At 74.8% G+C, this 54,782-nt stretch carries 57 protein-coding genes (2 of these 57 running past the window's edge); 26 read left to right on the top strand and 31 right to left on the bottom strand.

Annotated elements, in window-relative coordinates:
- Nucleotides 1-3,100, top strand: the 3' portion of a protein-coding gene (locus COO58_RS01370; protein ID WP_098743508.1) for an AAA family ATPase. 242 nt of this gene lie to the left of the window's left edge; the window shows 3,100 of its 3,342 coding nt (coding positions 243-3,342); its start codon lies beyond the left edge, outside the window; it ends in the stop codon at nucleotides 3,098-3,100.
- Between the two features lie 356 nt (nucleotides 3,101-3,456).
- Here the strand turns inward: COO58_RS01370 and COO58_RS01365 are convergent, their stop codons facing one another.
- Genes COO58_RS01365 through COO58_RS01355 form a run of 3 tightly spaced genes read right to left on the bottom strand, consistent with a single transcriptional unit; the run spans nucleotide 3,457 to nucleotide 5,906 of the window.
- A complete protein-coding gene (locus COO58_RS01365) occupies nucleotides 3,457-4,314 on the bottom strand; it encodes an ABC transporter permease (protein WP_091581216.1) in 858 nt (285 codons plus the stop codon).
- On the bottom strand, nucleotides 4,311-5,324 hold the full coding sequence (locus tag COO58_RS01360) for an ATP-binding cassette domain-containing protein (RefSeq protein ID WP_098746025.1): 1,014 nt from the start codon (nucleotides 5,322-5,324) through the stop codon (nucleotides 4,311-4,313). Before COO58_RS01360 ends, COO58_RS01365 begins: the two co-directional genes overlap by 4 nt.
- 27 nt (nucleotides 5,325-5,351) lie before the next feature.
- A complete protein-coding gene (locus tag COO58_RS01355) occupies nucleotides 5,352-5,906 on the bottom strand; it encodes an NADPH-dependent FMN reductase (protein ID WP_091581212.1) in 555 nt (184 codons plus the stop codon).
- A gap of 112 nt (nucleotides 5,907-6,018) precedes the next feature.
- Here COO58_RS01355 and COO58_RS01350 point away from each other — a divergent pair, with 112 nt between their 5' ends.
- A complete protein-coding gene (locus tag COO58_RS01350) occupies nucleotides 6,019-6,522 on the top strand; it encodes a GNAT family N-acetyltransferase (protein ID WP_091581208.1) in 504 nt (167 codons plus the stop codon).
- Nucleotides 6,523-6,552: 30 nt separating this feature from the next.
- Here COO58_RS01350 and COO58_RS01345 read toward each other — a convergent pair whose 3' ends face one another.
- The 6 genes from COO58_RS01345 to COO58_RS01320 form a co-directional block, all read right to left on the bottom strand.
- On the bottom strand, nucleotides 6,553-7,536 hold the full coding sequence (locus tag COO58_RS01345) for an aldo/keto reductase (protein ID WP_098743507.1): 984 nt from the start codon (nucleotides 7,534-7,536) through the stop codon (nucleotides 6,553-6,555).
- Nucleotides 7,537-7,652: 116 nt separating this feature from the next.
- Complete coding sequence (locus COO58_RS01340) at nucleotides 7,653-8,507, bottom strand: aldo/keto reductase (protein WP_098743505.1); 855 nt, start codon at nucleotides 8,505-8,507, stop codon at nucleotides 7,653-7,655.
- A 135-nt stretch (nucleotides 8,508-8,642) separates the two neighbouring features.
- Entirely contained in the window at nucleotides 8,643-9,182 is a 540-nt protein-coding gene (locus COO58_RS01335; RefSeq protein ID WP_098743504.1) for a DUF1697 domain-containing protein, read from the bottom strand.
- Between the two features lie 37 nt (nucleotides 9,183-9,219).
- Nucleotides 9,220-9,975 (bottom strand): FkbM family methyltransferase, encoded by a 756-nt coding sequence (locus tag COO58_RS01330; protein WP_091581194.1) that lies wholly within the window; start codon nucleotides 9,973-9,975, stop codon nucleotides 9,220-9,222.
- Nucleotides 9,976-9,988: 13 nt separating this feature from the next.
- Nucleotides 9,989-11,788 carry a sulfatase gene (locus COO58_RS01325; protein ID WP_304363126.1) on the bottom strand — a complete coding sequence of 600 codons (1,800 nt, stop codon included), beginning with the start codon at nucleotides 11,786-11,788 and terminating at the stop codon, nucleotides 9,989-9,991.
- On the bottom strand, nucleotides 11,785-12,600 hold the full coding sequence (locus tag COO58_RS01320) for a CDP-alcohol phosphatidyltransferase family protein (protein WP_176558715.1): 816 nt from the start codon (nucleotides 12,598-12,600) through the stop codon (nucleotides 11,785-11,787). The genes COO58_RS01325 and COO58_RS01320 overlap by 4 nt, the downstream gene beginning before the upstream one ends.
- 143 nt (nucleotides 12,601-12,743) lie before the next feature.
- Between COO58_RS01320 and COO58_RS01315 the strand changes: the two genes are divergently transcribed.
- The gene (locus COO58_RS01315) at nucleotides 12,744-14,342 is read left to right on the top strand and encodes a helix-turn-helix transcriptional regulator (RefSeq protein ID WP_098743501.1); all 1,599 of its coding nucleotides are present in this window, start codon (nucleotides 12,744-12,746) and stop codon (nucleotides 14,340-14,342) included.
- Here COO58_RS01315 and COO58_RS01310 read toward each other — a convergent pair.
- Complete coding sequence (locus COO58_RS01310; RefSeq protein ID WP_098746019.1) at nucleotides 14,281-15,420, bottom strand: oxalate decarboxylase family bicupin; 1,140 nt, start codon at nucleotides 15,418-15,420, stop codon at nucleotides 14,281-14,283. The genes COO58_RS01315 and COO58_RS01310 overlap by 62 nt on opposite strands.
- A complete protein-coding gene (locus COO58_RS29825; RefSeq protein WP_091581179.1) occupies nucleotides 15,417-15,650 on the bottom strand; it encodes a hypothetical protein in 234 nt (77 codons plus the stop codon). Before COO58_RS29825 ends, COO58_RS01310 begins: the two co-directional genes overlap by 4 nt.
- Before the next feature lie 103 nt (nucleotides 15,651-15,753).
- Between COO58_RS29825 and COO58_RS01305 the strand changes: the two genes are divergently transcribed.
- Nucleotides 15,754-16,257, top strand: coding sequence for a helix-turn-helix transcriptional regulator (locus COO58_RS01305; RefSeq protein ID WP_098746021.1), 504 nt, complete (start codon nucleotides 15,754-15,756; stop codon nucleotides 16,255-16,257).
- Between the two features lie 34 nt (nucleotides 16,258-16,291).
- Complete coding sequence (locus COO58_RS01300) at nucleotides 16,292-17,755, top strand: serine hydrolase (protein ID WP_098743499.1); 1,464 nt, start codon at nucleotides 16,292-16,294, stop codon at nucleotides 17,753-17,755.
- 52 nt (nucleotides 17,756-17,807) lie between these two features.
- On the opposite strand, the gene COO58_RS01295 is transcribed toward COO58_RS01300, so the two are convergent.
- From COO58_RS01295 to COO58_RS01280, 4 genes are all read right to left on the bottom strand, one after another.
- On the bottom strand, nucleotides 17,808-18,308 hold the full coding sequence (locus COO58_RS01295) for a hypothetical protein (RefSeq protein ID WP_098743498.1): 501 nt from the start codon (nucleotides 18,306-18,308) through the stop codon (nucleotides 17,808-17,810).
- Between the two features lie 102 nt (nucleotides 18,309-18,410).
- Nucleotides 18,411-19,115 carry a hypothetical protein gene (locus COO58_RS01290; protein ID WP_098743496.1) on the bottom strand — a complete coding sequence of 235 codons (705 nt, stop codon included), beginning with the start codon at nucleotides 19,113-19,115 and terminating at the stop codon, nucleotides 18,411-18,413.
- A gap of 2 nt (nucleotides 19,116-19,117) precedes the next feature.
- The gene (locus tag COO58_RS01285; protein WP_091581163.1) at nucleotides 19,118-19,906 is read right to left on the bottom strand and encodes an ABC transporter permease; all 789 of its coding nucleotides are present in this window, start codon (nucleotides 19,904-19,906) and stop codon (nucleotides 19,118-19,120) included.
- On the bottom strand, nucleotides 19,903-20,802 hold the full coding sequence (locus COO58_RS01280) for an ABC transporter ATP-binding protein (protein ID WP_098743494.1): 900 nt from the start codon (nucleotides 20,800-20,802) through the stop codon (nucleotides 19,903-19,905). Before COO58_RS01280 ends, COO58_RS01285 begins: the two co-directional genes overlap by 4 nt.
- Before the next feature lie 133 nt (nucleotides 20,803-20,935).
- On the opposite strand from COO58_RS01280, the gene COO58_RS01275 reads away from it, so the two are divergent.
- From COO58_RS01275 to COO58_RS01265, 3 genes are all read left to right on the top strand, one after another.
- Entirely contained in the window at nucleotides 20,936-22,174 is a 1,239-nt protein-coding gene (locus tag COO58_RS01275; RefSeq protein ID WP_098746017.1) for a sensor histidine kinase, read from the top strand.
- A 173-nt stretch (nucleotides 22,175-22,347) separates the two neighbouring features.
- A complete protein-coding gene (locus COO58_RS01270) occupies nucleotides 22,348-23,019 on the top strand; it encodes a response regulator transcription factor (RefSeq protein ID WP_098743493.1) in 672 nt (223 codons plus the stop codon).
- A 120-nt stretch (nucleotides 23,020-23,139) separates the two neighbouring features.
- A complete protein-coding gene (locus COO58_RS01265; protein WP_091581154.1) occupies nucleotides 23,140-23,628 on the top strand; it encodes a hypothetical protein in 489 nt (162 codons plus the stop codon).
- A 114-nt stretch (nucleotides 23,629-23,742) separates the two neighbouring features.
- On the opposite strand, the gene COO58_RS01260 is transcribed toward COO58_RS01265, so the two are convergent.
- The gene (locus COO58_RS01260) at nucleotides 23,743-24,519 is read right to left on the bottom strand and encodes a D-Ala-D-Ala carboxypeptidase family metallohydrolase (RefSeq protein ID WP_091581150.1); all 777 of its coding nucleotides are present in this window, start codon (nucleotides 24,517-24,519) and stop codon (nucleotides 23,743-23,745) included.
- Nucleotides 24,520-24,821: 302 nt separating this feature from the next.
- Here COO58_RS01260 and COO58_RS01255 point away from each other — a divergent pair, with 302 nt between their 5' ends.
- Nucleotides 24,822-25,463 (top strand): hypothetical protein, encoded by a 642-nt coding sequence (locus COO58_RS01255; RefSeq protein WP_098743491.1) that lies wholly within the window; start codon nucleotides 24,822-24,824, stop codon nucleotides 25,461-25,463.
- Nucleotides 25,464-25,494: 31 nt separating this feature from the next.
- Nucleotides 25,495-25,959 (top strand): PPOX class F420-dependent oxidoreductase, encoded by a 465-nt coding sequence (locus COO58_RS01250; RefSeq protein ID WP_098743490.1) that lies wholly within the window; start codon nucleotides 25,495-25,497, stop codon nucleotides 25,957-25,959.
- On the opposite strand, the gene COO58_RS01245 is transcribed toward COO58_RS01250, so the two are convergent.
- Both COO58_RS01245 and COO58_RS01240 read right to left on the bottom strand, forming a co-directional pair.
- Nucleotides 25,960-26,601: an NAD(P)-dependent oxidoreductase gene (locus COO58_RS01245; RefSeq protein WP_091581137.1), complete on the bottom strand. Its 642-nt coding sequence runs from the start codon at nucleotides 26,599-26,601 to the stop codon at nucleotides 25,960-25,962.
- Nucleotides 26,602-26,654: 53 nt separating this feature from the next.
- A complete protein-coding gene (locus COO58_RS01240) occupies nucleotides 26,655-27,887 on the bottom strand; it encodes a serine hydrolase (protein ID WP_091581134.1) in 1,233 nt (410 codons plus the stop codon).
- A 65-nt stretch (nucleotides 27,888-27,952) separates the two neighbouring features.
- Here COO58_RS01240 and COO58_RS01235 point away from each other — a divergent pair, with 65 nt between their 5' ends.
- The 7 genes from COO58_RS01235 (at nucleotide 27,953) to COO58_RS01205 (ending at nucleotide 32,952) form a co-directional block, all read left to right on the top strand.
- Nucleotides 27,953-28,546 carry a pentapeptide repeat-containing protein gene (locus tag COO58_RS01235; protein ID WP_098743488.1) on the top strand — a complete coding sequence of 198 codons (594 nt, stop codon included), beginning with the start codon at nucleotides 27,953-27,955 and terminating at the stop codon, nucleotides 28,544-28,546.
- Between the two features lie 53 nt (nucleotides 28,547-28,599).
- Nucleotides 28,600-29,052 carry a pyridoxamine 5'-phosphate oxidase family protein gene (locus COO58_RS01230; protein ID WP_098743487.1) on the top strand — a complete coding sequence of 151 codons (453 nt, stop codon included), beginning with the start codon at nucleotides 28,600-28,602 and terminating at the stop codon, nucleotides 29,050-29,052.
- A gap of 206 nt (nucleotides 29,053-29,258) precedes the next feature.
- Nucleotides 29,259-30,569 carry a hypothetical protein gene (locus COO58_RS30560; RefSeq protein WP_098746015.1) on the top strand — a complete coding sequence of 437 codons (1,311 nt, stop codon included), beginning with the start codon at nucleotides 29,259-29,261 and terminating at the stop codon, nucleotides 30,567-30,569.
- Between the two features lie 151 nt (nucleotides 30,570-30,720).
- Nucleotides 30,721-31,593, top strand: a complete 873-nt coding sequence (locus COO58_RS01220) for a hypothetical protein (protein ID WP_245666853.1) — start codon at nucleotides 30,721-30,723, stop codon at nucleotides 31,591-31,593.
- A 77-nt stretch (nucleotides 31,594-31,670) separates the two neighbouring features.
- Nucleotides 31,671-32,108 carry a nitroreductase family deazaflavin-dependent oxidoreductase gene (locus COO58_RS01215; protein WP_091581120.1) on the top strand — a complete coding sequence of 146 codons (438 nt, stop codon included), beginning with the start codon at nucleotides 31,671-31,673 and terminating at the stop codon, nucleotides 32,106-32,108.
- Nucleotides 32,109-32,208: 100 nt separating this feature from the next.
- On the top strand, nucleotides 32,209-32,550 hold the full coding sequence (locus COO58_RS01210) for a DUF1330 domain-containing protein (protein WP_091581117.1): 342 nt from the start codon (nucleotides 32,209-32,211) through the stop codon (nucleotides 32,548-32,550).
- A gap of 90 nt (nucleotides 32,551-32,640) precedes the next feature.
- Nucleotides 32,641-32,952 (top strand): hypothetical protein, encoded by a 312-nt coding sequence (locus COO58_RS01205; protein WP_091581115.1) that lies wholly within the window; start codon nucleotides 32,641-32,643, stop codon nucleotides 32,950-32,952.
- A 16-nt stretch (nucleotides 32,953-32,968) separates the two neighbouring features.
- Here the strand turns inward: COO58_RS01205 and dacB are convergent, their stop codons facing one another.
- Together dacB and COO58_RS01195 are read right to left on the bottom strand one after the other, a co-directional pair.
- Complete coding sequence (gene dacB / locus COO58_RS01200; protein ID WP_098743485.1) at nucleotides 32,969-34,552, bottom strand: D-alanyl-D-alanine carboxypeptidase/D-alanyl-D-alanine-endopeptidase; 1,584 nt, start codon at nucleotides 34,550-34,552, stop codon at nucleotides 32,969-32,971.
- Between the two features lie 76 nt (nucleotides 34,553-34,628).
- Nucleotides 34,629-35,345, bottom strand: coding sequence for an MIP/aquaporin family protein (locus tag COO58_RS01195; RefSeq protein ID WP_091581106.1), 717 nt, complete (start codon nucleotides 35,343-35,345; stop codon nucleotides 34,629-34,631).
- Nucleotides 35,346-35,586: 241 nt separating this feature from the next.
- Between COO58_RS01195 and COO58_RS01190 the strand changes: the two genes are divergently transcribed.
- Nucleotides 35,587-35,868, top strand: coding sequence for an iron-sulfur cluster biosynthesis family protein (locus tag COO58_RS01190; protein ID WP_091581101.1), 282 nt, complete (start codon nucleotides 35,587-35,589; stop codon nucleotides 35,866-35,868).
- A gap of 1 nt (nucleotide 35,869) precedes the next feature.
- On the opposite strand, the gene COO58_RS01185 is transcribed toward COO58_RS01190, so the two are convergent.
- Nucleotides 35,870-36,970: a hypothetical protein gene (locus COO58_RS01185; protein ID WP_176558714.1), complete on the bottom strand. Its 1,101-nt coding sequence runs from the start codon at nucleotides 36,968-36,970 to the stop codon at nucleotides 35,870-35,872.
- Between the two features lie 137 nt (nucleotides 36,971-37,107).
- Entirely contained in the window at nucleotides 37,108-37,821 is a 714-nt protein-coding gene (locus tag COO58_RS01180; RefSeq protein ID WP_098743482.1) for a PepSY domain-containing protein, read from the bottom strand.
- Nucleotides 37,822-37,975: 154 nt separating this feature from the next.
- Here COO58_RS01180 and COO58_RS01175 point away from each other — a divergent pair, with 154 nt between their 5' ends.
- Nucleotides 37,976-38,743, top strand: a complete 768-nt coding sequence (locus COO58_RS01175) for a maleylpyruvate isomerase family mycothiol-dependent enzyme (RefSeq protein WP_098743481.1) — start codon at nucleotides 37,976-37,978, stop codon at nucleotides 38,741-38,743.
- A gap of 6 nt (nucleotides 38,744-38,749) precedes the next feature.
- On the opposite strand, the gene COO58_RS01170 is transcribed toward COO58_RS01175, so the two are convergent.
- Both COO58_RS01170 and COO58_RS01165 read right to left on the bottom strand, forming a co-directional pair.
- Nucleotides 38,750-40,027, bottom strand: coding sequence for a HAMP domain-containing sensor histidine kinase (locus tag COO58_RS01170; protein ID WP_091581084.1), 1,278 nt, complete (start codon nucleotides 40,025-40,027; stop codon nucleotides 38,750-38,752).
- Nucleotides 40,024-40,716 carry a response regulator transcription factor gene (locus tag COO58_RS01165; RefSeq protein WP_091581080.1) on the bottom strand — a complete coding sequence of 231 codons (693 nt, stop codon included), beginning with the start codon at nucleotides 40,714-40,716 and terminating at the stop codon, nucleotides 40,024-40,026. Before COO58_RS01165 ends, COO58_RS01170 begins: the two co-directional genes overlap by 4 nt.
- Before the next feature lie 103 nt (nucleotides 40,717-40,819).
- Here COO58_RS01165 and COO58_RS01160 point away from each other — a divergent pair, with 103 nt between their 5' ends.
- The 4 genes from COO58_RS01160 to COO58_RS01145 all read left to right on the top strand — a co-directional run bounded on the left by COO58_RS01160 (nucleotide 40,820) and on the right by COO58_RS01145 (nucleotide 43,242).
- On the top strand, nucleotides 40,820-41,275 hold the full coding sequence (locus tag COO58_RS01160) for a septum formation initiator (RefSeq protein ID WP_091581076.1): 456 nt from the start codon (nucleotides 40,820-40,822) through the stop codon (nucleotides 41,273-41,275).
- 166 nt (nucleotides 41,276-41,441) lie between these two features.
- On the top strand, nucleotides 41,442-41,846 hold the full coding sequence (locus tag COO58_RS01155) for a hypothetical protein (protein WP_091581071.1): 405 nt from the start codon (nucleotides 41,442-41,444) through the stop codon (nucleotides 41,844-41,846).
- Between the two features lie 39 nt (nucleotides 41,847-41,885).
- Nucleotides 41,886-42,647, top strand: coding sequence for a hypothetical protein (locus COO58_RS01150; protein WP_141561838.1), 762 nt, complete (start codon nucleotides 41,886-41,888; stop codon nucleotides 42,645-42,647).
- A gap of 202 nt (nucleotides 42,648-42,849) precedes the next feature.
- Nucleotides 42,850-43,242, top strand: coding sequence for a cupin domain-containing protein (locus COO58_RS01145; RefSeq protein WP_091581063.1), 393 nt, complete (start codon nucleotides 42,850-42,852; stop codon nucleotides 43,240-43,242).
- Nucleotides 43,243-43,308: 66 nt separating this feature from the next.
- Here COO58_RS01145 and COO58_RS01140 read toward each other — a convergent pair whose 3' ends face one another.
- Both COO58_RS01140 and COO58_RS01135 read right to left on the bottom strand, forming a co-directional pair.
- Nucleotides 43,309-44,472, bottom strand: coding sequence for a threonine synthase (locus tag COO58_RS01140; protein WP_091581059.1), 1,164 nt, complete (start codon nucleotides 44,470-44,472; stop codon nucleotides 43,309-43,311).
- A gap of 8 nt (nucleotides 44,473-44,480) precedes the next feature.
- The gene (locus tag COO58_RS01135; protein WP_091581056.1) at nucleotides 44,481-45,515 is read right to left on the bottom strand and encodes a DNA polymerase ligase N-terminal domain-containing protein; all 1,035 of its coding nucleotides are present in this window, start codon (nucleotides 45,513-45,515) and stop codon (nucleotides 44,481-44,483) included.
- A 70-nt stretch (nucleotides 45,516-45,585) separates the two neighbouring features.
- Between COO58_RS01135 and COO58_RS01130 the strand changes: the two genes are divergently transcribed.
- Nucleotides 45,586-46,368 carry an aldo/keto reductase gene (locus tag COO58_RS01130; RefSeq protein WP_098743478.1) on the top strand — a complete coding sequence of 261 codons (783 nt, stop codon included), beginning with the start codon at nucleotides 45,586-45,588 and terminating at the stop codon, nucleotides 46,366-46,368.
- Nucleotides 46,369-46,428: 60 nt separating this feature from the next.
- Here COO58_RS01130 and COO58_RS01125 read toward each other — a convergent pair whose 3' ends face one another.
- Nucleotides 46,429-47,571 (bottom strand): cellulose binding domain-containing protein, encoded by a 1,143-nt coding sequence (locus COO58_RS01125; protein ID WP_091581049.1) that lies wholly within the window; start codon nucleotides 47,569-47,571, stop codon nucleotides 46,429-46,431.
- Nucleotides 47,572-47,861: 290 nt separating this feature from the next.
- Between COO58_RS01125 and COO58_RS01120 the strand changes: the two genes are divergently transcribed.
- Nucleotides 47,862-48,968, top strand: a complete 1,107-nt coding sequence (locus COO58_RS01120) for an FAD-dependent monooxygenase (protein ID WP_098743476.1) — start codon at nucleotides 47,862-47,864, stop codon at nucleotides 48,966-48,968.
- Nucleotides 48,969-49,095: 127 nt separating this feature from the next.
- Nucleotides 49,096-50,853, top strand: coding sequence for a cytochrome c oxidase subunit I (ctaD, locus tag COO58_RS01115; protein WP_091581043.1), 1,758 nt, complete (start codon nucleotides 49,096-49,098; stop codon nucleotides 50,851-50,853).
- Nucleotides 50,854-51,394: 541 nt separating this feature from the next.
- On the opposite strand, the gene COO58_RS01110 is transcribed toward ctaD, so the two are convergent.
- The 4 genes in view from COO58_RS01110 to COO58_RS01095 are tightly spaced (at most 39 nt apart) and all read right to left on the bottom strand, a layout consistent with a single transcriptional unit that may run on beyond the window.
- A complete protein-coding gene (locus COO58_RS01110) occupies nucleotides 51,395-52,633 on the bottom strand; it encodes an MFS transporter (protein ID WP_098743475.1) in 1,239 nt (412 codons plus the stop codon).
- A 39-nt stretch (nucleotides 52,634-52,672) separates the two neighbouring features.
- Nucleotides 52,673-53,254, bottom strand: coding sequence for an isochorismatase family protein (locus COO58_RS01105; RefSeq protein ID WP_091581037.1), 582 nt, complete (start codon nucleotides 53,252-53,254; stop codon nucleotides 52,673-52,675).
- Nucleotides 53,255-53,268: 14 nt separating this feature from the next.
- Nucleotides 53,269-54,555, bottom strand: coding sequence for a nicotinate phosphoribosyltransferase (locus COO58_RS01100; protein WP_091581035.1), 1,287 nt, complete (start codon nucleotides 54,553-54,555; stop codon nucleotides 53,269-53,271).
- 16 nt (nucleotides 54,556-54,571) lie between these two features.
- Nucleotides 54,572-54,782: the final stretch of a LuxR C-terminal-related transcriptional regulator gene (locus COO58_RS01095; protein ID WP_098743473.1), read on the bottom strand. 2,462 nt of this gene lie beyond the right edge of the window; 211 of the gene's 2,673 nt are visible here — the last part of the coding sequence; its start codon lies beyond the right edge, outside the window; it ends in the stop codon at nucleotides 54,572-54,574.

Here is a 54,782-nt window from a genome sequence, read left to right as displayed (position 1 = left end):
GGTGCTGCGCCGGCTGGCCCGGGCCGGCGACGACGACTCCGGTGCCCGCGAGGCAGCCGACGTCGGCCTGGTGGCCCTGCTCGGCGATCGCGCCGCCGTGCCGGCTGACCGTGCCGGAGGGAGCGACCACGGCGCCGGTCTGGGCGGGCCGGCCGACGACGGCGGTCGGGCCGAGTTCGACAAGCACGACGCGGTGACCACCGCCCTGGTCGCGGTGGCCCAGCACCGGCCGGTCGTGGTGGTCCTCGACGACCTCCACTGGGCCGACCCGGCCTCGCTGCGGCTGCTCCAGTTCGCCACCCAGCACACCTGGTTCGAGCGGCTGCTGCTGATCGGCACCTACCGCGACGCCGAGGTCGAAGCCGGCGACCACCCGCTGCGGCCACTGCTGCTGCCGCTGACCGCGAAGGCCACCACGATCACGCTCACCGGCCTCGGGCGGGACGAGGTGGCCGCCCTGATCACCCGCACCGCCGGTCGCGAGCCCGACGCCGACCTCGTCGACGAGGTGCACCGGCGCACCGGCGGCAACCCGTTCTTCGTCGAGCAGACCGCCCGGCTCTGGCACACCGACGGGCTGGCCGACACCATCGCCCCCGGCGTCCGGGAGGCGGTGCGTCGCCGCCTCGACCAACTGCCCGCGCCGGTGGTCGAGGCGCTCACCGTGGCGGCCGTGCTCGGTCGCGAGTTCCACCGTCAGGTCCTCGCCGCCTGCGTGCCCGCCCCGGCCGCCCAGGTCGACCGGCTGCTCGACCGGGCCGCCGCCGCCCGCCTGGTGCTGGCCCGGGGCGGCGGTCGGTTCGCGTTCGTGCACGACCTGGTCCGCGAGACGCTCTACGACGGCCTCGCCGAGGACGAGCGGCAGGCCCGGCACGCCGCCGTGGTCCGGGCCGTCGACCGGTCCGCCGCGGTGACCGACCGGCTCATCCCGGCCGACCTGGCCCGGCACGCCTGGCTCGCCGGGGCCGAGCTGGACCCGGCACGCGCCGGTGACCTGCTGCTGGCCGCCGCCCGCGACGCGAGCGGCCGGCTGGCCGTGGAGGAGTCGGTGCGGCACTTCCGGCGTGCGCTCGACCGCACCGACGAGCCCGCGCGCCGGGTGCGGGTGCTGCTCGAACTGGCCGGGCTGCTGCACCACGCCGGCGCGCCGGAGGAGGTCGAACGGCTGCTGGTCGACGCCGCCACGCTGGCCCGGGGGCTGGACGAGCCGGCCGTGCTGGCCCGGGTGGCGCTGACCGCCCACGGGCAGCACTCGGCCACCCGCCGCCGGCTCGACGCCGCCGCGCTGGTCCGCGAGGCGTACGGGCGGTTGATCGGCGAACCGGAGCCGGACCGGTCCACCGGAGCCCTGGTCACCGACCTCATCACCGCCACCGAGACGCTCGCCCGGCACGGCCGCGACGACGAGGCGCTCACGTTCAGCCTGTGGGCCCGGCACGACACCACCTGGGGGCTCGGCACCGCCGAGGAACGGGCCGTGGTCACCGCCGAGATCCGGGAGGTGGCGCGCCGCACCGGCGACCGGGACACCGAGTTGTGGGCCACCTCGCTGCGCTGGGTCGCGTTGCTGGAGCTGGGCGACCCGGGCTACCGGCACGAGCTGACCGCGTTCGTGGCCGGCTGCCGCGAGGGCGACGTGGCCCGCCAGCGGATGGCGGCGACCGTCGACAGCGGCATCATCGCCGCCCTGCGGGGCGACTTCGCCGGCGCGGAGTCGTGCTACGCCGAGATGGAGGGCTACGGCGAGTGGGAACACTCCGACCACGCCTTCATGGCACACCACCTGCGCTGGACCCTGCTGCTCCTGCGCGGGCGTCTCGCCGAGGCCGAGGCCCTGCTCGACCAGGCCGGCGCGGGTCACCCGCAGGTCGAGTTGCTGCGCGGGATCACCGCCGCCGAACGCGGCGACACCGCCACGGCGCTCCGGCTCACCGCCGAGATCGAGGCCGCCGGCACCACGTACCCCCGGCCCGTGTCGCCGGTGTGGCTGCGCCTGCGCGCGCAGGCGGCGGCGGTCGACGGCGAGCCGGGTCGCTGCGCCGAGGTGCGGGCGGCCCTGGCCCCGCACCGGGGCCGGTGGATGGTCGCGCTGTTCGGCTGCGACGTGGCCGGCCCGGTCGACCTGTGGCTGGCCGGTGTGGACGCGGCGCAGGGCAGGTGGGACGACGCGGTGACCGGCTACGCGGCGGCCCGCGACGCCGCCGACCGGCTGGGCGCGCGTCCCTGGTCGGTGCTGGCCCGGGCCGGGCTGGTCGCCGCGCTGACCGGGCGCGGCGGGCCGGGCGACGCGGCCGGGGCGACCCGGCTGCGCGCCGCGGTGGTGGCCGAGGCGCGGGCGCTGGGCATGCCCCAGGTGGTCGACCGGCTGGGGTCGGCGGACGCCTTCGGCGACATCTCCGCCCGGACGACGGGGTTGTCCCCGGGTGGCGCTGCCCTCCCCGCGACGGAGCTGTCCGGGGGCGGGCGGGTCGAGGGGCAGGGCCGCGACACGCCGACGTCGGGGGTCGGTGGCACCGGCACAACTCCCTCCAGTGTGGACGGAGTCGACCCGGGGTGGCCGGAGTTCCGCCCGGACGGGCCGGTGTGGCGGCTCGCGTGGGCGGGTGTCGTGGTGCACCTGCCCGACGCCAAGGGCCTGCACGACCTGCGGCTGCTGCTGGGCCGGCCGGGCGTGGACGTGCCCGCGATCGACCTGCTCGACCCGGCGGCCGGGCCGGAGCTGGTCGCGGCCGGTCGGCTCGGCGCCGATCCGGTGCTCGACGACGAGGCGAAGGCCCGCTACCGGCAGCACCTGCGGCGGCTCGACGACGAGATCGACCGGGCCGCCCGGCGCGACGACGAGCGGCGGCTGGCCGCCCTGGACGCCGAGCGCGCCGCCCTGCTCGACCAACTGCGGGCCGCCGCCGGGCTGGCCGGGCGCAGTCGCCGCCTCGGCGACCAGGCGGAGCGGGCGCGCAAGGCGGTCACCGGCCGGATCCGTGACTCGCTGCGCCGGATCGACCAGCGCCACCCGGCACTGGCATCCCACCTGCGTGACTCGATCACCACCGGCACCTCGTGCCGCTACCTACCGCCCGACCCGATCTCCTGGCGTCTCTGACGCCTCCTGGCCCGGCCCCGCCCCCGCCCTGGCTCGTCGATCTTGGAGTTTTGGCTCCCGAAGTACCCACTTATGTCGGATATGGCAGGTGCCACAACTCCAAGATCGATGAACTGCATCACGCTGCCGGCCGGTGGTGGTGGCGGGGTGGGGGATCCACGCGCGACGAGCCCGGCATGCGCCATCTCTCGGCCCGGCGAGCCCGTCTGCACGGGGCGAGCCGGCGGAGTCAGCCGGCATTCGGTCGTGTCCGTCGCGCGGGGTGAGCCCGTACCCCCGTGTGAGCCGCGGGGTGCGACGAGCCGCGTTCGCCGCCTCGGCCGGGCGGTTCGGCCGAGGCGGCGACGGAGCGGACGTCAGCGGCGGTTGTAGCGGTACATGGTCAGGGAGCCGAAGACCGCGACGAAACCGGCGCTCCACAGCAGCAGCCACATCGTGTTGGTGGCGTCCATCGAGCCGCCCATCGCGGCGCGCACCGAGGCGACCAGGTGGGTGATCGGGTTGACCTTGACGAACGCCTGCAACCAGCCCGGCATGGTGGACGGGTCGACGAACACGTTGCTCAGGAACGTCAGCGGGAACAGCACCATCATGCTGACGCCCATCACCGACTTCTCGCTGCGCAGCACCAGGCCGAAGAACGTCCACACCCAGGAGAACGCGAACGAGAAGACCACCAGCAGGCCGATCCCGGCCAGCACGCCGGGCACCCCGCCGTCCGGACGGAAGCCGAGCACCAGGCCCACGGCGAGGATGACCAGGGCGGCCAGCACGTAGCGCAGCACGTCACCGAAGATCATCCCGACCAGCGCCGCCGGCCGCCACACCGGCAGGGTGCGGATCCGGTCGAAGACACCCTTCTCGATGTCGTTGTTCAGGCCCACCCCGGTGTACATGGTGATCATCACGACGCTGGTCACCATGATGCCGGGCAGGAAGAACTGGAGGTACGCACGCGGGCTGTCGGCGAGCGCGCCGCCGAACAGGTACGTGAACATCAGCACCATGATGATCGGGAACGCGGTGACGTCGAACAGCTGCTCGGGCACGTGTTTGATCTTCAGCATGGCCCGCCAGCCGAAGGTCAGCGACGCGGAGAGCGGTCCCGGCCGGGCCGGTCGCTCACCGGGGGCGAGCACGGTCGCCAGCGCCTCGGCGGAGGGCACGTAGACGGACGGCGCGCGCCCGGCGGTGGTCGTCGCGGTGTCGCTCATCGGGCCGCCTCCAGCTCGTCGTCCCGCTCGTCCGTCGAGACGGCCGGGTGGTCGGTCAGGGCCAGGAACACCTCGTCCAGGCTGGGCTGGCCGAGGGAGAAGTCGTCGACGACGATGCCGGCCCGGGCCAGCTCGCCGAGGGCGCGGGCGGCCTGCTCTCCGGCCTCCAGGTCGGTGCCGTCCTCGCCGACCCGCGCGGTCAGCGCCACCGGGTCCGCCGCGAGCTGCACCGGCACGCCCAGCGTGGTCCGCAGCACCTGCTCGGCCCGGGACCGTTGCCCGGCGTCGCGCAGTCGCACATGGACGGTGCCCGAGCCGACCGACGACTTCAGCTCGCCCGGGGTGCCCTCCGCGATCACCCGGCCGTGGTCGACCACCGCGATCCGGCCGGCGAGCTGGTCCGCCTCGTCCAGGTACTGCGTGGTCAGCAGCACGGTGGTGCCGTGCGCCACCACCGCCCGCACGATCTCCCACACCTGGTTGCGGCTGCGCGGGTCGAGCCCGGTGGTCGGCTCGTCCAGGAACAGCAGGTCCGGCGTGTTGAGGATGCTCGCCGCGATGTCGATGCGCCGCCGCATCCCGCCGGAGTACTTCTTCACCTGCCGGGCCGCCGCCTCGGTCAGCCCGAACGCGGCCAACAACGCCTCGGCCCGGTCCCGCGCGGCCGGCCGGCCCAGCCCGAGCAGCCGGCCCAGCAGGACCAGGTTCTCCGCCCCGGTCAGGTCCTCGTCCAGCGAGGCGTACTGGCCGGTCAGGCTCACCCGGGCGCGGACCGCGTCGGCCTGGGTCACCACGTCGTGGCCGAAGACCCGGGCCGTGCCGCCGCCGGGGCGCAGCAGCGTCGCCAGCACCCGTACCGCGGTGGTCTTGCCCGCGCCGTTCGGCCCGAGCATCCCGTACACGGTGCCGGCGGGGACCCGCAGGTCCAGTCCGTCGAGCGCCCGGGTCGAGCCGAACGACCGGACCAGGCCGTCGGCCTCGACGGCCAGGCCGGTGTTCCGGTTACTCATGATCACTACCTCTCTCCGTGGGTGTTCTCAGCAGGCGTACGGGCGGGCCGCGCGACCGTCGCGCAACGCCAGGCCCCACCAGCAGAGCTCGTCGAGGAGCAGCCGGACGTCCTGCCGGAGCCGTTCCTCGGCGTGCCCGGTGGGCTCGCCGTCGAGCAGGTCGACGCCGACGGTGTCCCGCACGGTCGTCGCGTGCAGCGCGGTGAAGACCGTCCGGAGCTGGTCGACCGCGTGCAGGCCGACCGACCGGCAGCCGTACGAGACGAAGCCGACCGGCTTGGCCTGCCACTCGTCGTAGGCGACGTCGATCGCCTGTTTCAACGAGGCCGGGAAGCTGTGGTTGTACTCCGGGGTGACCACGACGAACGCCTCCGCCCGCGCCACCCGCCCGGCGAACTCCCGCATCGCCGGCGTCGGCTCGGCGGGCAGGGCGGTCGGGAGGTCGTACCCGGCGAGGTCGATCTCCTCGACCACCAGCCCGTCCCGGCGGCGGGCCTGCGCGGCGAACCAGCGCCCGATCCGGTCGCCGACCCGTCCCTCACGTGTGCTGCCGATGAGCACGGCGAGCCGCAACGGCGTCATGCTGCCCTCCCTCGCTGCCGGCCTCACCCTGACGGCGCCAGACCGGGCGCGACGGTCCGCCAGATCGAATCTGGCGGGACACCTGTCGGGGGTGTCTGGTGCAATCGGGCGCATGGCAGAGGTACGCATCGTCCGGTGGGGCGTCGACGACCTGGCACTGCTGCGAGCGCTGAACGTCCCGGAGGTGCGGGCGCACACCGGCGGCCCGGAGACCGACGAGCAGGTGCGCGCCCGGCACGAGCGCTACCTGCGTGGCCCGGGCCCGCGCAGCGGGAACATGTTCACCGTGGTCACGCCGGACGGGACGAGGGTGGGCAGCGTCGGCTTCTGGCCGCGTGAGTGGCGCGGCGAGCAGGTGTACGAGATGGGCTGGGCGGTGCTCCCGGCCCATCAGGGGCGGGGCCTGGCGACGGCGGCGGTGCGCGCGGTGGTCGCGGCGGCCCGGGCGGCGGGTGACCGGCGCTTCGCGCACGCGTACCCGTCGGTGGACAATCCCCCGTCGAACGCGGTCTGCCGCAAGGCCGGGTTCACGCTGCTCGGGGAGACGGAGTTCGAATACCCGCCGGGTCGCCTGATGCGCTCGAACGACTGGCGGATCGACCTGACGGCCGGGTGACCGCGACGGGCCACCCGGCCGGACGGTCGATCAGCGGGCCGCGTCCAACCGGGCCCGCTGCTCGGCGGTCAGCTCCAGGTCGACCGCGCCCAGGGCCTCGTCCAGTTGCGCCACCGAGGAGAAGCCGACCAGCGGGATCGCCGGCAGGTCGCCGCCCATCAGCCAGGCCAGCACCACCTGGTTGACCGTGGCCCCGGTCTCGTCGGCCACCGCGCGCAGCGCCGCCAGCCGGGCCGGGGTCGACGGCAGGGCATACTCCTCGCCCAGCCGCTCCGGCTTCGCGTACGCCCCCTTGAGCAGCGGCGAGTACGCGACGAGCGTGAGCCCGGGCTCGGCCCGCAGGTAACTGGCCAGGTCCGGGCCGACCCAGCCGACGTCGCCGTCCGGGTCCAGCGCGTTCGGCAGGTCCACCCGCGACGGCAGGTAGCTGCGGTGGTACTGGAGCACCTCGTACCCGGGCAGGCCGGCCGCGGCGGCGATCGCGCGGGCCCGCTCGACCCGCCAGGCGCGGTGGTTGCTCGCGCCCAGCAGCCCGACGGTGCCCTCGGCGACCAGCTCGGCGAAGCCCTCCACGGTCTCCCGCAGCGGGACGTCGTGGTCCTCGATGTGGGCGTAGAGCAGGTCGATCCGGTCGAGCCCGAGCCGCTCGCGACTGCGTTCGGCGGACTCGCGGATCACCTTCGCCGACAGGCCCTCCGCGTTGTCGAGGTAGCTGGTGCCGGGCGCGAGCGGACGGGCGCCGAGCTTGGTGGCGAACACCACCTCGTCGCCCACCCCGCGGCTGCGCCGCCAGCGGCCGAGCAGTTCCTCGCTCTCTCCGCCCTGGCCGCCGTTCTGCCAGAAGGCGTAGTTGTCCGAGGTGTCGACGAACGTGCCGCCGGCCTCAACGTAGCGGTCCAGGACGGCGTACGAGGTGGCCTCGTCGGTGGCGGTGCCGAAGAGCATCGCGCCGAGGCTGAGCACGCTGACCTCGCGGCGGGTGGCCGGGTCGGTGCCGATGGTGCGGTAGCGCATGGTGTTCCTCCCCGTCGGAGCGTTTCCGGCCACCCTGCCCCTTCGAGTGCGCGCGAAGTCAAACGCGACGGAGGGGCCCCGGTTCCCCGGGGCCCCTCCGTGACGTGTCCGACGGCTCAGCTCGGCACGTAGTCGAACGTGTCCGGGTTCGGGCCCTGCCGGCCGGCCTCGCCCCGGCCCAGGCCGGTGAGCCGGTCCATCGCGGCGTCGTCGAGCGAGAAGTCGAAGATCGCGAAGTTCTCCTCGATCCGCTTCGGGGTGGTCGACTTCGGGAAGACGATGTCGCCGCGCTGCACGTGCCAGCGCAGCACCACCTGGGCCGGGGTCCGCCCGACCTCCTCGGCGATGTCGACCACGGTCGGGTCGTCGAGCACCTTGCCCTGGGCGATCGGTGACCACGCCTCGGTGAGGATGTTGTGGGCGGTGTCGTACGCGCGCACCTCCTCGTTGCCGAAGTAGGGGTGCGCCTCGATCTGGTTGACCGCCGGCACCACGTCGGCCTCGGCGGCCAGTCGCTCCAGGTGAGCGACCTGGAAGTTGGACACGCCGATCGACTTGACCTTGCCCTCCCGCTGGAGGTCCTCCAGCACCTTCCAGGTGGAGACGAAGTCGCCGTCGTAGAGGGTGGGCAGCGGCCAGTGGATCAGGAACAGGTCGAGGTGGTCGAGCTTCATCTCGCGCAGCGACTGCTCGAACGCCTTGCGGGCGTCGTCCGGTCGGTGGAAGCCGTTGTTCAGCTTGCTGGTGACGAACACCTCGTCCCGGTCCAGCCCGGAGGCGCGCACCGCCTGACCGACCTCGGCCTCGTTGCCGTACATCTGGGCGGTGTCGATGTGCCGGTAGCCGATCTCCAGCGCGGTGCCGACCGCCTGCGCGGTGTCCTTCGGGTCGATCTGGAACACCCCGAAGCCGAGCTGCGGGATGGTGTTGCCGTCGTTGAGCGAGATGTCCGGAACGCGGTTGGCGGCCATGTCGATTCTCATCTCCGATCGTTCAGGGGTGCCCGGGAGCGCTTCCACGCGGTGGCTCCCGGAGCGTGCCACCCGGTGTCTCTACCCGCTCGCCCCGCGTCCTCACGGCCTCGGGACGGTGATCTGGGACAAGCCTCAGCCGGCGGTGAGGTCGCGCAGGGCCAGCACCGACTTCCAGTTGCGGACCGTCGCCGCCACGCCCAGCACCTTCTCCAGGTAGGTGTTGGTGAACTTCGTCCGCCCGTAGCGGCCGGTCGGGAAGTGCAGGTGCACCTCCCGACCGGTCAGCGCGTACTCCATGTCCTCGCCGGCGGGCACGGCCAGCTCGCGGGCCCGCGCCGGCGCGGGCGCGGCGGACAGGAACGCCACCAGCACCCGGGTCGGGTCGTCCTGCCGCCCGGCGTACGGGCTGGCGTCGACCACGGCGGCCAGCTCGCCCGCGTCCCGCACCAGGACCGGCACCCGCAGGCCCAGCTCGTCGGCGAGGCGCTTCGCGATGCCCTCGGCGAGGACCTCACCGTCGGTGGGTGGGCTGGTGAACACCACGTTGCCGCTCTGCAGGTAGGTCTTGACGTCGGTGTGCCCGAGGTCGGTGACGAGGCGTCGCAGGTCGGCCATCGCCAGTTGGGCGTTGCCGACGTTGACGCCCCGCAGCAGGGCGGCGTAGCGGGCCATCGATCCTCCTCGCGGCGGCGGTCCGGCCCAGCCTAGGTCAGGCGGAGGCCAGACGGGCGTAGACGTCGCCGGAGCGGCCGGTCGGGCGGTACGTCTCCAGCAGCCGCACCAGGCCGTCCGCGTCCAGCCAGCGCTCAGCGGCGAAGCGCATGGTCTCCACCGGGGAGAAGTTGTAGCGGTAGCCGCCCGCCCGCGCGCCCAGCCGCTCCACGAGGTCGAGCGCGGCGAGCGCGGCGTCGTGCGCCGGCGGGAGGTACTCGAAGGAGAGCCCGCGCACCGGCCGGCTGAGCCCGGACAGCACGTCGACCTCGAAGCCCTCGACATCGACCTTGCAGAACGCCGGCTCGCCGTGCCGTGCGACCAGGTCGTCGAGCGTCACCACCGGCACCTCGACCGACCGGTCCCACCGGACCTTGGCGAAGCTCGGGTCCGCCGTGACCGAGTCGATCCAGGACGACGACATGGTGGACACGGTCGGCGTGGCGGAGGACAGCTCCAGCCGCGCCTGCCCGGCCCGGGCGCCGACCGCGGTGGGCTCGATCACGACCCCGTCGTCCCGCCCGAAGGCCAGGCGCAGCACGCGCAGGCAGTCCGGCTGCGGCTCGACCGCGACCACCCGCGCGCCGAGCCGCCGCCAGGTGCGTACCCGCCCGCCGACGTGGGCGCCGATGTCGAAGCCGAGGTCGCCGGGGGAGAGGAACTGCCCGTACAGCTCCCGGGCGCGCCGGTGCTTCGCCGGCTGGCCGTGGTAGATGGCCAGGGAACGGGTGATCCCCCAGGCCCGCGCGAGCATCGTCACGACATTCCTAACTGTGGGTGCGGGACTGCGGTCCGAACGTCCGCAGGAAGCGGTCGCGGAACGACTCCATCGGCCAGACGGGGGCGTCCGGGGCCGGGTTCAGGCCGTCCTGCCAGCCCCATCCGGAGATCCGGTCGAGCACGGCCGGGTCCTTGGCCACGATCGTGATCGGCACGTCCTTGTCGGCCCCCTCGCCGGTGATCGACCGGGCCGGCTGGTGGTCACCGAGGAAGACCAGCACCAGGTTCTCGTCGCCGTACCGCTGGACGTAGGAGATCAACGTGCGCAGCGAGTAGACGATCGACTTCCGGTAGGCCCGGCGGGTGCCCTCGTCGGCGCGGGGGGCGCGGTTGGTGCCGGTGAAGACCGACCCGTCACCGAGGTCGTCCCAGTCGACGAGTTTCGGCACCGGCGACCACGGGATGTGGCTGGACAGCAGCGGGATCTCGGCCATCACCGGTGCGTGCCCGGGTGCCCGCTCCGCGCGCTGGAACGCCTCCAGCGTGAACTGGTCCGGCGGCGAGGAGAAGCTGAACGTCGGCCCCCGGTAGCCGAGATCCTCGGCGCCGTAGACCCGGTCGGGGGCGAAGAAGTCGGCCTCCGGCCAGGCCCGGGTGAGCGCCGGCATGACCAGCGACGTCCGCCACCCGGCGCGCCTGAACGCGCCGTTCAGGGTCAGGCGGTCGCTGCGCACCAGGTTGGTGTAGCGCAGCTGGTTGTCCGCCCGGATGCCGCTCATCAGCGTGGCGTGCGCCAGCCAGCTGCCCCCGCCGGTGGTGGACGAGGTGAGGAACGCGCTGCGGCTGCCGTAGCCGGCCGCGCGCAGTTGCCGCGTCCCGTCGTCGAGGACGGCGTCCACCTCCGGCGCCAGCTCCGGGTCCTCCACCGCGACCCGGCCGTAGCTCTCCACGAACGTGACCAGGACGTCCTTGCCGCGCAACCCGGTGAGCAACTGGTCGCCCGGGGCGTCCTGGAACGGGTCGCCGGCGAGCTGGGTGCGCAGCCGCTCCTGGTCGTGCAGCCCCGAACGCACCTGCCCGGCGCGGTCGTACACGCCGGTCGCGACCGTGTCGGCGGCGACCGGTAGACCCGGGACGACCTGCGCGCCGAGCACGGCGCAGACCACCCAGGCGGCCGCGAGCGCGGTGGCGGCGCGGGTGCTCGCGACCCGGTGCCGGGCCGCGACGCCGGCCAGCCGCCGCACCGACAGCGTGACCAGCACCGGTACGGCGACGACCGCGGCCACGGCCGCGACGACCGCGCCCACCTGGGCGGCCCGGCCGTAGGACTCGGCGAGGAACTCCGCCCCGGCGGCGAGGAAGGCCCAGTCGGCGATCAGGTCGAACGGGCGGTCGAGGACCGTCGAGAAACCGAGGTCGACGATGGTCAGCACCAGGACCAGGCCGAGGAGCGCGCCGAGCAGCGTGGCCAACACCCGGCGCGGCCGGGCCGGCAGCACCAGCAGCAGGGCGACCGCGACCAGCCCCTCCACCGGGATCCGGAGGAACGCGGCCGGGGCGAGCAGGTCCACCTCGTTCGGCAGGGTCAGGGCGACCAGCACGAGCACGGCGGCCAGCGCGGTCACCACCAGGGCCGGCACGCGCCGTCGCCGAGGCGCGGCGCCGTCCGTGACGGCCTCGCCCGGGCCGTCGTCCGCCGGCTCGGCGTCCCCGGACGCGAGAGCGTCGTCGGTCGGCCGGCCGGACGCGGGGGCGTCGTCGGTCGGCGGGGCTGCCTCGGCTTCGGCGTCGCTCGTGGCGCGCGCCGTCTCGTCCCGCTGCGGGCGGGACGGTTCGTCGTGGGTCACGGCCGACGCGCCCCGACCTCGGCCGGACGGCGGGTGACCAGCACGCGGGTGCCCGGCTCCCACTCGGCGCGGGGGGCCACCGGCGCGGGGGAGACCGGAGCGGCCGGAAGCGACGCCCGCCGCGCCCGGTGCCGCCACAGCCACCACACGTCCCGGCCGAAGGACTCGACCAGCAGCGCGAGCGCGCCGACCACCGCCGCGACGGCCAGCGGCACGGGCAGCACGTCCGCCGCCACCACCGCCAGCACGATGCCCTGCACGGCCGCGACGGTCTTGCGCCAGTAGCGCGGCGGCAGCGTGCCGTTCAGCCACGGCAGCACCCAGCCGGCCGCGACGAAGGCGTACCGCATCGCGCCGATCACCAGCACCCAGGGGCCGACCTGGTCGGCGACGTGGACACAGAGGACCAGGACGAGGAAGGAGTCGGCCTCCATGTCGAAGCGGGCGCCGAGCGCGCTGACCGTGCCGGTGCGCCGGGCCACCTGGCCGTCGACCCAGTCCAGGGCGAGCGCGACGGCGGTCAGCCCGACCAGCGCCGGGACCGACACCGGTCGGCTGAACGAGTCCACCACCAGCGCGGTCACGCCGCCGGCCAGGGTGGCCCGGCTCAACGTGACCCAGTCGGCCGGCCCGAGCCGGCGTCCGCCCGAGCGCCGCAGCCCGTGGCTCAGCGCCGCGACCATCACCACCCCGCAGAGGAGGCCGGCCAGCCAGCCGTACCGGCCCAGGCCGACCGTGCCGTGGAGGCCGGCGAGCACGCCGACCTGGAGAATCGCCCCCGCGAATGGATCAGTTCGGAACGCAGACACCATGCCTCCGAGGTAGACGTCATGACCACACGTGTGTACGCAGAACATGCCCGTTCGGTTCGTTCTGATACCGGAAACTCACGATCACGAGTGGCTTTCATGTGAAACGTCCGTCCGGCCGGGCCGCCCGTGGTTGATTCGGTGCCGTGCCCGGACCCTACGGCGCGGCCGACCCGCACCGCCACGCCACGCTGCTGGCCGCCGCCGACCGGCTCGAACTCGCCGGGCGGGCGGCCGAGGCGCGAGACCTGCTCGCCGCCGAACTCGCCGCCGACCGGGCCGGCGCGGCCGACCGCGCCCTGCTGCGCGGACGGCTCGGTGCCGGGTACGGCCACGACCACCCGGCCGCCGCGCTGACGTACCTGGGTCTGGCCCGCTCCGGTGTGCCGCCGGAGCGCCGGGCGTGGTCGCGCGCCACCGAGGCGTGGGTCGCCGCGCGGGTCGGCCACCCCGACGCCGACGCCCTGCTGCGCTCGGCGGGCCGGGCGCGCGCCGCGTACCCGGCGCCGGCCGCCGCCGTGCGGCTCATGCTCGCCCGGGCCGCCCGCGCGCTGGCCACCGGCGCGGTGCCCACCGCCGGCGACATGCTCGCCGCCGTCGACCCCCACCACCCGGCGGTACGCGGGGAGGCCGTCGCGGTCCGTCTCGACCGGATCGAGGTCCAGCTCGCGCTCGGCCGGTACGAGGACGCGGCGGCGGCGCTCGACGCCGCGTACCCCGATCTGCCGGCGGTGGCCTGGCCGGCGCTGACCGCGTGGTCCGGCCGGCGGCTGCTCGCGGTCGGCGCGCTGCCGGAGGCGGACGCCCGGGCCCGGCTCGCCCTGGACCGGCCGGCCGTCCCGCTCGGCGTGGAGGCCCGCGCCGCCCTGACGGCGGTACGCGTCGAGGTGGCGTACCGGACCGGGCGGCCGGAGCGGGCTCGGGCGCTGCTCGCCGACGCCCGGCCGGCCCGGTCCTGGCCGGACCGGATCCCGTATGCGTCGCTCGGCCTCGCCGCCGCCGGCGACCCGGAGCCGGCGCGGCACCGGGACCTGCTCCGCGCCGTCGTGGCCGACCTGACCCGCACGGCGCGTCCGCTGCTGGCGGTCGCCCACTGCGGCCCGCGTCTGGTGCAGGCGCTGCTGCTGCTCGGTGACGCCCGCCGGGCGAGGGCGGTGGCCGACCGCCTCGCCGAGGTGGCCGGGCGGACCCCCGTACCCCTCTGGTCCGGGCTGGCCGGGCACGCGGACGGCCTGGTCCGCCGCGACCCGGAGGCGCTGCGGGCGGCGGTGCGCGCGCTGCGCCGGGCCGGCGCCCGGCCGGCGCTGGCCGACGCCCTGCTCGACCTGGCCCGGTCGCCCCGGGTCCGGCTGCCCGAGGCGCGCGCGGCGGCGCGGGAGGCGGCGGCGGTGTACGGGCGGTGCGGCGCGACCGGTGACCAGGAGACCGCCGAGCGGTGGGACGGGCATCTCGACGTCACCCGCCGCCGTCCGGCGCCCCGGCCGCCCGGGCACGGCCTGGCCGCGCTGACCGCCCGGGAGGCCGGTGTCGCCGACCTGCTCGCCGCCGGGGCGACCAAGCAGCAGGTGGCCGGCCGGCTGCACCTGTCGATCCACACGGTCGACACCCACGTCCGGGCCGTCTACGCCAAGCTGGGCGTGCGCAGCCGGCTGCAACTGGCCCGCCTGTGGGACGCACGGCCGGTCAGCGCACCACCGGACGCTTCTCCCTCGGCAGCGCCTCGATCATTTCGCGGGGCAGGTTGAGCGTCGCGGCGCTGATCTCCGCCGGCAGGTTCGCCATCCACTGGGTCAGCGAGATGTCCTCGAACCGGGGCTTGCGGAACATCTCCAGGAACACCAGCGGCTCGTCACCGACGTTCTCGATGTAGTGGCCGTAGGCGAACGGCACGTAGCCGACGTCGCCGGCCCGGAAGTCGAACGTGCGGGCCACGCCCGTGCTGGCGAACACGCCCATCCGGCCGTGCCCGGAGATCCAGTACTGCCACTCGTCGTCGGTCGGGTGCCAGTGCAGCTCGCGCAGGCCGCCCGGCTCGATCTCCACCAGCGCCGCGCAGATCGCGGTGGAGGCGGCGAAGTTCGCCGAGTCGGCGATCCGGACCGTGCCGCCGGGGAAACGCTGCGGGGCCTGGGCGAGCAGCCGGTGCTTGAACGTGCGGGGCACGTCGCCGGTCGGGCTGACCACCCGGTCCTCGGTCAGTGGCGGCGGCACCTCGCCGGGGAAGATGTACTTCTCGCGCTCCGGCAGGCTCTCCATCTGCTCCATGGTCCAGCCGAAGTTCTTGGCCAGCACGCTCCGGGGCGTGTGCGCGAAGAAGTCGCTGAGCAGGAACGTGCCGTTCTCCGAGAACGCGCCGTCGTCGAAGACCAGCAGGAACTCCACCCCCTCGTCGAGGGCCTGGATGTGGTGCGGCACGCCGTGCGGAAAGAACCAGAGGTCGCCCTGCCGCACGTCGTCGAGGAAGTTGCGGCCCTCCTGGTCGACCGCGCCGATCCGGCAGCTGCCGGAGATGACGTACGCCCACTCGGCCTGCTTGTGCCAGTGCAACTCCCGGTACGCCCCGGGCTCCAGCGCCATGTCCACGCCGGCCAGTTCGGTGGCGATCGGCAGCTCCCGCTGGGTCACCTCGCGGGTCCAGCCGCCGCGCTCGATCCGGGTGTGCGCGTCGGAGAAGGAGAACTTCAGGTTGGGCAGCGTGCCGGAGTCGGTGGGCGGCGGCGTCAGCACGTCCGGGTTCTCCCGGTCCCGGGTCACGTCGCGCGGTCCGGTGTCGCGGCCCCCGGCGCCGGCGCGTACCGGCTGGGGCGGGTCGGCGGAGGTCATGCTCGGCTCCTTCGGTAGGTCGGTGCGGTGCGGACGGGGCGGGGCGCCCGGAGCAGCGCGCGGGTGGCGGCCGGGCCGTCGCGCAGCGCCACCGCGACCGGTACGCCGAGGCAGGTCAGGCCGACGGCGGCGGCGGCCCAGGGGAGCCCCGCGACGGCGAGCGCGGCGGCGGCCAGCAGCAACGCGGCGAGCCGGCGGCGCAGCCCGGCCGGTGGGGAGACGTCGGTCATGCGCCGATCGTCCGGCGGAGGACCGGGGGTCCACATCACGCGTTCACGGGATCCCGGATTCCTCCACTTGCACGTAGCTACGTACTTACGTACCTTGGTGGGCGTGGCGAGTGTGGAGGAACGGCTGGCGGCCCTGGAAGCGCAGGTGGCGCGGCTGGTCGGCGCGGCACCGCCGGCCGAGGCCGACGACACCGCGCCGGAGGACGTGTTCTGGGCGCTCGCCGGCCTGAAGCGGCGGGTGCCCGCCGACGGCCCCGGGGCGGTGCTCTACACCGGCACCGTCCACACCGCCGACCGGCACTACGACTGGCAGTACGGCGCCACCGTCGACGACCTGCTCGACGGCGACTGGCCGGCGCTGGCCGGCACGCTCACCGCGCTGGCCCACCCGGTTCGGCTGCGACTGCTGCGGGAGATCCTCGGCGGCCGGCACGGCACCGCCGAACTGGCCGACCTCGACGGCCTCGGCACCACCGGGCAGCTCCACCACCACCTGCGGCAACTCGCCGCCGCCGGCTGGCTGCGCAGCGGCGCCCGCGGGCGCTACGACATCCCGCCCGAGCGGGTGGTGCCGCTGCTGGCCATCCTCACCGCCGCGCGCCGCTGACCGACCCCACCCCACCCCGACGGGAGGCAGCACCATGCGTACCCCGACCGTCCTCACGGTCGCCGCCGGCCTCGTGGCCGCGGCCGCCGCGACCGGCCTGGCGCCCCGGGCCCCCGACCTCGGCCGGCAGCAGACCGGCGACGCCGAGCTGGCCGCGACCGTCCGCGTCGCCGTCGACGACCCCGACGGCCTGCGCGGCCTCGCGGTGGCCTCGATCGAGGACGGCCGGATCCGGGTCGCCGGCCTCGGCGACCGGGCGCCGGGCGGGCCGGCCGTCGAGCCGGGCACCCCGTTCGAGATCGGTTCCGTCGGCAAGCCGCTCACCGGCATGCTCCTGGCCCGCCAGGTGGCGTCCGGCGTGGTCCGCCCCGACGACCGGCTCGACACCGTCCTGCCGGGCGTCACCGGCCCGGCCGGCGAGGTCACGCTCGCCGAACTCGCCAGCCACCGCTCCGGGCTGCCCCGGCTGCCAACCGGCCCGTCCACCTGGGCCGGAGCCTGGTGGACGTCGCTCACCGCCGGCAACGCCTACGCCGGCGACGACGTGGACCGCGTCGTGGCCGACGCCGCCGGGGTCGAACCGGGCGAAGGACGCGGCTCGGTCTCCTACTCCAACTTCGGCATGTCCCTGCTCGGCCAGGGGCTCGCCGCGCGGGCCGGTGTCGGCTACCCGGAACTGGTCGGGCGGGACGTGCTGCGGCCGCTGGGCATGACCGCCACCGTGGTCGCCACCGGGCCCGACCAGCTACCCGCCGCTCGGGCGGAGGGCGCCGCCGCCGGCGGCCGGCCCGCCGACGCGTGGGTGGGCGCCGGCTACGCCCCGGCCGGCATCGGCGTCTGGTCCACCGCCGAGGACCTGGCCCGGCTCACCGCCGCGATGCTCGCCGGCACCGCGCCCGGCGTCGACGCCGCCACGCCCCGCTTCGACGCCGGGGGTGACCGTCGGATCGGCTACGGCTGGTTCACCAGCCGGTACGGCGACCGGGAGATCGTCTGGCACAACGGCGGCACCGGCGGCTTCCGGGCGTACGTCGGCTACGACCGCGCCGCCGACCGGGGCGTCGTGGTGCTCGGCAACACCGCCCGCGACCTGGACGCGCTCGGCCTGCGGCTGCTCGGGGTCACCGGCGACGCGGCGAGCGAGTCGACCGGCCTGCCGGGCTGGATCGGCGGCGGGCTCGCGCTGGCGTTCACGTTCCTCGGCGGCCTGTCGCTGTGGAGCGTCGCCCGCCGCGGACCGGACCGGACCACCGTGCTCTCCGCCGCCGTCTGGGCGGTGCTCTACCTCGGCCTCGCGCACCGGCTCGGCGACTGGTCGGTGGTCCCGGGCTGGCTCTGGCCGCTCGGCGCGGCGCTGAGCGGGGCGGCCCTGGTGCCCGCCTTCCGGCGGTGGCGGGACCTGCCCGTCGTCGCCGGGGCGCCCCGCTGGCGGCGCGCGACCGGCGCGGCGCTGTCCCTGGCCTTCGCCGGGCTGGCGGTGGCGGTGATCGCCGCCTGACCCGCCGGCGTCCCCGGACAGGCGGGCGGCGCGTCGGCAGAGGCTGTCGGGGTCAGGCGGGGCGGCGGGGTGGGAGGCCCAGGGCGGCGCGGACCTTGCCGGCCGTCCGGTCACCGGTGTGCGCCTCGGCGGCCTTGATCTCGCGGCGCAGCACGGCACTGCTCCCGGCCTCGGCCGCCAGCTTCCAGTGCCGCAACGCGATCTCGTGCTCGGCGAGCAGCGCGGTCATCGGCGCCTGCACGGCCGCCGGCCAACTCGTGCCCCGGAGCTGCTCCGCACAGGCGGCATTGGCGGCGGCGACCGCACCGGCCCGCTCCCGCACCGTCCGCCACTGCCGACCGGCCTTCATCGCTTCCGCCAACTCGTCCCGCGCGATGTCGTACGGCGCGACCAGCGACAGGTAACGCCCCTTCGCCTCCTTGACGGTCAACGGCGCCGGGGAGGTCGGCGGGGCGCTCGACGGCGGCGGCAGGGCGACCTGTTCGGTCCCACCGCCGCAACCGGTGAGCAGCAGGGCCAGGACCAGGGCCGGAGGTGCGAGCCGAGGACGCACGGGGCCTCCCATCGGGCGATCGGGGGCCCCGAGTGTAGGCCGCCCCGCCCCGCCCCGCCGCCCGAGGTCGAGGTGGGCCAAGGGCGCCGGCGTGGTCCGGGGTCAGTGGTTTCGGGGGTGGGGGACCAGGCGCCAGTATTGGCGTTTTCCCTCGTCGCGCACCACGACGCCGAGCCGGGCCAGCTCCCCGTGCAGCTCCCGGGCCTCGTCGCCGTGGCCGCCGTCGACGGCCCGCTGCCGGGCCCGCAGCAGGGCGTCCGCGCCGGGCGGCAGCCCGGGCAACCCGGCCACCCACCGCCGGTAGGCGTCCCGGTGCGGGTCCTGCCCGGTCCACGGCCAGCCCTGCCGGGTGAACGCCGCGCGCAGCCGCTCGGCGCTCAGGTCGGACCGCTCCCGGGCCAGTTCGCCCCCGGCGTCGTCCAGCAGGACCAACGCCCTGCCGTCGACGAACACGCCGGTGACAGCGGCCCGGGCGACGTCCCGGCCGTGCCCGTCGCGGTGCAGCCGCACCGACCGGTGGCCGACCGTCACGGTCAGCCGCTCCCGGGCCCCCAGGAACGCCAGCACCAGGCCGGCCAGCGCCGCCACCCCCGCGCCGACCGGGTACGCCCGCTGGTCCGGCCATCGGTCGAGCAGCTCGAACACGCCCTGGAAGGGGAACCAGGCCAGCCCGGCGATCCAGCCGGACACGGCGGTCAGCCCGGCGCCCAGTCCCGCCCCGAGCAGCGGGAACCCGACCCACATCAGCACCAGCTCGCCGGGCCCGCCGTCGACCACGACGACGTCGCCGGGTTCCCGGGCCGCCACGGTCAGGACACCTCCCGCCGCAGCGTGCGCACCAGCCCGGCGGCCAGCGGGAGGACCATCCAGACGGCCAGCGAGACACCGAGCCGGCCCCACTGCCCGGCGGTCACGTCCGGGCCGAGCAGCGGCTCCATGGTGAGCGAGGTGTCCAGCCAGCCGGCCGGCTCCCGCAGCGCCTTGATCATCGCCGACAGCACGCTCCACACGGTGGGCAGCAGCAGGTAGGTGACGATGGCCAGCGGCGTGTTCAGCAGCAGCAGGCCGAATCCGGCGCCCATCAGCACGTTGGCCACCTGGAACACCGCCGCGTACGGCAGCAGCTGCCAGTCGAACGTCCACGCCCCGGCCCCGCCGGTGGCCCGGGCGGCGAGCGTGCCGACGGCGGCGACCGCCAGGCTGACCAGCACCGAGCCGAGCGCGGCCAGCACCACCGCGACGAGCTTGGCGGCGATCACCCGCTGGCGGCGGGGCACCAGCGCGAACGTGGTCAGCGCGGTGCGCTGCGACCACTCGCCGGTGATGGAGAGGATGCCCAGCACCGGCAGCAGCAGCCCCACCGGCAGCAGCGACGGGGTGAAGAAGGCGGTGAAGGTCTGATCCTCCGGCTCGACGACGAAGAGCTGCACCACCACGATCACGGCGGCGATCAGCCCGATCGTGACGAGCAGCCAGCGCCCGGCCCGGGTGTCGGCGAGCTTGCGCAGCTCCACCCCGGTCAGCCGGGCCAGTGAGGGACCGGAGACGACCGGCTCGCGCCGGGCCGGGGCCGTGGTGGGGACGGTGGCGGTGGTCATCGGACGGCCTCCTTGGTCGACGCGCCGGCGGTGAGGGTGAGGAAGAGCTGTTCCAGGCCGCCGGTGCCGGCCGGGCGCAGTTCGGTGAGGACCAGCCCGGCGTCGGCGGCCGCCTGGCCGACCTCCCCCGGCTCGGCCCGGACGACGAAGCCGCCGTCGGTGCCGGCGGTGGCCGGCAGCGCGGCCCGGTCCAGGGTGAGCCGCAGGGCGTGCTGGTCCCGGGCGCGGACCAGGGTGCCGGCCCCGGCCAGCAGCTCGTCCTTGCCGCCCTGGGCGACCACCGCGCCGCCGCCGATGACCACCAGCCGGTCGGCCACCGCCTCCACCTCCCGCAGCAGGTGGGAGGAGAGCAGCACCGTGCCGCCCCGGTCGGCGAAGTCGCGCAGCAGGCCGCGCATCCAGAAGATCCCCTCCGGGTCCAGGCCGTTGGCCGGCTCGTCCAGGATCAGCACCCGGGGGTCGCCCAGCAGCGCCAGCGCCAGGCCGAGCCGCTGCCGCATGCCCAGGGAGTACGCGCCGACCCGCCGTCGCGCGGCGGTCTCGTTCAACCCGACCAGGTCCAGCTTCGCGGCGACCTGCCCCCGGTCCACGCCCATGGTGCGGGCGGCCAGGGTGAGCGTCTCCCGGCCGGTGCGCCCGGCGTGCTGGGCCGAGGCGTCGAGCAGGACGCCGATCTCCCGCCCGGGGTTGGGCAGCTCACGGTAGGGCCGGCCGGCGACCGTGGCGCCGCCCGAGCTGGGCGGCGTCATCCCGCAGATCATGCGCATCGTGGTGGACTTGCCGGCGCCGTTCGGGCCGAGGAATCCGGTCACCGTGCCCGGTTCGCAGCGGAACGTCACGTCCTCGACGGCGGTGTGCGGGCCGTACCGCTTGGTCAGGTGGTCGACTTCGATCATGCCGAGAAGCCTGCCGGGGCCACCCGGTGATCCGCTGCGGCCTCCGGTAGCTGCCGGCGCCGACCGAGGTTCACCGCAGACGTCGACTTTGGTAGCTGGCAGCCGGTCCGGGCGGCTACCTACCATGGGGCGGGTGAGCAGCGCCGTCGTACCCGATCACCCCTGGCTCCTGCCGGGCTCCCTGGTGCCCGCCCGGGCCCCCCGGCGGACCCCGCGGGACTGGTTCGTCGACAGCCTGCTGTTCCTGGTCGCCCTGCTCTGGGTGCTGGTCGCGCACGAGGACGCGGTCAGCCGGGACCCCGAGTTCGCGCTCAACGTCGGTCCGGACTGGCTGATCGGGGTCGACCTGCTCGCCGGTCTGCTGGCGACCGTCGCGCTCTGGCTGCGCCGGCGCTGGCCGGTCGGGCTGGCCGTGGCCACCGCGCCGCTGACGTTCTTCTCGGTCACCGCCGGCGCCGCGCTGCTGATCGTGCTGTTCACCGTGCTGGTGCACCGCCCGCTGCCGTTGGGGCTGACCCTGGTCGGCTGGAACGTGGTCACCTCGCTGCCCTACATCGCGCTCCGCCCCGACCCGGCCATGCCGCTCTGGGCGGCGATGGCGTGGACCGTGCTGTTCCTCGGCATCGTGCTGGCGTGGGCGCTGTTCGTCCGGGCCCGCCGCCAGCTGGTGCTCTCGCTGCGCGACCGGGCCGAGCGGGCCGAGGCCGAGCAGCAGCTCCGGCTCGAGCAGGCCCGGCACCTGGAACGTGGCCGGATCGCCCGGGAGATGCACGACGTGCTGGCCCACCGGATCTCCCTGCTCAGCCTGCACGCGGGCGCGCTGGAGTTCCGTCCGGACGCGCCGCCGGAGGAGGTCGCCCGGGCGGCCGGGGTGATCCGGGCCAGCGCGCACGCCGCGTTGCAGGACCTGCGCGAGGTGATCGGTGTGCTGCGGGCCGAGGTGAGCACCGAGGCCACCCCGGAGCGGCCGCAGCCGACGCTCGGCGACGTGCCGGCGCTGGTGGCGGAGAGCCGGGACGCCGGGGTACGGGTCAGCGTGGTCGACGAGGTGACCGAGCCGGCCGAGGTGCCGGCGGCGATCGGGCGCAGCGCGTACCGGATCGTGCAGGAGGGGCTCACCAACGCGCGCAAGCACGCGCCCGGTGCGGTGGTGACCGTCCGGCTGGCCGGCGGCCCCGGCGACGGGCTGGCGGTGGAGATCCGCAACCCCTGGCCGGTGGGCGGGCCGGTCACCGCCATCCCCGGCACCGGCACCGGGCTGGTCGGCGTCGCCGAGCGGGTCACGCTGGCCGGCGGACGCCTCGACCACGGCCGGGACGCCGACGGCGACTTCCGGCTGACCGCCTGGCTGCCCTGGGCGGTGGCCTCGTGAGCGCGAGGAGCGAGCCGGGTCTGCGAGCCCCGCAGTCGCGATCAGGGGGAGCCTCGTGAGCGCGAGGAGTGAGCCGGGTCTGCGAGCCCCGCAGTCGCGATCAGGGGGAGCCTCGTGAGCGCGAGGAGTGAGCCGGGTCTGCGAGCCCCGCAGTCGCGATCAGGGGGAGCCTCATGACCGGGTCCGTGCGGGTGCTGATCGTGGACGACGACCCGCTGGTCCGGGGCGCCCTGTCGATGATCCTCGGCGGCGTGCCCGACCTGACGGTGGTCGGCGAGGCCACCGACGGGGCGGAGGTGCCGGCGGCCGTCGCCGCCCACGCGCCGGACGTGGTGCTGATGGACATCCGGATGCCCCGGGTGGACGGGCTGGCCGCCACGGAGGCGTTGCGCGCGACCGCGGAACCGCCCGAGGTGCTGGTGCTGACCACGTTCGACGCGGACGAGCAGGTGCTGCGCGCGTTGCGCGCCGGGGCGAGCGGCTTCCTGCTCAAGGACACCCCGCCGGCGGAGATCGTGGCCGCGGTACGCCGGGTGGCGGCCGGGGAGGCGACGTTGTCCCCGGCGGTGACCCGCAAGTTGATCGCGCACGTGACCGCCGCCGCGCCGGCCCCGAGCCCGGATCCGAAGCGGGACCGGGCGGTACGGCTGCTGGGCGGGTTGTCGGAGCGGGAGCGGGAGGTCGCGCTGCTGCTCGGCCGGGGGCGTACGAACGCGGAGATCTCCGCCGAGCTGTTCATGAGCGTGGCGACGGTGAAGGCGTACGTGTCCCGGCTGCTGACCAAGCTCGACCTGAACAACCGGGTGCAGGTGGCCCTGCTGGTCCAGGACGCCGACCTGGTCTGACAGCGGTCACCGCATACCGTCTCGCGGGATTGAACTGTCGCCGTTTCCGGGCCGTACCAGTGGTCGAGGATGTGGTGCGGCCGGTCCGCCGCACCGCTGCCGAGCTGCGGGAGGCCTGCCGTGCGAGTTGGTGAGCAGTCGACGGATCCCATCGACCAGATCCTGGGCGAGGTGCCGATGCCGGCGCCGTTGACCCCGGAGGACGTCCGCCTCGCGGTCCGGGCGGTGGTGGTGCACGCCGCCGAGGAGTGGCCCGCGGGGCCGAAGTGCCGCAACGACGGGGCGGCGTTCCCCTGCCGGTTGCACCGTTGGGGGCGCCGGGTGCTGGAGACGCACGGCCTCAACGAGCGTCAGATCGACGCGCTGATCCGGCACGGCAATCCGTTCGTGCACGTACCGTTCCCGTTCGTGCTGGGCGGCCCGTCGGCCCGTCCGGCCGCCGGCCAGCCCGCCCGGCCGGGCGCCCCGGGCCAGCCGGCCCGGTCCGCCGCCCCGGCCGCGCGGGGTCCGGTGCCACGGGTCGCCGCGCCGCCGGTGCGGCCCGGTCCGCGACCCGTCGCCGGGCGGCCCGCCCCGGTCGCCCGGCCGCGTTGGCCCCGGGCGAGCTGACGCCCGTCCCTCGGGTCGCGACGTGGCGTCGGCCGCGCCGCACCGGGGTCACGCCGGCGGCGGCCCGACGCGGGGAGCCCCCACCCCCGCGCCGGGCCGCCGTCGCCGTCCGGGTCAGTTGACCGCGCAGTCCGGTGCCGACCAGTCGGTGGTGTTCGCCGTCTTGTCCTTGGTGTTCTCCCGGCGCGAGTCCACGTGGGTGTGGTCGTCGTGGTCCGGGTAGCCGGGGCCGTAGATGCCGCTGAAGCCCTGGTCCCGGGCCGAGCGGGCGATCTCGCAGAGGGTCCGGTCCCGCGAGGTCAGGTCGGCCGCGTTGCCGTAGAGGTGCTGGCTGTCCGCGGCGCCGCCGACCTGCTTGTTGCAGGCGATGCTGCGGAATCCGCTGGAGACGTAGAGCGGCTTGTCGCCGAGGCTGCGCCGCAGCGCCTCCAGCTTCCACATGGTGCGGACCGCGTTCTCCCGGGTGGCGGACGACGAGAGCGGGCCCCCGCTCCACCCGCCCTTGCCGCAGCCGTTGTCCAGCTCGCTGTAGCTGAAGTGCTTCGGCGTGCAGTCGTCGTCCTGGAGGCCGTAGATCTTGGCGAAGGTCTGTGGTCCGGCCACGCCGTCGGCGCGCAGGCCGTACGCGGACTGGAAGCGCTTGACCGCGGCGGCTGTCTCCGGGCCGTACTTCCCGTCGATCCGGACGACGCCGGCGTATCCGGCCCAGCCGGCCACCCGGATCTGGAGCTGCCGGACGTCCTCGCCGGAGCGTCCCTGGGACAGGGTGCGGGGCCAGGTGTAGCAGCCGTCGGCGTGGGCCGCCGGTGCGGCGACGACCGTCGCGACGGCGGCCCCGGGCAGGGCCAGCGCGAACGCGACGGCCGCCCGCTTCAGGGTGTTGACGCGCACAGGAGTCCTCCCGATGAGAGCGGAACTGGGGTCGGGACGGGCACATCGACCGCTACGTCCCGTCCTTCTCACCGTGACAGCCGGCGGGAGTCTTCGTGGTGATTAGCGGAAATTGTTCTCGCGTTTACTCATTGCTGGGCATTGCCTGTGAATAGTGACGTTTTGCGAATCGGACGGCCGGGCACCATCCGCGCGCGGGGTGACACCGAGGGTGATGTCGCCTGTCGGACGGGGGCGGTAACGTCTGCTGCCGGGCCCGGGGGCGACCAGGGCGGCGACCCTCGTGGGCGGGGAGGTGGGCGTTGGCGCGTGGCGGCGTGTTCTGCGTCGAGGGGCAGTGGCACCGTGACCTCAACGAGCGGGGCTCGGTCCTGCCCACCCTCGACCTGCTCGAACGGCTGGGCCGGATCCGCTACATCCACAAGGACGCCGCCACCCGCGACGAGTTGTTCTACTTCCTGGACCGGTGGCTGCTCAAGCAGTACGCGGACCACCGGGTCGGCTTCTTCGCCATGCACGGCGAGCCGAGCCGGCTCTGTCTCACCGACTGGGACTCGGTGGAGCTGGCCGACGTGGCCGAGCGGATGGCCGGCCGCTGCGAGGGGCGTCGCCTCTACTTCGGCAGCTGCTCGGTGCTGCGTGCCTCGGACGCCGCGCTGCGCGGGTTCCTCGACGTCACCGGCGCGGCGCTGGTCTGCGGTTTCACCCGCGAGGTCGACTGGGTCGAGTCGGCCGCCTTCGAGACCGTGCTGCTCGACGTGCTGGCCAACGGGCAGCGGCACAACGCCGCCGAGCTGCGGATGGGCTCGGCGCACTGGGCACCGCTCGCCGCGTACCTCGGCTTCCGGGTGATCTACGCCAACGGCCGCGCCTGGCGGCCGCCCGCGCGCCCGCGTGTGCCGGAACAGGTCTCCCCGCGGCGGGCCGCCGGCCGCCCGCGCTGAGATGCGGCCGCCGGCCTGGTAGAACCGAGGGATGCCACGCAGCATCGCGCGCAACACCCGGGTCGACCGGGACGCCCTGACCGAGTTCCTCCGCCCCCGGCACCGCGTCGTGCTGATGACGACCCGCTCCGACGGCCGCCCCCAGTCCTCCCCGGTCTCCTGCGGGGTCGACGCAGAGGGCCGGCTGGTCGTCTCCACCTATCCGGAGCGGGCCAAGGTGGCCAACATCCGCCGCGACCCGCGCGTCTCGGCGTGCGTGCTCTCCGACGACTGGGACGGCCCGTGGGTGCAGGTGGACGGCACGGCCGAGGTGCTCGACCTGCCCGAGGCGCTGGAGCCGCTGGTGGACTACTTCCGCAGCATCTCCGGGGAGCACCCGGACTGGGACGAGTACCGGGCGGCCATGGCGAAGCAGGGCAAGTCGCTGATCCGGGTCACGATCTCCTCCTGGGGTCCGATCGCCACCGGCGGCTTCCCGGCCCGGCTGGCCGACTGATCAGTACGCGGCGGTGAACCGCGCGTTGCCGAACCTCGGGTTCTCGATCTCGTCGACGATCGCCACCGCCAGGTCCTCGTAGGTGAGCACCGAGCGTCCCTGCGCGTCGGTCACCGGGTGGTCGGTGCCGGTGCGGTAGAGCCCGGTCCGCTCGCCCGGGTGGAACTCCAACGGCGGCGGGGACACGTACGTCCAGGTCACCCCGTCGGCGCTGGAGCGGTAGAACTCCAGCGCGTCGGCCTGGCCCTCGGCCGAGTCGCGGTAGTCGGCCGGGAAGTCCGGCTCGTCCAGGTAGCGGGTGCCCTTCGGGGTGAGCAGCGTCGCGCCGCCGCCGACGTGGATCACCCGGGGCGGGTCCGGCAGCTCGCGCAGCGTGTCGACGAGCGTCCGGGCGGCGTCGCGCCACAGCGCGCGTTCCCCGCCGCCGATGGCCACCACGACCACGTCCGCCTCCTCGGCCAGCTCGCGTACGCTCCGCGCCGAGGTGGCGTCGCCGGTGACCGTGCGGACGCCCGGCGGCAGGTAGCCGACGGCCTCGGGGCGGCGTACCGCCGCGGTGACCCGGTGCCCCCGCTCGACCGCCTCGGCGGCGATCCGGGAGCCCGCCGTCCCGCCGGCGCCGAACACGACGATGTCGCTCATGCCTCACAGGCTAGGCAGCGGGCCGCCGGGCGGGTGCCGTTCCGCCGAACCGGTCAGTCGACGAGCGCCGAGTAGACGAGCTGGCGCAACTGGCCGCGCAGCGGATAGGTGCTCGACGGCATGAGCTGGGTGAACAGCAGCGCGGTGACCTCCTCCACCGGGTCCACCCAGAACGCGGTGCTGGCCAGGCCGCCCCAGTAGAACTCGCCCACGCTGCTGGGCACCCGCGACGGCACCGGGTCCAGCACCACGGCGAAGCCCAGCCCGAAGCCGATCCCGTCGAGGACGGTTTCGCTGAACCCCTCCGGGGAGAACGAGGCCAGGTCCCGGCCGCCGGGCAGGTGGTTGCGGGTCATGAAGCGCAGCGTGCGGGGGCCGAGCAGGCGGACCCCGTCCAGCTCGCCGCCGCGCAGCAGGAACTGGGTGAAGCGGTGGTAGTCGGCGGCGGTGGAGACCAGACCGCCGCCGCCGGAGTGCCAGCTCGGCTCGGCCAGCGCGGCTCGGCCGACGCCGTCGGCGCGTACCGCCTGGCCGGTCGCCGGGTGCGGGGCGTAGAGGGCGGCCAGCCGCTTGGCGTCCGCCGCGTCGACCCACCAGCGGGTGTCGGTCATCCCGAGCGGGCGCAGGATCCGCTCGGCGAGGAACGCGTCCAGCGACTGCCCGGAGACCACCTCGACCAGGCGGCCCAGCACGTCGGTGGAGACGCCGTAGTTCCAGCTCGTGCCGGGCTGGAAGAGCAGCGGCAGTCGGGCCAGGCCGGCCGAGGCCGCGGCGAGGTCCGCGCCGGCCGGCACGCCCAGGTCGAAGCCCGCCGCCCGGTAGAGGCCGTCGACCACCGAGACCTGGGCGAAGCCGTACGTCAGGCCGGCGGTGTGGGTGAGCAGGTGCCAGATCCGGATCGGCTCGGTCGCCGGCACGGTGTAGGGCTTGAGCACGGAGCCCTTGTCGTAGACCCGGACGTCGGCGAACTCCGGCAGCCAGCGGCTGACCGGGTCGTTGAGCTCGAACCGGCCCTCCTCCCAGAGCATCATCGCGGCGACCGAGGTGATCGGCTTGGTCATCGAGTAGATGCGCCAGAGCGTGTCCGCCTCGACCGGCGTGCCGGCCTCGCGGTCCCGCAGCCCGTAGGTGGCCGAGTGGGCGATCTCGCCCCGCCGGGTGACGACGATCTGCCAGCCGGCGAGCCGGCCGTCGTCCACGTAGCGGGCGAAGTGCTGGTCGATCCGCGCCAGCCGGGCGGGGTCGAAGCCGACGCGGTCGGGCTCGGTGCTCACTGCGACACTCACGACGCGAACCTACCGGCCGGTACGGCGGGCGGGAAGTGTCGGCCGCCCACACTAGTGTCGGCGGCATGCCCGAACCGGTCGAGGACGTCACCTACCGCCAGCAGGACTGGTACGCGGAAGACCTGGTCGACCGCCACTTCGTGCGCTGCGAGTTCTTCGACGTCGACCTGACCGAGGCGGTCAGCCGGGGCGCGGTCTTCACCGAGTGCGTCTTCGGCTCCGTGGCGTTCAACGCCTCCCGGCACACCGACTCGGCGTTCACCCGGTGCTCCTTCACCCGGTGCAACCTGTTCGAGGCCGAGTTCACCGGCTGCAAGCTGGTCGGCAGCACCTTCGACCGCTGCGACCTGCGCCCGCTGCGGGTCGACCGGGGTGACTGGTCCTTCGTCGCACTCCCCGGCGCCGACCTTCGCGGCGCGCGGTTCACCGACGTACGGATGCGCGAGGCCGACCTGAGCGGGGCCGACCTGACCGGCGCGGTGCTCACCGGCGTCGACCTCTCCGGCGCCCAGTTGCACGCGGTCAAGCTGACCCGCGCCGACCTGCGGGGCAGTGACCTGTCCGCGCTCGACCCGACAGCGGTGGAGCGGGCCGGCGCGCGGATCGACGCCGAGCAGGCGGTGCTGCTGGCCCAGGCGCTCGGCTTCCAGGTCGGCTGAGTTCGCGGGAAAAGACGCCGCGCCCTGTCAGGTTTCCCGGACAGACTGGGCCGATGACGTGGTGGTCCGACCTGGTGGCGTCCGAGCCCGACTTCGCGGCGCGGGTGCGGGCGCGTTTCGCGGTCCGCAAGCACGGCACGATGGCGACGCTGCGGCGGGACGGCTCACCCCGGATCAGCGGCACCGAGGTCGACTTCGGCGACGACGGGCAGCTCCGGCTGGGCAGCATGGCCGGCGCCGTGAAGGCTCTCGACCTGCGACGTGATCCTCGGGTGGCGGTGCACAGCCCGACCGAGGACACGCCGCCGGACGATCCGTCCGCCTGGGGCGGGGACGCGAAGATCGCCGGCCGGGCGCACGAGGAGCCGCCGGCCGAGGACGGCTCGCACCGGTTCCGGGTCGAGGTGACCGAGGTGGTGCTGACCCGGGTCGGGGACCCACCGGACCACCTGCTGATCGAGAGTTGGCACCCGGACCGTGGGCTCCGCCGCCGCGAGCGGCGCTGACCCGGCCTGGATCACCCGCCACCTCGGGGAAGTGGCGGCAACCGGTCCGTTCGGAAGGGGCCACCCCGCCGGAACGGCGGCGGGCGCGCGGCGACTGTCGGGAAATTGGCCTGGGTCGACGGCTTCTCGACGATCGAGGGGTGTGTCATCCTGCCCTGCGGCGAGCCACGGTGACGGCCGCCGGCGCGGTGGCCGAGGGAGGGTCCGTGGCCGAGGACGAACTCACGCAGTCCGGAATCCGGGTCGGCGGCTGGCTGCCCGCCGTGCCGGACGGGCCGGCCGGCACGCCGCCGGCGCCCGCCGGGCCCCGCCGCCTGCCTGGCGATCCGGACCTCCCCGCGGGCCCGCCGGCCGGTCCGGAACCCCCGACGGCGGAGCACGGGGGTGACGCGCCCGTGGTCGACGCGGTGCCGGCGCACCCCGCCGTCGGCGGGTCCCCGCTGGTCGGACCCGTACCGACTGGGCCGGTACCGACCGGGCCGGTACCGACCGGGCCCGGACCAGTCGGCCCGGCGCCCGCCCGATCGTCGGACGACGGCGGCGGCATCGCGACCCGGGGCGAGCCGGCGTCGTCCCACCTCGACGGGGCGTGGGACGGGAGAACGCCGGGTCGGCACTCGGCGCCGGAGAGTCTCCGCGCCCGGCTCGCCGACCTGGCCGGCCCGCTCACCGCCCGGGTGCGGGCGTGGTCCGCCCGGCTGCCCGAGGCCGCGCGCCCCGGGCCGGCGTCGGCGCCTGACCAGCCGGCCACCCGGGTGGCCGCGGCCCGCGCCCGGCGGCGACGCCGACGGGTCGTCCTCGCCACCGCCGCGCTGACCGTGACGGTGGTGGCGCTGGCGTACGCGGCGCGGTCGCCGGAGCCACCGGCCGGACGGCGCCCGGGCCCGCCCGCGGCGGCGCCGACCGCGTCGACGCCGGCTCCGACGGCGGCGCCCCCCACTGTGGTGCCGGACACCGGCGGTCCGGCCCTGCCCGGCGGGCCGCTGCTCGACCTGGACCAGGAACCGGTGCCCCCGTCGGTGTCGCTCAGCCTGCTCGGCACCCGGGACTGGCGGCAGTGGGGCGGCACCGGCGCGGACAGCGTGCAGCGCAAGCAGCGCGGCACCGGCGAGATCGAGGACCCGGGCGGTGACCGGCTGGAGCACAACGCCGGGGTCGCGGCCCTCGGTTGGACCGATGGCACACCCACCGCGCGGCAGGAGGGCACCCGGGCGGGTGTCTTCCAGCGCGGCGCCGGGAAGACCTTCACGCTCGCCGTGGCCGGCAGCGGGGATCTGCGGACGGTGCGGCTGTTCGTCGGCGCGTTCTCGGCCGGGGCGCGGCTCGACGTGTCGCTTCCCGGCGGCCGCGACCCGGCCGTGCGGGAGGTGGCGCTGGCCCGGGGCGACCGCTTCTACCAGTACGTGATCCACTTCCGGGCGCCGCGTGGCCAGCGCCTGCTGATCACCTGGCGGGCGCTCACCGTGACCGGCGGGGAGAACGACGGGGTGTCGCTGGAAGCGGTGACGGTAAGCTGAGCGACCGCGTTGCCGGACCGGTACCGCTTGGTAACGAACTGGAAACGCCCGTCGGCCCACATATGGCGCAAAGGGCTGTCCGGTGACACCGTGAAGCCCGTCGCGCTCCGGTGGCCCCTCGACGGCGCCGGGTGACCGAAGCGGAGGGTGTGTGGGCGAGGAGGATCGTTCGCGAACCGGCCCCGGCTCGCACCGTGAGGGCCGCCCGAACACCCGGTCCGCGCTGCGCCGGCTGCGGCGCCGGCGACGGCTGGCGCTGGAGGGCCTGGCCGCGTTCCTCTGCCTGGCCGCGCTGGTGGCCTACCTGGGCACCGAGCACCACGACACACCCCGCGAGGAGAGCGCGGCGCTGCCGGTGGCGCCGACCGGCCGGGTCGGGCTGCCGAGCGAGGGGGACGGCGCGGTCGCCACCCCCGGCCTGCGGCCCCGACAGCGGCCGCCGTCGCCGAGCCCGTCGCCGTCCACGGTGGCCCCGTCCCCGGTGGCCCCCACGCTCGCGGTCAGCCGCGCCGAGGTGCCGGCCACCGTCGACCTCAGCGCCGTCGGCGCCGTCGACTGGGTCCACTGGGGACTGCTCGGCGCCGACCGCACGGTGCGCAAGCGGGGCGGCTCCGGCGCGATCCGGGACGAGGGCGGCCGGGGGCGGCGGGAGAGCTACAGCAACAACCCGGAGGAGTACGCCTGGCGCGACGGCGTGCCGGTCGGCTCGGCCAGCGGCACCATGTCGGGCGTCTACACCTGCGACCGGGGCAGCGGCTTCACCCTGGCCGTAACCGCCGACGGGCAGCCGCGCACCCTGCACCTCTACGCCGGGCTGTGGATGGCCCGGGGCCGGCTCGACGTCCGGGTCGCCGGCGGCCCGGTCAGCACGGTCCGGATGGAGGATCCGCACACCGCGCTCACCGCCGACTTCACCATCCGCTTCCGGGCTCCGCGCGGCGCGAAACTGCTGCTGAGCTGGACCGTGGAGGAGTCGCTCGGCCAGTGCGGGAACGTCAGCCTCCAGGCCGCCGCGCTGCGCTGATCGACGATCGCCGGGTGCCCGGCCCGGGCCGGCGGTACCGTGGGCCGGACCAGCCCGAACGATCTCCGGAGCGACCGATGACCACCAGCGAGCAGGTGCGCGACAGTCCCGAGGGGTGGGTCGCCGACCACATCCGGCGCTATGTGGAGACCGGCGGTGCGGAGGGGCACGAGTGGCGGCCCGGGGTGTTCACCCTGCTGCTGACCACCCGGGGCCGGCGCTCCGGTGACCTGCGGCGCACCGCCCTGATCTACGGCCAGGACGGCGACGCGTACCTGGTGGTCGCCTCGCGCGGCGGATCGCCGCGGCATCCGGCCTGGTATCTGAACCTCCTCGCCGACCCCGAGGTCACGGTGCAGGTCGGCCCGGACACCTTCCGGGCGCGGGCGCGCACCGCCACGCCGCCGGAGAAGCCGCGCCTGTGGCGTGCCATGACCTCCGTCTGGCCGGCGTACGACGAGTACCAGACGAAGACCGACCGGGAGATCCCGGTGGTGGTGCTGGAGCGGATCTGACCGCGCTTACCCGCCGGGTAATCGACCGGGCGCGGACGCCCGCGCAGAATCGGTGGCACCTGCCGCGTCGCGAGACCGGCGCCGTCACCGGGGAGGAACCATGCCTGCGTTCGCGCTCGCCAGCCTGCGTCCCGCGCAGCTCAACGAGGAGATCCTGGAATACATCGAGAAGGTGCAGTCCACCTTCGCGCCGTTCGGCGGGCGGTTCCGGGTGCACGGCGCCGAGCCCGAGGTCCTGGAGGGGACGTGGCCGGGCACCGTGGTGATCGTCGAGTTCCCGGACGTCGAGCGGGCCCGCGCCTGGTACGCGTCCCCGGCGTACCAGGAGATCCTGCCGCTGCGGACCCGGAACATCGAGGGGGAGACGATCATCATCGACGGGGTCGGCCCGGACTACGACGCGGCCCGCACCGCCGCCCGCATGCGGGCCGCCCGCGGCTGACCCGCCGGGACAGTTTGTCCGTCGCGTCGGGAGCGGGGCGTCGTACGTTTTCGACGTCCCGCCCGACCATCCTCAGTGGAGGAACGACCGATGAGCCGCCCCGCGCCCGTGGCCCCCGCCCGCCCGTCCCCCGACGGCGGCGTGCTGCGGGAAATCCCGCTGCCGCCGTACGTGACGGTCGAGGACGTCCAGTTCGCGGTGCGGGCGGTGGTGGTGCACGCGCCCCGGTCCTGGTCGGGCGGGACGATCTGCCGCAACGACGCCAGCCCGCACCCGTGCCGCCTGCACAGCTGGGGCCGTCGGGTGCTCGCCCTGCGCGGCCTGCCGCCGGCCGAGATCGACGCGCTGGTCGAGCGAGGCGACCCCACCGCCGACCCGCGCCCCTACCGGCCGGGGGCCTGAGCGCCCGGGCCGCCGGTCAGCAGAGGGCCGGCTTGACCCAGGAACACTCCCGCCCCTCCGGCACCCGGGGTGAGTCCGGCGCGGTCGGCACCGTCATCCGGGCCGTGGTCGCCCCCTTCTCGGTGTAGGTGGCCAGCGCGATCGCGATCTGGTCCTCCAGACCCTTGACCGACGAGGTCAGGTAGTTGTTGAGCACGATCGAGAAGGCCAGCAGCCGGCCGTCGGCGTCGGTGACGTAGCCGGAGAGGCCGGACGCGCCGGTCAGGCTGCCGGTCTTGGCGTGCACGTTGTCCGCGGCGGCGGTACCGACCATCCGGCTGCGCAGTGTGCCGCCGACGAACCGGTCCGGGTTGCCGGCGACCGGCAGGGCGGCGTACCAGGTGTCGAACCAGGGCTCGGCGCGGACCGCCGACAGCAGCGTGACGAACTGGGCCGGCGGGACGAGGTTGCGCCGGGACAGCCCGGAGCCGTCGCGCTGCCGCAGCGTCCCGGTGTCCACCCCGGCGTCCCCGGCGTACTCGCCGATGGCGGACAGGCCGGCGGTCCAGGTGCCCGAGCCGGAGAGGACCCGGCCCAGCTCCTTGGTGAGGACCTCGGCGTGGCCGTTGTTGGAGAGCTTGAGGAACGGCACCATGAGGTCGGCCAGCGGCATCGAGTCGTGCCGGGCCAGCGGCCGGGCGGTGTCCGGGGTGGCCGCGCCGAGCACGGTCCGGCCGAGCACCCGTACGCCGTGCCGGCGCAGCGCGGACCGGAAGACGTCGGCGGCGTAGCCGGTCGGCTCCCAGACCGTCACCCAGTCGCTCTCGGTGGCCTGACCGACCCCGATCTGCCCGGTCACCACCACGGTGTTGCCGCCGTGCTCGCGCTCGATGGAGATGGTCGTCTCGCCCCCGGCGACGGTCTGGGCCCGGTTGTCGACGCGCAGCCAGCCGTTGTCCGGGGTCATCGAGATCTTCGGCCGGGAGCCGGCCCGCGGCCCGGGCTCGGCGTGGACGATCACCGTGCCGGCGTCGTAGTCGGTGTCCGGGGCGACGGTCAGCGCGGACACCTGCGCCGCGTAGTAGTAGGGCTCGTCGTCCCAGGTCCAGTCCGGGCCGAGCCGGCTGCGGTCGTAGCGGGTGTCGTCGGCGACCAGGTCGCCGGTCACCACCCGGACGCCCGCCGCGGCGACCTGCTCGGCGAGCTGGTCGTAGTCCGCCGCCAGCATCGTCGGGTCGCCCCCGCCACGCAGGTAGAGGTCGCCGGAGAGCAGCCCGGCGCGACGCGGTCCGTCGGTGCTCACGTCGGTGGTGAAGCGGTGCCCGGGGCCGAGCAGCTCCATCGCGGCGGTCGAGGTGAGCAGCTTCGTGTTCGAGGCGGGGACGAGCCGCCGCTGCCCGTTGCGGTCGTAGAGGGTGCGGCCGGTGGCGGCGTCGACCACGACCACGCCGGCCTGGGCGCCGTCGAGTCGACTGTCGGCGAGGATCGCGTCGATGGTCGCGTGCAGCCGGGTCTGCGCGGGGGTGGGCGCTTCGGCCGTGGCGGTGGTGGGGCCGGCGGCGGCCGCGGTGGCGACCAGCACCGACACCGCGAGCGCCCGGGTGAAGAGACGGCGATGCATGTGTCGATGCTGCCATGGAGTTTTCCTGCGGGAAAGACTCCGCGGCGAAAGGTTATTGCCAACCGCCGGCGCTGCCTCAGGGGCGCGGGGTGGCCACCCGCTCCGCCGGTCCCGGACCGTCCGCCCCCCGGCGCAGGATCAGCGGCGCGACCAGGGCGGCGAGCGCGCCGCCCAGCAGCGGGAAGACGATGAACACCCAGAGTTGGCGCAGCGCGGTGCCGCCCTGGAACAGGGCCGGACCGAAGGACCGGGCCGGGTTGACCGAGGTGCCGTCGAGGGTGAGGCCGACCAGGTGCGCGGCGGCCAGCGCGAGACCGATCGGGACCCCGGCGAACGCGGCGTGCTCGCCGCGGCCGGTCACCACCAGCACCACCAGGACGAAGAGGAACGTCAGCACCGTCTCCAGCACGGCGGCGCCGCCCAGGTTGATGTGCGCGCCGTACCCGTTGGTGCCGAGCGCGCCGGTCTGGTCGACCACGTCACCCCAGCGGGTGAGTGCCCAGATCACGAACGCGGCGACGGTGGCGCCGGCGAACTGGGCGATCCAGTACGCCACCGCGCCCAACGGGGAGATCTTCCCGGAGAGCAGCACGCCCAACGTGACCGCCGGATTGATGTGGCTGCCGGAGAGCGGCCCCATCGTGTACACCAGCGCCAGCATGGTGAAACCGAAGGCCAGGGCGACCACCACCACGCCGCCCTGGACCCGGGCGAAGACGGCACTGCCCACGCCGAAGAAGATCAGCAGCAGCGAGCCGAGGAACTCGGCGACGTACCTGCGCGGGTCGTCCATGCCCCGAGCTTATGGATCCACCGACCCGCCGGAGGGGAAAACCCCTGTTCACGCCGACCGCGGCCGATCCGCCGACTCCATTTGACGGATCCCCGTCCAGGGGGCACCGTGGGTGGGGAGGGGCCGTGTACCGCCCCGCTTCCGTGCGGCGAACGGTGGTTCGCCCACTTCCGGGTCGCGAGCCGACCGCGTGGGCCGTGTCGCCCGCGAATCCCGAAACCCAGCCATGAGGAGTTCCGCCATGCTGACCATGACCGACAACGCCGTCCTGGTGATCCGAGACCTCGCCGCCCAGCAGGACGTCGCCGACGCGGGCGGGCTGCGGATCGCCGCCGACACCGAAGCCGGCGCGCTCTCCATCGAGCTGGTGCCCGAGCCCGTGCAGGGCGACCAGGTGGTGGACACCCAGGGGGCCCGGATCTTCCTCGACTCCGATGCCGCCGAACTGCTCAACGACACCTCGGTCGACGCGGTCGTCGACGAGGAGGGCGTCGTCCAGTTCGGTTTCACCGAGCAGGAGTGACTCAACCGGCGCGGCGGGCCTCCCCGCCGCGCTGCCGGCCGGCGCGTCCCCGCTCCGGGGCGTCCCGGCCGGCCCACGGCGACCCCTCGCGCCGCTCCCGGTCCGGACCGGCGAGCGCGGCCAGCACGTGCGCCAGGTGGTGCGACGTGCTCCAGGCGATCCAGTTGGCCGCCGAGCCCGCGCCCGCGCCGCGCCGGGCCCGGCGCAGGATCTCGTGGTCGCCCCAGGAGAAGCCGGCCCCGGCCGCCGGCCAGTGCGGGGCGGCCACCAGCGTCCGGCACAGGTCGGCGAAGCGTTCGTCGCCCCGCCCGCCCCGCCGGGACCAGCGGTAGACCCACCACGCGTCCTCCGCCGTCCACCGCACCGTCGGGAACCGGTCGCCGGGGGCGTCCGCCCCGCGCGCCGCGCAGCCCACGCCGTAGTCGCCGTAGCCCAGGCGGAGGTCGGCCAGGCGCTGCCAGAGCAGCCAGTCGTAGCGCTCCAGCCGCACCGGCTCGTCGGTGGGGAGCCGGGACAGCGCCGGTGGCATCCCGCCCGCCGCCACGGTCACCGAGCGCCAGGCGTGCCGCCGCGCCCACTCGGCCGCGCGGCGCACCCGCGGCTCGGCCAGCCGGAAGTCGGCGGGGCAGCACACGTCCCCCGCGTCCAGCAGCAGGTCGCACTGCTCCGGCATCAGCCCGGTCGACCGCCACACCCGCTCCACCGCGGCGGTGGTGGCGTCCGGACCGGCCCGGTCCGGGCCGGTCCGCAGCCGGATCACGGCCCGCCGCGCCCAGGCCCGGGCCGCGACGCCGTGGGCGGCGAGCCGTCGGTCACTCTCCGCGAGGCCGATCACCGGCACCAGCGGTACGCCCCAGCGCACCGGATCGTGTTCCGGGGCGTCCGGCAGCGCCGACACGTCGACGGCCGGCAGCAGACCGGCGGGAAGTCGACCGAGAGCATCCGGTGTGGACGGATCGTCGGGCGGGACGTCGACGACCGGGGCGAGCAGCGCCGCAGCGGCGTCGTCGAGGTGGGCCAGGGCTTCCAGTTCACCCCGCCGGCCGGCCAGCACCGGGCGGTAGACCGGGTCCGGCCGTCGAGCTCCGGGTGCGGGCACCATAATTCAATGTAGCGGGGCGATTGCTCTCCGTCACCAGAATCTGGCCCCGCTGCCGGTCGGCGGCCTCCCGCCGCAGGAACGTCGTCGGGGCCGGACGCGGACCCCGCCGCGTTCCGGCCCCGACAACCGGTCGCCGGTCAGTCGTCGTCGCCGTGGTCGTCGTGCCGGTCGTGCGTCCCGCGGCTGTCGTCCCGGCCGCCGTCGTCGTCCCGGCCGCCGTCGTCGTCCCGGCCGCCGTCGTCGTCCCGGCCGCCGTCGTCGTCCCGGCCGCCGTTGTCGTCCCGGCCCCGGTCGTCGGCGCCGGCCCGCTCCCGCTCGACCTCCAGCACGGTGCCGGTGCCCCGGTCGACCTTCACCTCGTGCCGCCAGCCGTCCCGGTCCACCTTGACGCTCCACGCCGGACGGCCGTGCTCGGTCTCCGCCTCGACCTCGGTGACCCGGCCGCCCCCGGTCCGGGCCAGCGCCACCTCGGCCGCGCGCTGCCGGCTCACCGTGCCGCCGGTCGCCGCACGGGTCGCGTCGTCGTCCACCCCGCGTCGGGCCGGGTCGTCCTCGCCGCCCCCGGCGGTGTCGTCGGCGCCCCGTCGGGCCGGGGCGTCCTCGCCGACGGCGCCCGGGCCGGCGGTGGCGTCGTCGTCCACCCCCTGCCGCTCCGGGTTGTCCTCGCCGGACGCGCCCGGCCCGGTCGTGTCGTCGGCCCCCTGCCGGGCCGGGTTGTCCTCGACCGTCACGGCCGCCGGCGCGGTCGGCCCGTCCGACCGATCGGCGGCGGTCACGCCGAGCGCCGCGCCGGCCACCGCCAGCACCGCCACGCCACCGGCCGCCGCCAACACCAGGGAAGTTCGTCGCATGTCGCCACCTCTCCTCGATTCCTGGCGTCGAGACTGCGCCCCGCACGGTCGCCGTCGCGCTAGCCGAGGGACAAGGCCGGGTTAAGGCGGGAAGACCGGGCCGGCCGGGGGAAAAGCGGTTGCCCGGTGACCGGTCAGGGGGATGAATGGGCGGGTGCACGAGACCCTGGAGTTCCCCGCGCTGCTGCGGCTGATCGACGAACGGTCGGCGGCCTTCCGCGCCGCGGTGGCCGCCGCGCCCGACCTCGACCTGCCGGTTCCGACCTGTCCGGAGTGGACGCTGTTCGACCTGGCGCGGCACCTGGGGGAGGGGCGTCGCTCCTGGGCCGCGACCGTCGCCGCGGGACCGGACGCCCCGGGCCGGATCATCCCGGAGGGACCGGCCGCGCCCCGGGAGCGCGAGGCCCTCCTGGCCTGGCTGGCGGACTCGACGCGGCACCTCGTGGACGCGTTGCGGGACGCCGGCCCGGACCGGGGCTGCTGGACGTGGTGGGCCACGTCGCAGTCACCGCAGACCTGTGGCGCCGTCGCCCGGCACCAGCTCCAGGAGATCGCCGTGCACACCTACGACGCCCAACTCACCGTGGGCGCGCCCCGGCCGCTGCCGGACGACGTGGCGCTCGACGGCGTCGAGGAGTTCCTGTCCACCTGCTGCACGACGACGGCCGGCTGGCCGCACGGGCCCGCCGCGGTCGACTACCACGCCACCGAGGGCCGCTCCTGGCGCCAGCGGCTCTCCGCGGACGGCGTACGCGCCGACCGCCTGCCCGGCCCCACCGACGCGGGCGCGGCCGACGTCTCCGCCCGGGGTACGGCCGGCGAACTGGTCCTGGCCTTCTACGGCCGGATTCCGATGGACTCGCTCGACCTCGAGGGCGACCGCGGCCTCTTCGACCTGCTCGACGAGTGGGAGCCGGAATAGGCGGTGTCAGCGCGGTGCCACGACGCCGAGCGTGAGCGCCAGCCGGGCGCCCCCGTCGGGTCCGGCCGACAGCTCCAGGCGGCCGCCGCCGGCCCGGGCGGCCCGCTCGGCGATGTCCAGCCCGAGACCGGTCGACCCGGCCCCGCTGGCGCCCCTGCGCAGCGAGCCCGGGGGCAGGCCCGGGCCGGCGTCGGTCACGGTGAGCGTCACCTCGTCCGCCCGCGCCGCGAGCCGTACCTCGAACGGGGTGCCGTCCGGGGTGTGGGCGAAGACGTTGCCCAGCAACGCGTCCACCGCGGCGGCCAGTTCGTCCCCGCCGATCCGGACCGGCACCGGGCCGGGCGCGAGGTCGACCGTCAGCGCCCGACCGGTGTCCTCCGCGAGCACCGACCAGAACGTCACCCGCTCGCCGACCACGACCGCCGCGTCACAGCTGCCGCCGGCGGACGCCGTGCTGCGCCATCGGGCCTGCCGGATCACCACGGTCACGGCCCGTTCCAGGCCGTCCACGGCGGCGGTCAGCCGGGCCGCGTCGTCCGGATCCCGCAGCGTCTCGGCCTCCAGCCGCAGGGCGGTCAGCGGGGTACGCAGCCGGTGCGACAGGTCGGCCACCTGCTCGCGTTCCTCGCGCAGCAGGACCTGGATCCGTCCGGCGAGGTGGTTCAGCGCGCCCGCGACCTCCCGCAGCTCGGGCGGGCCGGCCGGCTCCACGCGGGCGTCGAGTTCGGCGTTGGCGAGCCGGTGGGACACGGCCGACAGCGCGGAGATCGGCCGCACCAGGGTGCCGGCCAGCCGGTCCGCGACGACGAGGCCGACCAGCACCAGGAGCGCGCCGAGCAGCGCCAGCACCAGCCAGGCGCGGGTGACCCCGGCGGTCAGCTCGCCCCGGGGCACCAGTGTGCGGATCACCCCGGTCCCCTCCGGGCGGCCCTGGACCGCGACGACCACCTCCCGCCCGGCGGCGGACTCGACGGTCAGGCTCTCGCCCCGGGCGGCCAGCTCGACCGTCGGGGTGCGGGGGGCCGGCGTGCCGAGCACGGTGCCGTCGGCCAGGAAGACGCTCACGTCGCGGCCGGTGTCGGCGCCCAACTGGTCCACGGTGGACCGGATCGTGGCCGGATCGGCAGTGCCGACCAGGGGAACCAGGCGCTGGACGTCCGCGGCCGCGCGGGTGGTCGCCCGGTCCGCGGCGACGGTGCGCACCAGGACGGCCAGCGGCACCAGGAACGCGATCATGACGAGCACGCCGACCGCCGCGACCAGCAGCGTCAGCCGGCCCCTCACCGGTCGGATCCCGGCACGTCGAGCCGCACCCCGACCCCGCGTACGGTGTGCAGGTAGCGCGGCCGCTGGGCGCTCTCGCCCAGCTTGCGGCGCAGCCAGGACAGGTGCACGTCGACCGTCTTGTCCGCCCCGCCGTACGGGATCCGCCAGACCTCGGTCAGCAGCTCCCGCTTGGTGACCACCTGTCCCGGCCGGCCGGCGAGGTGGTGCAGCAGGTCGAACTCGCGCGGCGTCAGCTCGACCGGCGCGCCGTCCAGCGTGACCCGACGGCCCCGCGGGTCGATCCGCAGCCCGCCGACCACCAGTGCTGCCTCCGCCGCGTCCCCGACGGCCGAACGCCGCAGCACCGCGCGTATCCGTGCGTCGAGCTGCGCGGCGGTGAACGGCTTCACCAGGTAGTCGTCCGCGCCCGCGTCGAGCAGGCGGACGATGCCGGCCTCGTCGTCGCGGGCGGTCGCCACCACGACCGGCACCGCGCTGACCGCGCGCAGCATGCGCAGCATCTCGGCACCGTCCAGATCGGGCAGTCCCAGGTCGAGCACGATCAGGTCGGGCCGGTCGTCCAGGGCGTCGCGCAGCCCGTCCAGGGCGGTCGACGCGGCCGCGACCGCGTGCCCGAACTCGCGCAGGGCGCGCAGCAGCGGGGTGCGGATGGTCAGGTCGTCCTCGACGAGCAGCAGGCGCGCCACGAAGGCAGGTTAGCCCCCGGACGGGCCGGGGACCGCGCCCCTTAACCGGACCTTAGCGTCGCCCCACGACCCGCCCAACCCGGTCGCGGGGGACACTCGGGGCATGGATCGCCGCTCGTGGCTCGCCGTCGCCGGCTGGTTGGCCACCACCGCCGCCGCCACGCTCGTCGGGCTGGCCGCCGTCGACCTGGTGGGCGCGGGCATCACCGGCACGGCCGGCGGGGTACGCACCGAGCAGGACGTCGCCCGCGCGCTCGCCGAGCCCGGGGCGGCTCCCCCGAGGTCGGAGGGCGCGCCCCCGGTGCCGACGACGGCCGGGCCGTCCACCCCGGCCGGGTCCCGGCGTGGCTTCGTGACCGCCGGCGGCAGTGTGGAGGCCGAGTGCGGGCCGGCCGGGGTGCGCGTGGTGACGTGGTCGCCGGCGCCGGGATACCGGACGAAGGACGACGACAGAGGTCCGGACGACCACGTCGAGATCCGCTTCGTCGGCGTCTCCGACGAGCACGAACTTCGACTGCGCTGCCGCGACGGGGTCCCGGTCCGGGATCTCGACGACTGACGTTTTCCCAGCTCAGAGGCGTTGACTGTCAGTGATCGGACAGCCCTGTCGCTGGTTGACGGGCGACGGATCGACATAGCTTCGGAGGAAGAGGGCGATCGCCGCTGATCGTCCGCAAGCACCACGAACGCCTCCCGCCGGCGTACCGGTGGGAGAGAGGAACACCATGCCCAGCCCCAGATCGAGGAGGGGAACGACCGGCCAGCCCACCCCGAGCGTGCAGGAGGTCGCGCGCGTCGACACCGAGATCAACTCGTGCTCGCCGGCCGGGCTGCCGGCCACCGCCCGGGTGCTGTTCGCGGTGGTCGACGCGAACGGCACCCTGGTCCGCGGTCTCGGCGCCACCTCGGCCACCCGACTCGCCGCCGGGATGTACCAGGTCGCGTTCGACCAGGACGTGGCCGGGGCCGCGTACGTCGGAACCGTCGGCCCGGCCACCGGCGGCGGGCTCGCCCCGCAGGGCGTCATCACCGTGGCGCCCCGTACCGGCATCGCCAACGCGGTCTTCGTCGAGACGCACGCCCCCAGCGGGCACGCGGACCGTCCGTTCCACCTGGCCGTGCTCGCCTGACGGGCGACGGCGGGCCGCCCGGTGTGGCAGCATCGCGCGGTGCGTCCGTACCGCCTGCTCGCCGCGACCGCCGTCCTGCTGGCGCTCGCGCATCTGGCCGGGAACTGGTCGGCCGAGCCGCTGCTGCCCGCCGCCCGACCCCTCGCCTGGTGCGCGGTGGCCGCCGTCGCCCTGACCGCTCCGGCGCTGTCGCGGTGGACCCGCTGCGGACTCGCGGTCGCCGGGTTCGCGCTGGCCGCGCTGAGCCTGCCGGTGGGGGAGCGACCGAGCTTCGGATGGACGGCGCTGCGCCCCGAGCCCGTCGCGCCCCGCACCTGGCTGCTCTGGGCGCTGGTCGGCGTGGCGCTCGCGGTGACCGTCGCCGCGCTGCCGCCGACCGGACCCGACCGGCGCCGCACGCTGGTGACAGTGGCGCTGCTCGGGTCGACCGTCGCGCTCGTCGTGGTCCGGGACGCCGTGACGCCGCCGTACCTGACGGCCCCGGGGCTGGACGTCGTGCTGCCGCCGTACCTGGTGCTGGTGGGGTTGGCGGTGGTCGCGCTGCACCGGTCGGCGGCGGTCGTCGTGGCGGCGGGCCTGGGTCTGGCCGCGGTGGCCGCGCTCGGCGTGACGGCGGCGCTGCCGGCGCTGCCGGCCCCGGCGGCCGGCGGGTTGACCTTCTACAGCCCGCTGGAATACCAGGCCCGGGTCGGCGGTGGCATCTGGGCCGACCTGTTCGGATACGCGGCGGCGGCGCTGGTGCTGCTCGGGTGCGTGCGGGCCCACAGACGAGCGCACGGCGCCGCACGACCGGGGTCGTAACGTCGCCGCGCTCTGGCCGTCTCCCACCGCCGCAGCCGTACGGCGGTACGTCAGCGGGGACCTGGCTCGACCGGCCCAGCCCGCACCGGTCTTGTCGGCAGCAGATGCCCGTCCGGAGAGGATCCAAACCTGACCGGGGTGGGGAATTCCACCATCTGCGAGTCCCGGCGTGGCCGGCGCGCGAACGGGGTATGAGCGGGCCATGGAGCATTTCACGATCGCGACCGTCGCCGAGAAGAGTCCCGACTTCCGCCGCGTGCTCTGGACCGGGGAGCACACCCAGCTGGTCATCATGACCATCCCGCCGGGCGGTGAGATCGGCGAGGAGGTCCACGACGGCATCGACCAGATCCTCACGTTCGTCAGCGGCACCGGCGAGGCGCGGGTGGCGGGCGAGAAGAAGGAGGTCGTCTCCGGCGACCTGGTGGTCGTGCCCGCCGGCACGAAGCACAACTTCGTCAACACCGGGCCGAACCCGCTGGTGCTCTACACCGTCTACGGCCCGCCGGAGCACGCCGACGGCGCGGTGCACAAGACCAAGGAAGAGGCGGACGCGGCCGAGGAGGCCGGCGAGGACGAGCCGCCGACGTCCTGACGCCCCGTGGGGCAGGTGTTAAGCGGGGGCCCCGCCTCTACCGGAGACGTTAGGAGGGGGCCCTCCTTACACCAGGCCCGGGTACTTGATGCCGGCGCCGGTGTTCAGCACCACCACCCGCTCGTCCGGCCGGATCCAGCCGCCGGCCCGCAGGTGCCGGGCGGCGGTCAGGCAGGCCGCGCCCTCCGGGCACAGCAGCAGCCCCTCGCGGGCGGCGAAGTCGCGCAGGTCGGTGAGGATCTCCGCGTCGTCCACCGCGATCGCGGTGCCGGCGCTGTCCCGCAGCGCGGTCAGGATCAGCTCGTCGCCGAGCGGGGCCGGCACGGTGATGCCGAACGCCACGGTGTGCGCGTCCGCCCACGGGATGGCCCGCGCCTCGCCGGCCGCGAACGCGCGCACGATCGGCGCGCAGCCGGTGGACTGCACGGCCACCAGACGGGGCAGCCGGTCCTCCACCCACCCCAGCTCACGCATCTCGTGCAGCGCCTTGTGGATGCCGATCAACCCGACGCCGCCCCCGGTCGGGTAGACGATGACATCGGGCACCTGCCAGCCGAGCTGCTCGACGATCTCGTACCCCATCGTCTTCTTGCCTTCCAGGCGGTACGGCTCGCGCAGCGTGCCGGCGTCGAAGATCCGCCCGTCCGACCCGGCGACCAGCTCGGCGATCTCCCGACCGGCGTCGTTGATCAGGCCGTCGACCAGCCGCAGGTCCGCGCCGGCGGCGAGGCACTCCTGGCGGCAGATGGTCGGCGCGGCCAGCGGCATGGCGATCGTCGCGCCCATCCCGGCCCGGGCCGCGTACGTCGCCCAGGCCGCCCCGGCGTTGCCGTTGGTCGGCATGGCGATCCGCTCGACGCCCAGTTCCCGGGCCCGGCTCACGCCGACGGCGGCGCCCCGGGCCTTGAACGACCCGGTCGGGGTCAGCCCCTCGTCCTTGACGATCAGGTCCGCGATGCCGATCTCGTGGCCGTACGCCGGCGCGCGCCACATCGGCGTCCAGCCCTCGCCCAGCGTGGTGACGAACCTCGGGTCGGCCACCGGCAGCAGCTCCCGGTAGCGCCACAGGTCGGCCGGGCGCAGCCCGAACTGCTCCGGGGTCACCGTGGCGGCCACCGTGGCCAGGTCGTAGCGGGCCAGCAGCGGCGAGCCGCACCCGCACAGGTTCTGCGGCTTGTCGGCCGGATGCTCCAGGCCGCAGCGCGGGCACTCCAGGTGCGTCAGGTGCACGGTGGTCCTCAGCTCGCGTCGATGCTCAGCCAGTGCCGGCTGCGCCGGCCCGGCTCGTACGGGGAGTCGAGGCGTTTCGCCACCACTCCCGGGAGCCCCTGCTCACGGGCGGCCCGTAGGGCGTCCGCGCCGACTCCCGGGAACCAGGGCGGAGTCTGCCAGTGCGGCCCGGCGAGCGCCAGACCGTCGAGCAGGTCACGGCGTTGCGCGTACGGCACGTCGAGGCTGCTCACGCCCTCCAGCCAGAGCAGGTCGAGGGCGAGGAACTGGCCGTCGCGCCGGGTGGGCGGGTGGAGCCGGCCGGCCGGGTCGATCCGCGCCAGCACGCCGTCCAGCACCACCTCGGTCGGGGCCAGCTCCTCGGCCATCGCCCGCGCCCACGGGTACGCCCCGGTCACGTCCGCGTCCTCGCCGTCGAGCAGCCGCAGCCGGCCGCCCGAGACGTACGCCATGGCCCGCACGCCCGGCCAGCGCAGCTCGTACCCCCAGGCGTCGGCGTCGCGCGGCAGCCGCTTCCCCTCGGCGGCGCGCATCGGGCGGACCAGTTCGGGCATCGGCGTCCAGCCCGCCGGCGCCGGGTCGGTGCGGCGGACCATCCAGTCCCGGCCCCGGCCGCCGGTGGCGAACAGGACGTACCGCCCCTTGGTGCGCTCGCCGTCGAGCACGACGATCACCTCGTCGTCGCGCCACTTCTCCGCGCGGTAGGTGCCGGTGTCGTGCACGGTCATCCGCCCGCCGCCGTACTCCCCGGCCGGGATCTCGCCGGAGAACGTCAGGTACTCCATCGGGTGGTCCTCGGTGTGCACGGCGAGGTGGTTGCGGCCCGGGTCGCGGGGCAGGCCGCGCGGCACCGCCCAGGAGGCCAGCACGCCGTCGTGCTCCAGCCGCAGGTCCCAGTGCAGGCTCCGGGCGTGGTGCTGCTGGATGACGAAGCGGGGCGCCGCCCGGGCCGGCCGTCGGCGGCGCGGGGTCCGCTCGGGGACCGGCTCCGGGGTGCGCGCCGCGTCCCGCCTGCGCCGGTACTCCTCCAGCCGGTCCGCCACCCCCGCATTGTCCGTCAGACCGGCCCGTCGTGCCGGCATGGCGGCGACGATCAGGGGTAGAACCGACGACATGGACCTCGACCAGCCCACCCTCCCGCTCCCCGGCGACGTCCGGATCCCGCTGCTCGGCTTCGGCACCTGGCAGGCCACCGGCGAGGACGGCTACCAGGCCGTGCTCGCCGCGCTGGACGCCGGCTACCGGCACATCGACACCGCGACGATGTACGGCAACGAGAAGGAGGTGGGACGCGCGGTCAAGGAGAGCGGACTGCGCCGGGAGGACCTGTTCATCACCACCAAGCTGCCGCCGAACCGGGTGGGCCGGGAGCGGGAGACGATCGAGGCCAGCCTGGCCGCCCTGGACACCGGGTACGTCGACCTGTGGCTGGTGCACTGGCCGCCGTCCGCGCCCGGTGACAGCATCCCGGTCTGGCGGGAGATGCTGGCCGCCCGGGACGAGAACCTGGCCCGGGCCGTCGGCGTGAGCAACTACTCGGTCGCGCAGCTGGACGAGCTGATCCAGGCCACCGAGGAGACGCCCGCGGTCAACCAGATCCGCTGGAGCCCGTCACTGTACGACCGGCAGACGCACGCCGCCCACCGGGACCGGGGGGTGGCGTTGGAGGGCTACAGCCCGTTCAAGACCAGTGACCTGTCCGACCCGGTGCTGGTCCGGATCGCGCAGGCGCACGACGTGTCGCCGGCCCAGGTGGTGCTGCGCTGGCACATCGACCACGAGATCGTGGTCATCCCGAAGTCGGTCACGCCGGAGCGGATCCGGGCCAACGCCGACGTGTTCGGGTTCTCGCTGACCGCCGAGGAGATGCGCGACATCGACGCCCTCGGCGGCTGACCGCGTACGCGGAAAGGGGCGCGGTCGCGACGGCGACCGCGCCCCTTCACGCTGCGGTGGTCAGCCCCGGGCGCAGGTGGCGCCGTTGAGGGAGAAGCTGCTCGGCGCGGAGAAGCTGCCGTTCAGCGTGGCCTGGTAGCCGAAGTTGGTCGAGGCGCCCGGGGAGAGGGTGCCGTTGTAGCTGACGTTGCGCGCGGTCACCGCCGAGCCGCTCTGGCTCACGGTGGCGTTCCACGCGCTGGTCACGTTCTGCCCGGAGGGCAGGTTGTAGTTCAGCGTCCAGCCGTTGATCGTGCCGGAGCCGGTGTTCTTGATGGTCACCTCGGCGGTGAAGCCGTTGTTCCACACGTTCGTCGCCCGGTACGTCACGGTGCAGGCCGCGCCGGACGGCGGGTTCGTCGTCGGCGTGCCGGTCGGCGGCGTGGTCGTGGGCGGCGGGTTGCTGCCGGTGTTGACGCTCTGCGAGAACGAGTTGACGGCCAGCCCGACGCCGCCCTGCCACGGCTCGAAGCCGGCCTGGATGCTGGTCAGGTACCAGTCGTTGGTGATCGCGCCGCGGTTGCGGGTGTCGTTGATGAACGCCATCGCGTCGAAGCTGAAGCTGGGGACCGCCGACGGCGCCACGTACGAGATGACGTTGTTGGAGCCGTTGCTGCCCCGCCAGACCTCCCAGGTCCGGCCGGCGATGCTGGCGTTGCCGACCGGCGAGCCGATGGGCTGGATCGGGCCCTGCCGGTTGAGCCAGATCATGATCTCCATCTGGTTGACCCCGTCCCGCTTGGGCGACGGGTCGAGCCAGATGTCGTAGGCGGCGTCGTAGATCGCGCCGCTGACGTAGTTGTAGCTGATGCTGGCCGGCGCGCTGCTGATGTTCTTCACCTGGACCGGCAGGTTCGTGCCGGGCGAACAGTTGGTGTAGTGGCAGCCCACGAAGACGGACGGGTAGGAGACCGGCGCCCCGTTGGTCGGCGCGGAGCCGTCCGCCCGGGTGATCGAGAAGCCGGTCGAGGTGACGTTGATGCACTGCTGCGCGCTGGTGCCCCAGCGGTTGTTCTGCACCACGTACTTGCCGCCGATCGTGGTCGAGCCGTACTGCTCGCAGATCTGGGTGTCGGCGGAGGCGTTGCCGCCGAGCGCGACGGCGACGACGGCGCTGGCGGCCAGCAGACCGGCCGCGGCGATGGCCCTGAGTGGACGCTTCATGATGCTCCTTGGCTCGGCGCGAGGGGCGCCGGATCTGTGGGGTGGTACGAGCGGGAGCGCTCCCACGTTCACGTCACACATTTACATGTCTGAAACCGCTGCGCAACTGGACCGGTTAAGCTGAGATGGCCGCCGATCCTCCGGTTGGCGTGGGATTCCTGCTGGTGGGACGGCGGAGGCCGTCGACCGGGTGCCCGCGCCAGGGCCGACGGGCACTTTCGCCGCCTGGTTGCGGCGAGTAATGTCTTGCCTCCAACGCGTTCCGATCCCCTCCGGAGGCGTACCCCACGATGGGTGGTTCCCCCCTGCGCATCCTCGTCGTCGGCGCGGGCATCGCCGGCCTCGCCATGGCCCGGGCGCTGCGCCTGGCGGGGTTCCGGCCCGACGTCACCGAGCGGCTGCCGCCCACCGAGCACACCGACACCGGTCTCTATCTGCCCGGCAACGCGGCCCGGGCGATGCGCCGCCTCGACCTGGACGGTCCGCTGCGCCCGCTCGGCCAGGTGGTCCACCGGCAGCGCTTCCTCGACGCCGCCGGGGCGCCGCTGTGCGAGGTCGACCTCGACGCGCTCTGGGCCGGGGTGGGGGAGTGCCGGGCGCTGCCCCGGGCCGAACTGCACCGGGTGCTGCTCACCGGCGCCGGCGGCGCGGTCCGGCACGGCGCCGAGGTGAGCACCGTCGAGCCGCTGCCCGGCCGTGTCGCGGTCGGCTTCACCGACGGCACCTGCGGGGAGTACGACCTGGTCGTGGGCGCCGACGGGCCCCGCTCCGCGGTGCGCACGCTGGCCGCGCTCGGCGGTCCGCCCCGCCCGGCCGGCCAGGTGGTCTACCGCGCCGTCGTGCGCGGCGGCCCCCGGGTGGGCGACTGGACCGCCCTGCTCGGGCAACGCGCCGGCTTCCTGGTCGTGCCGCTCGGCGCCGGTCGGCTCTACTGCTATGCCGACGAGGCCGGCACCGACCTGCCGGCCGACCCGCTCGCCCGGCTGCACGAGCTGTTCGGCGACTACGGCGGTCCGGTGCCCGAGGTGCTGGCCGCGCTGGAGACCGTGCACGTCGAACGCACCGAGGAGGTCGAGCTGGGGCGCTGGTTCCACGGCCGGGTGCTGCTCGTCGGTGACGCCGCTCACGCGACCGCGCCGACGCTCTCCCAGGGGGCCGCCATGGCGCTGGAGGACGCCGTCGTGCTCGCCGAGTCGCTGCACGCCGCCGGCAGCGTCGACGCCGCCCTGATCGCGTACGAGAGTCGCCGCCGGCCGCGTACCCGCTGGGTGCGGGACCGGACCCGGGACCGCAACCGCACCCGCGACGTGCCGCCGGCGCTGCGCGACCCGCTGCTGCGCGGGCGCGGCGGGCGGATCTTCGGGGAGCACTACCGGCTCCTCACCGGCCCGCTGTGAGGGCCGAAGATCGTAGCCGCCCACCCCACGCGGCGGGGCCACCTACCGGGGACTATCCTCCTTGCGGATGACGGCTGCGCCGATGACCAGCGCGCCGAGCGGGACAACCCAGAACCGGAGGCCACTCGTGACCACCGTCGCACCCAAGCCGGTCGTGACCCGGCCCTGGCCGGTCCGCGAGCCGGTCAAGGGGTCGGCCATCGCGCGGCTGCTGCGCACCACGGACGCGAAGCAGATCGGGATCATGTACATGGTCACCGCGTTCGCGTTCTTCATGATCGGTGGCCTGATGGCCCTGATCATGCGCGCCGAGCTGGCGCGACCGGGGCTGCAGTTCCTGTCGCCCGAGCAGTACAACCAGCTCTTCACCATGCACGGCACGATCATGCTGCTGTTCTTCGCGACGCCGATCGTGTTCGCCTTCGCGAACTACGTGGTGCCGCTGCAGATCGGCGCGCCCGACGTGTCGTTCCCCCGGCTGAACGCGTTCGCCTACTGGCTGTACCTGTTCGGCGGCACGCTGGCCACCGCGGGCTTCATCGCCCCGGGCGGCGCGGCCGACTTCGGCTGGACGGCCTACACGCCGCTGAGCACGGTCGAGCACTCGCCGGGCGTCGGCGCCAACATGTGGGTGGTCGGCCTGGCCATCTCCGGTCTGGGCACGATCCTCGGCGCGGTCAACCTGATCACCACGATCCTGACCCTGCGCGCGCCCGGCATGACCATGTTCCGGATGCCGATCTTCACCTGGAACATGCTGGTCACCAGCCTGCTGGCCATCCTGGTCTTCCCGCTGCTGGCCGCCGCGCTCTTCGCGCTCGCCGCGGACCGCCTGCTCGGCGCCCACGTGTACGACCCGGCGACCGGCGGGCCGATGCTCTGGCAGCACCTGTTCTGGTTCTTCGGTCACCCCGAGGTCTACATCATCGCGCTGCCGTTCTTCGGCATCATCACCGAGATCATCCCGGTGTTCTCCCGGAAGCCGATCTTCGGTTACAAGGGCCTGGTGGCGGCGACCATCGCCATCGCCGCCCTGTCGATGAGCGTCTGGGCGCACCACATGTTCGCCACCGGCCAGGTGCTGCTGCCGTTCTTCAGCTTCCTCAGCTACCTGATCGCCGTGCCCACCGGTATGAAGTTCTTCAACTGGATCGGCACCATGTGGCGGGGTCAGATCACGTTCGAGACGCCGATGCTGTTCGCGGTCGGCTTCCTGGTGACCTTCCTCTTCGGTGGTCTGACCGGTGTGCTGCTGGCCAGCCCGCCGCTCGACTTCCACCTGCACGACTCGTACTTCGTGGTGGCGCACTTCCACTACGTGCTCTTCGGCACCATCGTGTTCGCCGTCTTCGGCGGCATCTACTTCTGGTTCCCGAAGATGTTCGGCCGGATGCTCGACGAGCGGCTCGGCAAGATCCACTTCTGGCTGACCATGATCGGCTTCCACACCACGTTCCTGGTGCAGCACTGGCTGGGCAACGAGGGCATGCCCCGGCGCTACGCCGACTACCTGCCCAGCGACGGCTTCACCACGCTGAACATGATCTCCACGATCGGCGCGTTCATCACCGGTATCTCGACCCTGCCGTTCATCTGGAACTGCTGGAAGTCGTACAAGACCGGTCCGGTGGTCGAGGTCGACGACCCGTGGGGTCACGGCAACTCGCTCGAGTGGGCCACCAGCTCCCCGCCGCCGCTGCGCAACTTCGACCGGATGCCCCGGATCCGCTCCGAGCGGCCGGCCTTCGACGCGAAGTTCCCCGAGCTGGCCGCCGGGCAGAGCCTGGCCGGCCCGCCCGAGGGCGGTGCCAAGCCGCTGACCAGCGAGGTCAACGGTGGCGCCAGCTACCAGGAGGACACCGCGGGCAACCTCGACCAGCGCTGACCCAGTTCAAGGCCGGGCGCCGCACTCCCTCACGGGGTGCGGCGCCCGCTCTGTTTCCTCCCGCCCTCCCCGCCCGCCCTCCCCGCCCGCCTGTCCCCGCCCGGCCCGTTCCCGCCCGCCCCCACCAGCCCCGTTGATCATGAAGTTGACGGTGTTTCGTGTCCGATTTGTCGCCGCCAACTTCATGATCAACGGGTTGGGGGCGGGGTGCGGCACCAGTTCGGGGAAGTGGTGGTGTCCGGAGCGCCTGGAACCAGCCACTTCCCCGTACTGGTTTCGCCCCGCCTCGGGGCGCCCCGGTGATCAAGAGGCTTGTGTCGGTTTGGCCTGCATGAGGGGACACCAACTCCTTGGTCAACTTCCGGGAACGTGGGGTTCCGGGCGGGGGCCGCCATGCGACGCCAGTACGGGGGAGTGGTGGTGTCCGGGGTGCGTGGAACCAGCCACTTCCCCGAACCGGCGTCGGCCCCGCCTCGGGGAGACGCGAGCTCCTCGATCACGCGGGGCGGGGTGGGCGGAAGGCGTGCGTGAGGGCCGGGGGCTAGCGGGAGGCCAGGGCCAGGTCGGGGTCCGTCGGGGTGGGGAGCTGGGCGCGGCGGTGGCGCAGCTCTATCGGGAGCACGGCCAGCGCCACCAGCGAGCCGATCGCACCAGTGACCACGAAGCCCCACGCGGGCGCGGAGGCGTCGATCACCGCGCCGCCCAGCGGCGCGCCGAGCGCGATGCCGACGGTGACGGCGGAGCCGTGCAGGCCCATCGCCATGCCGCGGACGCCGGGCGGGGCGAGCCGGCTCACCGCGTCCGAGGTGGCCGCGATGGTGGGCGCGCAGAGCGCCCCGGTGGGGATCAGCGCGAGACTGAGCAGCCACCAGTGCGACCCGCCCAGGCCGACCGGAATGGTGGTGAGGCTGAGCGCCGCCACCAGCGCCAGCGGGGAGAAGGAGCGGCGGACGGCGCCGTAGGCGAAGCCGCCCACCAGCGAGGCGACCGCCCAGGCGGCCAGCACGGCGCCGGTCCAGCCGACCTCGCCGCCGGCGCGGAGCACGGCCACCACGGCGACGTCGGTGCCGCCCAGCACCAGAGTGGCGGCCAGGCTGGCCGCCAGCACGGCGAGCAGGCGCGGGGTGAGCCACTCCCGGCGGGACACCGCGCGCTGCGGGCCGGCCGACTCGTCGGCGGCCCGGGTCGGCGGGTCGAGCAGCCAGAAGCAGATGCCGGCGGCGACGATCCCGGCGCCCACCGCCCAGAGGGTGAGCCGGGGCGTGACGGTGGTGGCCAGGGCCACGGCGAGAGCCGGGCCGACCATGAACGACAGCTCCACCGACATCGAGTCCAGCGCGTACGCCGGCCGGCGTCGCTCCGCCGGCACCAGCGCCGCGATCGACTGGCGGACCACCGAGAAGACCGGCAGCGCGAGCAGGCCGGCCAGGAACGCGGCGGGCAGCAGCACCGGGTACGACAGGGTCGGCGCGGCGGCCCAGAACAGGCCCTCGGCGACCGTGGTGAGCAGCAGCACCGGCCGCAGCCCGCGCCGGTCGACCAGCCGGCCGAGCAGCGGCGAGCCGAGCGCGGCGCCGATGGTCGACGCGGCGCCGACCAGACCGGCGGCGCCGTAGCCCCGCCCCAGGTCGAGCACCACGTAGAAGGTGAGCGTCACGCCGGTCGCGGTCAGCGGCATGCGGGCCAGCACGGACACCAGCAGCAACGACCGCAGGCCGGGCAGGGCGAGGGCCTCCCGGTAAGGCTTCAGGTTCACGACGGTCCGTACCTCCCGCGCCATCCTGGGCCGGGGGTACGACAGTCGCAAGCGATTACCTGGTCAAGCGGCCCTGATCACAGGCTCGCCCGTCGTGGCGACCCCGGCGCCGTCGAGCGCGCGCAGCGCCACGTCCAGCGTCTCGGGGGCCACGGCGGCGGTCAGGTCCAGCAGCACCGTGGTGCGGAAGCCCTCCCGGGCGGCGTCCAGCGCGGTCGCGCGTACGCAGTGGTCGGTGGCGATGCCGACCACGTCGACCCGGTCGACGTCGCGGCGGCGCAGCCAGTCGGCCAGGCACTCGCCGTCGCGCGCGTGCCCCTCGAAACCGGAGTACGCGGCCGCGTGCTCGCCCTTGTGGAAGATCTCCTCCACCCGGTCGGTGACCAGCTCCGGGTGGAACTCGGAGCCGGACGTGCCGACCACGCAGTGCCGGGGCCAGGAGTCGACGAAGTCCGGCGGGTCGCCGAAGTGCGCGCCCGGGTCGATGTGGTAGTCCTTCGTCGCGACCACGTGGTCCCAGCGGTCCGGCTCGGCGGCGAGCAGCCGGGAGATCCCGGCGGCCACCCCGGCCCCACCGCCGACCGCGAGGGACCCGCCCTCGCAGAAGTCGTTCTGCACGTCCACGATGATCAGGGCGTTCGCCATCTGGCCGGTCCTCCTCAGCTCGCGGGTACGACCGTCACCGGAACGGCCGGGTCCCCGCCGGAGAGCTTGAGCCCCTCCCACGGGATGGAGATCAGACACTGTCGCAGGTGCTCGCGCGACTCGTCCAGCGTCGGGAGCGTGACCGGTTCGCCGGAGACCACGAAGGAGTGCTGGAGCAGCCGGTCGTTGGGCTGCCGGTCGGGCACGCCCTGCGGCACGACGACCTCCTCGGTGGCGGTGCCGGTCGGCTTGTGCCGGCGTACCGCGACCTTCCGACCGCCGATGGTGGCCTTGTGCTCGGAGCGCTTGACCACCGGTCGCCCCTCCACCTCGACCAGCTTGTAGACGAGGCCGGCGGTGGGCGCGCCGGAGCCGGTCACCACTGCCGTGCCGGCGCCGTACATGTCCACCGGCTCGGCGGCCAGCGAGGCGATCGCGTACTCGTCCAGGTCGCCCGAGACGATGATCTTCGTCTCGGTGGCGCCGAGCGAGTCGAGCAGCTCCCGGGACTGCTGGGCGATCACCGCGAGGTCGCCCGAGTCGATCCGGACCGCGCGCAGCTCCGGGCCGGCGACCGCGATGGCGTTGCGGATGCCCTGGGCGATGTCGTACGTGTCGACGAGCAGCGTGGTGTCCTTGCCCAGCGTGGCGACCTGGGAGGCGAACGCGGTCCGCTCGTCGTCGTGCAGCAGCGTGAACGCGTGCGCGGCGGTGCCCGCGGTGGGGATGCCGTAGCGCTGCCCGGCGGCCAGGTTGGAGGTGAACCGGAACCCGGCCAGGTACGCCGCCCGCGCGGCGGCCACCGCGGCCTCCTCGTGCGCCCGGCGGGAGCCCATCTCGATCAACGCCCGGCCCCGGGCGGCGGTGACCATCCGCGCCGCCGCGGCGGCGACCGCGCAGTCGTGGTTGAGCACCGACAGCACCAGCGTCTCCAGCACCACGCACTCGGCGAACGTGCCGGACACGGTGAGGATCGGGGAGCCGGGGAAGAACAGCTCGCCCTCGGCGTAGCCGTCGACGTCGCCGGTGAAGCGGTAGTCGGCCAGCCACCGGGCGGCGCGGTCGTCGACCACGCCGGTGCGACGGAGGAAGTCGATCTCCGCCGGGTCGAAGCGGAAGTCGCGGATCATCTCGATCAGGCGACCCGTGCCGGCGACCACCCCGTACCGGCGGCCGGCCGGCAGTCGCCGGCTGAACACCTCGAAGACGCAGCGTCGGTCGGCGGTGCCGTCCTGCAGGGCCGCGCTGACCATGGTCAGCTCGTAGTGGTCGGTCAGCAGCGCGGGGCGAAGGGTGCTCACCGCCCCAGCCTAGAGTTCAGGCCGGATCCGCGCCGTCGTGCCCCGGCATCGACCGCAGCGCGGCCCGCAGCTCGCCGCGGCCGGTGACGCCGAGCTTGCTGTAGACCCGCTGGAGGTGGTTCTCCACGGTGCGGGTGGACAGGAACAGCCGTTCGGCGATCGCGCGGCTGGTCACGCCCTCGGCGGCGAGGCGGGCGACCTCCCACTCCCGGTCGCTGAGCGTGGGA

The organism is Micromonospora sp. WMMA1996 (assembly GCF_002573675.1).
Taxonomy (GTDB): Bacteria; Actinomycetota; Actinomycetes; order Mycobacteriales; family Micromonosporaceae; genus Micromonospora; species Micromonospora sediminicola.
Note: the sequence above shows the minus strand (reverse complement) of the source record. Positions and strands in the feature narration are given on the sequence as shown.

Bases quoted from the DNA above. Each gene is read 5' to 3' on its own strand.
- COO58_RS01110 (WP_098743475.1), bottom strand. From the start codon at position 52,633: ATGGCGCGGGAGGTACGGACCGTCGTGAACCTGAAGCCTTACCGGGAG.
- COO58_RS01365 (WP_091581216.1), bottom strand. From the start codon at position 4,314: ATGAGCGACACCGCGACGACCACCGCCGGGCGCGCGCCGTCCGTCTAC.
- COO58_RS01125 (WP_091581049.1), bottom strand. From the start codon at position 47,571: ATGAAGCGTCCACTCAGGGCCATCGCCGCGGCCGGTCTGCTGGCCGCC.
- COO58_RS01340 (WP_098743505.1), bottom strand. From the start codon at position 8,507: ATGGCCGCCAACCGCGTTCCGGACATCTCGCTCAACGACGGCAACACC.
- COO58_RS01250 (WP_098743490.1), top strand. From the start codon at position 25,495: ATGCCACGCAGCATCGCGCGCAACACCCGGGTCGACCGGGACGCCCTG.
- COO58_RS01190 (WP_091581101.1), top strand. From the start codon at position 35,587: ATGCTGACCATGACCGACAACGCCGTCCTGGTGATCCGAGACCTCGCC.
- COO58_RS01180 (WP_098743482.1), bottom strand. From the start codon at position 37,821: ATGCGACGAACTTCCCTGGTGTTGGCGGCGGCCGGTGGCGTGGCGGTG.
- COO58_RS01285 (WP_091581163.1), bottom strand. From the start codon at position 19,906: ATGACCACCGCCACCGTCCCCACCACGGCCCCGGCCCGGCGCGAGCCG.
- COO58_RS01160 (WP_091581076.1), top strand. From the start codon at position 40,820: ATGGATCGCCGCTCGTGGCTCGCCGTCGCCGGCTGGTTGGCCACCACC.
- COO58_RS01205 (WP_091581115.1), top strand. From the start codon at position 32,641: ATGAGCCGCCCCGCGCCCGTGGCCCCCGCCCGCCCGTCCCCCGACGGC.
- COO58_RS01355 (WP_091581212.1), bottom strand. From the start codon at position 5,906: ATGACGCCGTTGCGGCTCGCCGTGCTCATCGGCAGCACACGTGAGGGA.
- COO58_RS01145 (WP_091581063.1), top strand. From the start codon at position 42,850: ATGGAGCATTTCACGATCGCGACCGTCGCCGAGAAGAGTCCCGACTTC.
- COO58_RS01280 (WP_098743494.1), bottom strand. From the start codon at position 20,802: ATGATCGAAGTCGACCACCTGACCAAGCGGTACGGCCCGCACACCGCC.
- COO58_RS01345 (WP_098743507.1), bottom strand. From the start codon at position 7,536: ATGCGCTACCGCACCATCGGCACCGACCCGGCCACCCGCCGCGAGGTC.
- COO58_RS01300 (WP_098743499.1), top strand. From the start codon at position 16,292: ATGCGTACCCCGACCGTCCTCACGGTCGCCGCCGGCCTCGTGGCCGCG.
- COO58_RS01130 (WP_098743478.1), top strand. From the start codon at position 45,586: ATGGACCTCGACCAGCCCACCCTCCCGCTCCCCGGCGACGTCCGGATC.
- COO58_RS01105 (WP_091581037.1), bottom strand. From the start codon at position 53,254: ATGGCGAACGCCCTGATCATCGTGGACGTGCAGAACGACTTCTGCGAG.
- dacB (WP_098743485.1), bottom strand. From the start codon at position 34,552: ATGCATCGCCGTCTCTTCACCCGGGCGCTCGCGGTGTCGGTGCTGGTC.
- COO58_RS01310 (WP_098746019.1), bottom strand. From the start codon at position 15,420: ATGACCTCCGCCGACCCGCCCCAGCCGGTACGCGCCGGCGCCGGGGGC.
- COO58_RS01210 (WP_091581117.1), top strand. From the start codon at position 32,209: ATGCCTGCGTTCGCGCTCGCCAGCCTGCGTCCCGCGCAGCTCAACGAG.
- COO58_RS01360 (WP_098746025.1), bottom strand. From the start codon at position 5,324: ATGAGTAACCGGAACACCGGCCTGGCCGTCGAGGCCGACGGCCTGGTC.
- COO58_RS01215 (WP_091581120.1), top strand. From the start codon at position 31,671: ATGACCACCAGCGAGCAGGTGCGCGACAGTCCCGAGGGGTGGGTCGCC.
- COO58_RS01230 (WP_098743487.1), top strand. From the start codon at position 28,600: ATGACGTGGTGGTCCGACCTGGTGGCGTCCGAGCCCGACTTCGCGGCG.
- COO58_RS01195 (WP_091581106.1), bottom strand. From the start codon at position 35,345: ATGGACGACCCGCGCAGGTACGTCGCCGAGTTCCTCGGCTCGCTGCTG.
- COO58_RS01335 (WP_098743504.1), bottom strand. From the start codon at position 9,182: ATGGCCCGCTACGCCGCCCTGCTGCGGGGCGTCAACGTCGGCAACGCC.
- COO58_RS01320 (WP_176558715.1), bottom strand. From the start codon at position 12,600: ATGGTGTCTGCGTTCCGAACTGATCCATTCGCGGGGGCGATTCTCCAG.
- COO58_RS01350 (WP_091581208.1), top strand. From the start codon at position 6,019: ATGGCAGAGGTACGCATCGTCCGGTGGGGCGTCGACGACCTGGCACTG.
- COO58_RS01235 (WP_098743488.1), top strand. From the start codon at position 27,953: ATGCCCGAACCGGTCGAGGACGTCACCTACCGCCAGCAGGACTGGTAC.
- COO58_RS01270 (WP_098743493.1), top strand. From the start codon at position 22,348: ATGACCGGGTCCGTGCGGGTGCTGATCGTGGACGACGACCCGCTGGTC.
- COO58_RS01330 (WP_091581194.1), bottom strand. From the start codon at position 9,975: ATGCTCGCGCGGGCCTGGGGGATCACCCGTTCCCTGGCCATCTACCAC.
- COO58_RS29825 (WP_091581179.1), bottom strand. From the start codon at position 15,650: ATGACCGACGTCTCCCCACCGGCCGGGCTGCGCCGCCGGCTCGCCGCG.
- COO58_RS01120 (WP_098743476.1), top strand. From the start codon at position 47,862: ATGGGTGGTTCCCCCCTGCGCATCCTCGTCGTCGGCGCGGGCATCGCC.
- COO58_RS01245 (WP_091581137.1), bottom strand. From the start codon at position 26,601: ATGAGCGACATCGTCGTGTTCGGCGCCGGCGGGACGGCGGGCTCCCGG.
- COO58_RS01155 (WP_091581071.1), top strand. From the start codon at position 41,442: ATGCCCAGCCCCAGATCGAGGAGGGGAACGACCGGCCAGCCCACCCCG.
- COO58_RS01185 (WP_176558714.1), bottom strand. From the start codon at position 36,970: ATGGTGCCCGCACCCGGAGCTCGACGGCCGGACCCGGTCTACCGCCCG.